Source organism: Nocardiopsis nanhaiensis, from assembly GCF_054778635.1.
In genome coordinates this window covers 1-56,493 of sequence record NZ_BAAGZJ010000047.1, presented here as the reverse complement: position 1 = coordinate 56,493, position 56,493 = coordinate 1, and the positions used below count along the sequence as shown (strand labels likewise).

The 56,493-nt window shown below is 69.3% G+C and carries 43 protein-coding genes and 1 pseudogene; 16 read left to right on the top strand and 28 right to left on the bottom strand.

The window, feature by feature from the left end; translation table 11 throughout:
• Window positions 1-262: 262 nt before the first annotated feature.
• The 9 genes from ACYVD1_RS21395 to ACYVD1_RS21355 all read right to left on the bottom strand — a co-directional run bounded on the left by ACYVD1_RS21395 (window position 263) and on the right by ACYVD1_RS21355 (window position 12,992).
• Window positions 263-5,143 carry an NAD-glutamate dehydrogenase gene (locus ACYVD1_RS21395; protein WP_460775699.1) on the bottom strand — a complete coding sequence of 1,627 codons (4,881 nt, stop codon included), beginning with the start codon at window positions 5,141-5,143 and terminating at the stop codon, window positions 263-265.
• A gap of 462 nt (window positions 5,144-5,605) precedes the next feature.
• Entirely contained in the window at window positions 5,606-6,352 is a 747-nt protein-coding gene (locus ACYVD1_RS21390) for an HAD family hydrolase (protein ID WP_460775696.1), read from the bottom strand.
• A 480-nt stretch (window positions 6,353-6,832) separates the two neighbouring features.
• Window positions 6,833-7,993, bottom strand: a complete 1,161-nt coding sequence (locus ACYVD1_RS21385; RefSeq protein ID WP_460775693.1) for a pectate lyase family protein — start codon at window positions 7,991-7,993, stop codon at window positions 6,833-6,835.
• 258 nt (window positions 7,994-8,251) lie between these two features.
• Window positions 8,252-8,719: a DUF6912 family protein gene (locus ACYVD1_RS21380; protein WP_460775690.1), complete on the bottom strand. Its 468-nt coding sequence runs from the start codon at window positions 8,717-8,719 to the stop codon at window positions 8,252-8,254.
• A gap of 78 nt (window positions 8,720-8,797) precedes the next feature.
• Window positions 8,798-9,454 carry an HAD family hydrolase gene (locus ACYVD1_RS21375; RefSeq protein WP_460775687.1) on the bottom strand — a complete coding sequence of 219 codons (657 nt, stop codon included), beginning with the start codon at window positions 9,452-9,454 and terminating at the stop codon, window positions 8,798-8,800.
• Between the two features lie 101 nt (window positions 9,455-9,555).
• Window positions 9,556-11,238, bottom strand: a complete 1,683-nt coding sequence (locus ACYVD1_RS21370; RefSeq protein WP_460775683.1) for a glycoside hydrolase family 3 protein — start codon at window positions 11,236-11,238, stop codon at window positions 9,556-9,558.
• Between the two features lie 78 nt (window positions 11,239-11,316).
• Entirely contained in the window at window positions 11,317-11,805 is a 489-nt protein-coding gene (locus tag ACYVD1_RS21365; protein WP_460775680.1) for a PTS sugar transporter subunit IIA, read from the bottom strand.
• 92 nt (window positions 11,806-11,897) lie between these two features.
• The gene (locus ACYVD1_RS21360) at window positions 11,898-12,134 is read right to left on the bottom strand and encodes a PTS transporter subunit EIIB (RefSeq protein WP_460752766.1); all 237 of its coding nucleotides are present in this window, start codon (window positions 12,132-12,134) and stop codon (window positions 11,898-11,900) included.
• Window positions 12,135-12,254: 120 nt separating this feature from the next.
• Entirely contained in the window at window positions 12,255-12,992 is a 738-nt protein-coding gene (locus tag ACYVD1_RS21355) for a GntR family transcriptional regulator (RefSeq protein WP_460752763.1), read from the bottom strand.
• 216 nt (window positions 12,993-13,208) lie between these two features.
• On the opposite strand from ACYVD1_RS21355, the gene ACYVD1_RS21350 reads away from it, so the two are divergent.
• Window positions 13,209-14,252 (top strand): SIS domain-containing protein, encoded by a 1,044-nt coding sequence (locus ACYVD1_RS21350; protein ID WP_460775677.1) that lies wholly within the window; start codon window positions 13,209-13,211, stop codon window positions 14,250-14,252.
• A 456-nt stretch (window positions 14,253-14,708) separates the two neighbouring features.
• Here ACYVD1_RS21350 and secA read toward each other — a convergent pair whose 3' ends face one another.
• Window positions 14,709-17,555: a preprotein translocase subunit SecA gene (gene secA / locus ACYVD1_RS21345; RefSeq protein ID WP_460775674.1), complete on the bottom strand. Its 2,847-nt coding sequence runs from the start codon at window positions 17,553-17,555 to the stop codon at window positions 14,709-14,711.
• Window positions 17,556-17,880: 325 nt separating this feature from the next.
• Between secA and ACYVD1_RS21340 the strand changes: the two genes are divergently transcribed.
• Window positions 17,881-18,327, top strand: coding sequence for a hypothetical protein (locus ACYVD1_RS21340; RefSeq protein WP_460775672.1), 447 nt, complete (start codon window positions 17,881-17,883; stop codon window positions 18,325-18,327).
• Window positions 18,328-18,413: 86 nt separating this feature from the next.
• Here the strand turns inward: ACYVD1_RS21340 and hpf are convergent, their stop codons facing one another.
• From hpf to ACYVD1_RS21325, 3 genes and pseudogenes are all read right to left on the bottom strand, one after another.
• Window positions 18,414-19,091 carry a ribosome hibernation-promoting factor, HPF/YfiA family gene (hpf, locus tag ACYVD1_RS21335; protein WP_460775669.1) on the bottom strand — a complete coding sequence of 226 codons (678 nt, stop codon included), beginning with the start codon at window positions 19,089-19,091 and terminating at the stop codon, window positions 18,414-18,416.
• 10 nt (window positions 19,092-19,101) lie between these two features.
• A pseudogene (locus ACYVD1_RS21330) lies at window positions 19,102-19,227 on the bottom strand (hypothetical protein); the annotation flags it as partial.
• A 597-nt stretch (window positions 19,228-19,824) separates the two neighbouring features.
• Complete coding sequence (locus ACYVD1_RS21325) at window positions 19,825-20,676, bottom strand: ComF family protein (RefSeq protein ID WP_460775667.1); 852 nt, start codon at window positions 20,674-20,676, stop codon at window positions 19,825-19,827.
• Between the two features lie 129 nt (window positions 20,677-20,805).
• Between ACYVD1_RS21325 and ACYVD1_RS21320 the strand changes: the two genes are divergently transcribed.
• Complete coding sequence (locus ACYVD1_RS21320) at window positions 20,806-21,141, top strand: VOC family protein (protein ID WP_460775663.1); 336 nt, start codon at window positions 20,806-20,808, stop codon at window positions 21,139-21,141.
• 81 nt (window positions 21,142-21,222) lie between these two features.
• On the opposite strand, the gene ACYVD1_RS21315 is transcribed toward ACYVD1_RS21320, so the two are convergent.
• Genes ACYVD1_RS21315 through mtrA form a run of 3 tightly spaced genes read right to left on the bottom strand, consistent with a single transcriptional unit; the run spans window position 21,223 to window position 25,614 of the window.
• Window positions 21,223-23,130: an LpqB family beta-propeller domain-containing protein gene (locus ACYVD1_RS21315; protein ID WP_460775659.1), complete on the bottom strand. Its 1,908-nt coding sequence runs from the start codon at window positions 23,128-23,130 to the stop codon at window positions 21,223-21,225.
• The gene (gene mtrB / locus ACYVD1_RS21310; protein WP_460775657.1) at window positions 23,127-24,920 is read right to left on the bottom strand and encodes an MtrAB system histidine kinase MtrB; all 1,794 of its coding nucleotides are present in this window, start codon (window positions 24,918-24,920) and stop codon (window positions 23,127-23,129) included. The genes ACYVD1_RS21315 and mtrB overlap by 4 nt, the downstream gene beginning before the upstream one ends.
• Window positions 24,921-24,936: 16 nt before the next feature.
• Window positions 24,937-25,614 carry an MtrAB system response regulator MtrA gene (mtrA, locus tag ACYVD1_RS21305; protein WP_014908694.1) on the bottom strand — a complete coding sequence of 226 codons (678 nt, stop codon included), beginning with the start codon at window positions 25,612-25,614 and terminating at the stop codon, window positions 24,937-24,939.
• A gap of 440 nt (window positions 25,615-26,054) precedes the next feature.
• Between mtrA and ACYVD1_RS21300 the strand changes: the two genes are divergently transcribed.
• The 6 genes from ACYVD1_RS21300 (at window position 26,055) to ACYVD1_RS21275 (ending at window position 33,733) form a co-directional block, all read left to right on the top strand.
• Window positions 26,055-27,404: a glycerophosphoryl diester phosphodiesterase membrane domain-containing protein gene (locus ACYVD1_RS21300; RefSeq protein ID WP_460775654.1), complete on the top strand. Its 1,350-nt coding sequence runs from the start codon at window positions 26,055-26,057 to the stop codon at window positions 27,402-27,404.
• On the top strand, window positions 27,401-28,087 hold the full coding sequence (locus tag ACYVD1_RS21295; protein ID WP_460775652.1) for a DUF4129 domain-containing protein: 687 nt from the start codon (window positions 27,401-27,403) through the stop codon (window positions 28,085-28,087). The genes ACYVD1_RS21300 and ACYVD1_RS21295 overlap by 4 nt, the downstream gene beginning before the upstream one ends.
• Window positions 28,084-29,277, top strand: a complete 1,194-nt coding sequence (locus ACYVD1_RS21290) for a DUF4350 domain-containing protein (RefSeq protein WP_460775650.1) — start codon at window positions 28,084-28,086, stop codon at window positions 29,275-29,277. The genes ACYVD1_RS21295 and ACYVD1_RS21290 overlap by 4 nt, the downstream gene beginning before the upstream one ends.
• Window positions 29,278-29,365: 88 nt before the next feature.
• A complete protein-coding gene (locus ACYVD1_RS21285) occupies window positions 29,366-30,349 on the top strand; it encodes an AAA family ATPase (protein WP_460752722.1) in 984 nt (327 codons plus the stop codon).
• On the top strand, window positions 30,349-31,647 hold the full coding sequence (locus tag ACYVD1_RS21280) for a DUF58 domain-containing protein (protein ID WP_460775647.1): 1,299 nt from the start codon (window positions 30,349-30,351) through the stop codon (window positions 31,645-31,647). The genes ACYVD1_RS21285 and ACYVD1_RS21280 overlap by 1 nt, the downstream gene beginning before the upstream one ends.
• A gap of 61 nt (window positions 31,648-31,708) precedes the next feature.
• Complete coding sequence (locus ACYVD1_RS21275) at window positions 31,709-33,733, top strand: tetratricopeptide repeat protein (RefSeq protein WP_460775645.1); 2,025 nt, start codon at window positions 31,709-31,711, stop codon at window positions 33,731-33,733.
• 6 nt (window positions 33,734-33,739) lie between these two features.
• On the opposite strand, the gene ACYVD1_RS21270 is transcribed toward ACYVD1_RS21275, so the two are convergent.
• Together ACYVD1_RS21270 and ACYVD1_RS21265 are read right to left on the bottom strand one after the other, a co-directional pair.
• A complete protein-coding gene (locus ACYVD1_RS21270) occupies window positions 33,740-33,991 on the bottom strand; it encodes a DUF397 domain-containing protein (RefSeq protein WP_460775643.1) in 252 nt (83 codons plus the stop codon).
• A 50-nt stretch (window positions 33,992-34,041) separates the two neighbouring features.
• Window positions 34,042-35,034: a stage II sporulation protein M gene (locus ACYVD1_RS21265; protein WP_460775641.1), complete on the bottom strand. Its 993-nt coding sequence runs from the start codon at window positions 35,032-35,034 to the stop codon at window positions 34,042-34,044.
• Between the two features lie 117 nt (window positions 35,035-35,151).
• Between ACYVD1_RS21265 and ACYVD1_RS21260 the strand changes: the two genes are divergently transcribed.
• Complete coding sequence (locus ACYVD1_RS21260) at window positions 35,152-36,096, top strand: RDD family protein (RefSeq protein ID WP_460775639.1); 945 nt, start codon at window positions 35,152-35,154, stop codon at window positions 36,094-36,096.
• A 10-nt stretch (window positions 36,097-36,106) separates the two neighbouring features.
• Here the strand turns inward: ACYVD1_RS21260 and ahcY (ACYVD1_RS21255) are convergent, their stop codons facing one another.
• A complete protein-coding gene (gene ahcY / locus ACYVD1_RS21255) occupies window positions 36,107-37,369 on the bottom strand; it encodes an adenosylhomocysteinase (RefSeq protein WP_460775637.1) in 1,263 nt (420 codons plus the stop codon).
• 34 nt (window positions 37,370-37,403) lie between these two features.
• The gene (gene ahcY / locus ACYVD1_RS21250) at window positions 37,404-38,840 is read right to left on the bottom strand and encodes an adenosylhomocysteinase (protein ID WP_460775634.1); all 1,437 of its coding nucleotides are present in this window, start codon (window positions 38,838-38,840) and stop codon (window positions 37,404-37,406) included.
• A 129-nt stretch (window positions 38,841-38,969) separates the two neighbouring features.
• On the opposite strand from ahcY (ACYVD1_RS21250), the gene ACYVD1_RS21245 reads away from it, so the two are divergent.
• Window positions 38,970-39,416 carry a MerR family transcriptional regulator gene (locus ACYVD1_RS21245; protein ID WP_460775632.1) on the top strand — a complete coding sequence of 149 codons (447 nt, stop codon included), beginning with the start codon at window positions 38,970-38,972 and terminating at the stop codon, window positions 39,414-39,416.
• 82 nt (window positions 39,417-39,498) lie between these two features.
• The gene (locus ACYVD1_RS21240) at window positions 39,499-40,650 is read left to right on the top strand and encodes a hypothetical protein (protein WP_460775629.1); all 1,152 of its coding nucleotides are present in this window, start codon (window positions 39,499-39,501) and stop codon (window positions 40,648-40,650) included.
• Window positions 40,651-40,680: 30 nt separating this feature from the next.
• Here ACYVD1_RS21240 and ACYVD1_RS21235 read toward each other — a convergent pair whose 3' ends face one another.
• The 4 genes from ACYVD1_RS21235 to ACYVD1_RS21220 all read right to left on the bottom strand — a co-directional run bounded on the left by ACYVD1_RS21235 (window position 40,681) and on the right by ACYVD1_RS21220 (window position 44,390).
• On the bottom strand, window positions 40,681-42,087 hold the full coding sequence (locus ACYVD1_RS21235) for a serine/threonine-protein kinase (RefSeq protein ID WP_460775627.1): 1,407 nt from the start codon (window positions 42,085-42,087) through the stop codon (window positions 40,681-40,683).
• Between the two features lie 181 nt (window positions 42,088-42,268).
• Window positions 42,269-42,445 (bottom strand): Trm112 family protein, encoded by a 177-nt coding sequence (locus ACYVD1_RS21230; protein ID WP_460752673.1) that lies wholly within the window; start codon window positions 42,443-42,445, stop codon window positions 42,269-42,271.
• Window positions 42,446-42,491: 46 nt separating this feature from the next.
• Window positions 42,492-43,844, bottom strand: coding sequence for a phosphomannomutase/phosphoglucomutase (locus ACYVD1_RS21225; RefSeq protein WP_460775625.1), 1,353 nt, complete (start codon window positions 43,842-43,844; stop codon window positions 42,492-42,494).
• A 144-nt stretch (window positions 43,845-43,988) separates the two neighbouring features.
• A complete protein-coding gene (locus tag ACYVD1_RS21220; RefSeq protein ID WP_460752666.1) occupies window positions 43,989-44,390 on the bottom strand; it encodes a DUF3499 domain-containing protein in 402 nt (133 codons plus the stop codon).
• 222 nt (window positions 44,391-44,612) lie between these two features.
• Here ACYVD1_RS21220 and ACYVD1_RS21215 point away from each other — a divergent pair, with 222 nt between their 5' ends.
• Window positions 44,613-45,008: a metallopeptidase family protein gene (locus tag ACYVD1_RS21215; protein WP_460752663.1), complete on the top strand. Its 396-nt coding sequence runs from the start codon at window positions 44,613-44,615 to the stop codon at window positions 45,006-45,008.
• Between the two features lie 42 nt (window positions 45,009-45,050).
• On the opposite strand, the gene ACYVD1_RS21210 is transcribed toward ACYVD1_RS21215, so the two are convergent.
• The 4 genes from ACYVD1_RS21210 to ACYVD1_RS21195 form a co-directional block, all read right to left on the bottom strand.
• Window positions 45,051-46,766, bottom strand: coding sequence for a DUF5719 family protein (locus ACYVD1_RS21210; protein WP_460775623.1), 1,716 nt, complete (start codon window positions 46,764-46,766; stop codon window positions 45,051-45,053).
• A 3-nt stretch (window positions 46,767-46,769) separates the two neighbouring features.
• Entirely contained in the window at window positions 46,770-50,150 is a 3,381-nt protein-coding gene (locus ACYVD1_RS21205; RefSeq protein WP_460775621.1) for a glycosyltransferase family 2 protein, read from the bottom strand.
• A 305-nt stretch (window positions 50,151-50,455) separates the two neighbouring features.
• Window positions 50,456-50,743, bottom strand: coding sequence for a WhiB family transcriptional regulator (locus tag ACYVD1_RS21200; RefSeq protein WP_014908913.1), 288 nt, complete (start codon window positions 50,741-50,743; stop codon window positions 50,456-50,458).
• A 240-nt stretch (window positions 50,744-50,983) separates the two neighbouring features.
• A complete protein-coding gene (locus tag ACYVD1_RS21195) occupies window positions 50,984-52,183 on the bottom strand; it encodes an energy-coupling factor transporter transmembrane component T family protein (protein WP_460775619.1) in 1,200 nt (399 codons plus the stop codon).
• 249 nt (window positions 52,184-52,432) lie between these two features.
• On the opposite strand from ACYVD1_RS21195, the gene cofD reads away from it, so the two are divergent.
• The 3 genes from cofD to ACYVD1_RS21180 all read left to right on the top strand — a co-directional run bounded on the left by cofD (window position 52,433) and on the right by ACYVD1_RS21180 (window position 56,417).
• A complete protein-coding gene (gene cofD / locus ACYVD1_RS21190; protein WP_460775617.1) occupies window positions 52,433-53,422 on the top strand; it encodes a 2-phospho-L-lactate transferase in 990 nt (329 codons plus the stop codon).
• On the top strand, window positions 53,419-54,714 hold the full coding sequence (locus tag ACYVD1_RS21185) for a coenzyme F420-0:L-glutamate ligase (protein ID WP_460775614.1): 1,296 nt from the start codon (window positions 53,419-53,421) through the stop codon (window positions 54,712-54,714). The genes cofD and ACYVD1_RS21185 overlap by 4 nt, the downstream gene beginning before the upstream one ends.
• Before the next feature lie 110 nt (window positions 54,715-54,824).
• Window positions 54,825-56,417 (top strand): Na+/H+ antiporter, encoded by a 1,593-nt coding sequence (locus ACYVD1_RS21180; protein WP_460775611.1) that lies wholly within the window; start codon window positions 54,825-54,827, stop codon window positions 56,415-56,417.
• Window positions 56,418-56,493 lie beyond the last annotated feature (76 nt).

Below are 56,493 nucleotides of genomic sequence, written 5' to 3'. Positions count from 1 at the left end.
CGTGTTCGGTGGATGCTGCCCGTCGCGAGCGGCGCATCCAGTGGTGCTGGCACAAGGCCGAAGAAGGAGTTCCCCTACTGTGCACTGCCTCGCAAGCTCGGCAGCATCGCACAGCGGGGGCCCGCCCAGGTTTGGCTGTCGACTGAGAGATGCGCAGTGACAGTGCCGCTGGGGCGACGCACAGCAGGGTAAGTGTCCGCCGAACATGCCCTAGGTCGGGGCGCACGGATGACTCCGTGCGCCCCGTCTCAAGTCCTGTCCCCTAGCCGGCCAGCGAACGGATCGACCGCAGGGCCACCGACAGGGTGGCGAGGTCGAAGCGCTCGTTCTCCTGGATCTCCGAGAGCGTGATCCCGGCGCGCTGCACGGCGACCTCGTTCTGCTCGGCCCACTGGGCGATGAGCTCGGTGTTGGACTCGGACGAGCCCGACTCCAGGACCCGGCTGGTCAGGTCCGCGTGCACCGCGTACAGGTCGTCACGCAGTGCGGAACGGGCCATCGTGACCCAGCGGTCGTCCCGCGGCAGATCGATGATCCGCTCGCGCCACCAGCTGATGTTGAACCGGTCCGCCAGATCGAAGTACAGGCTGGCCACGCGGCCGACGGGGTGGCCCGTGCGGTGGGCGATCTCCACCAGGTCGAACGTGGAGTAGGCGGGCACCATGGCGGCGACCCGCTCGGCCAGGTCGACGGGTACACCGAGCGAGGTATACCGGTCGCGGCGCTCCTCGAACGCCTCCCGGTCCCGGCCGCGCAGCAGGTCCACCAGCTGGGGCAGGACCTCGCCCACGTCCTCGGCGAAGAACCCGATCTCACTGCTCAGGTCGAACGGGAAGCTCCGGTTGCGCAGCAGCCACCGGGCGGAGCGCTCGGCGAGCTTGCGGGTCTCCAACAGCAGCAACAGCTGGCTGTCTACGGAGATCTTGTGGTCCAGCTCCTCGACCACACCCCAGAACTGGCGCAGCTGGAGGACGTCCTGGACCACCAGGAAGGCACGGGCGATGTCAGCTGCGCTGGACCCCAGCTCCTCGTTGAGACGGAACGCGTAGGTGATACCCGACCGGTTGACCAGCTGGTTGGTCACCTGGTTGACGATGATCTCCCGGCGCAGCGGGTGGGACGACACCCCCGTGTGGAAGCGGTCCGAGCGCAGCGGTGTCGGGAAGTAGTCCGTCAGGGTCGACGCCAGGTACGGGTCGTCCGCCAGGTCGGAGAGGCCGATCTGCTCCTTGAGGCTGATCTTCGTGTAGGAGACCAGCGTCGCGAACTCGGGGCTGGTCAGGCCCTTGCCCGCGGCACGGCGCTCAGCGATCGTCTTGTCGGAGGGCAGGTCCTCCTGCTTGCGCTTGAGGACCTTGGTGCGCTCCAGGTGGCGCATGTAGCGGCCGTGGACGTGCAGCATGCCGTGGCTCTGCTTGCGCGCCGCGGCCAGCACCGTGTTCTGCGCGTAGTTGTTGTCCAAGACCAGTGAGGCGACCTCGTCGGTCATGTCGATGAACAACTGGTCGCGGTCGCCCTTGGCCAGTTCGCCCTCCCGCACCTCGCGGTCGAGCATGATCTTGATGTTGACCTCGTGGTCGGAGGTGTCCACACCGGCGGAGTTGTCGATGAAGTCACTGTTGACGCGGCCGCCGTTACGGGCGAACTCGATCCGCGCCGGCTGGGTCAGGCCCAGGTTGCCGCCTTCGCCGACCACCTTCACCCGCAGGTCGGCGGCGTCGACGCGCACCTGGTCGCTTGCCTTGTCGCCGACGTCGGCGTGGGTCTCGCCGCTGGCCTTGACGTAGGTGCCGATACCGCCGTTCCAGAGCAGGTCCACCGGAGAGGTGAGGACGTGCCGGATGAGCTCGTCCGGGGTGAGCGCCGTGACTTCGGAGTCGATACCGAGGACCTCGCGGACCTGCGGGGTGACCGGGACGGACTTGGCGGTGCGCGGGTGCACCCCGCCGCCCTCGGAGATCAGCGCCGGGTCGTAGTCCTCCCACGTGCTGCGCGGGAGGCGGAACATGCGATGGCGCTCCTCCCAGGAGGTGTACGGGTCGGGGTCCGGGTCGAGGAAGACGTGGCGGTGGTCGAAGGCGGCCACCAGCTTGATCTGCTTGGACAGCAGCATCCCGTTGCCGAACACGTCCCCGGACATGTCGCCGACGCCGACGACGGTGAAGGGCTCTTCCTGGACGTTGACGCCCATCTCGCGGAAGCTGTACTTCACCGATTCCCAGGCGCCCCTGGCGGTGATGCCCATGCCCTTGTGGTCGTAGCCGACCGAGCCGCCGCTGGCGAAGGCGTCGCCCAGCCAGAAGCCGCGCTCGGCGGAGATCTCGTTGGCGATGTCGGAGAAGGTCGCGGTTCCCTTGTCCGCGGCGACCACCAGGTAGGAGTCGTCGCTGTCGTGCAGGACCGTGCGCTCGGGGTGCACGACCTCGCCGTCGACCAGGTTGTCGGTGACGTCCAGCAGGCCGCTGATGAACTGCTTGTAGCAGGAGACGACCTCGGTCATCACCTCCTCGCGGCCTCCGCCCGCGGGCAGGCGCTTGCAGACGAACCCGCCCTTGGCGCCGCTGGGCACGATGACGGAGTTCTTCACCATCTGGGCCTTGACCAGGCCGAGGATCTCGGTGCGGAAGTCCTCGAACCGGTCCGACCAGCGCAGACCGCCGCGCGCCACGGAACCGTAGCGCAGGTGGACGCCCTCCACCCTCGGCGAGTAGACGTACATCTCGAACCGGGGCCGCGGGTGCGGCAGGTCCGGGATCGCCTGCGGGTTGAGCTTGAGCACCAGGTAGGGGCGCCCCTCCGGGCCGCCCTGGTAGTGGTTGGTGCGCAGGGTTGCCTGGATGACCGACAGGAACGAGCGCAGGATGCGGTCGTGGTCCAGGCTGGCCACGCCCTCCAGCGCGCTCTCGATCTTGCCCTCGAGCGTCCTACCTCGCTCCTCTCGGCCTTCGTCCGATTGGTCCGGGTCGAAGCGGGCCTCGAAGAGCTCCACGAGCAGGCTGGCGATCCCGACGTTGGCGACGAGGACGTCGGCCAGGTAGTCGGGCGTGAAGGTGGATCCGGTCTGGCGCAGGTACTTGGCGTAGGCCCGCAGCACGGTGAGCTGGCGCCAGTCGAGACCGGCGCGCACCACCAGGGCGTTGAACCTGTCGGACTCGCCGAGGTCCCGCCAGGAGGCGTCGAACGCATCCTCGAAGAGCGACTTGAGGCGGTCCGACGACAGGTCGGGGGCCTCGACGGGGCCGAGGCCGAAGTCGTAGATCCAGATCGTGCCGACACCCTCGACGTTCAGCTCGTATGGCCGCTCGTCGACCACCTCGATGCCGAGGTGCTCCAGGACCGGCAGCACGCGGGACAGCGAGATGGGCTGTCCGATCCGGGAGAGGCGGAACCGCCAGGTCGTGTCGTCGGCCCCCTCGGGCTGGTACAGCGACGCCGTGAACTCCCCCGTGCGCGCGGCCGGGACGGTACGGGCGAGCAGCTCCTCGATGCCGGCGATGTCCTTGGCGGCCGCGGTCGGGGTGTTGTCGACCTTGTAGGCCTCGGTGAGCCCGGAGCTGTAGCGCTCCTTGAGCGTGGTGGCCCGGGTCGGGCCGAACTCGTCGACGAGCGCGTCGTCGAAGTCGACGTCCCAGGAGCGGGCGGCCTCGCGGACCTTCTCCTCCAGGGCGACCTGGTCGATGTCCGCGAGGGTGTGCCCGGGCCTGGCACGGGCCACCAGGTAGAGGCGGGCCAGCGGGGCCGCGCCGATCAGCACGTTGTGGTCCATGGTCGCGCCCTGGAAGGCGTCGGCGAGGACCCGTTGGATGTCGAGGCGCACCCGGGTGCTGTACTCGTCACGCGGCATGTACACGAAGCAGGACATGTACCGGCCGCCGTAGGGGTCGCGGCGCATGAAGAGCTTGGTACCGCGGCGGTCGCGTAGGCGCAGGACACCGCGGACGATGCTGTACAGCTCGCCCACGGGGATCTGGAGGAGCTCCTCGCGCGGGAAGGTCTCCAGGAGTTCGATCAGGTCCTTGCCGTCGTAGCTGTCGGCCTCGAAGCCAGCTTGGGCGAGGACCTCGGCCTGCTTGCGGCGGAGGATGGGGACCTGGCTGATGCTACTGGTGTTGGCCTGAGAGGTGAACAGGCCGAGGAAACGGCGCTCACCCACGATGTTGCCCTGGGAGTCGAACTTCTTGACGCCGATGTAGTCCAGGTACTTGGGCCGGTACACGGAAGCGCGGGAGTTGGCCTTGGTGAGCACCAGGACGTAGGGCTCGCGGGCCTTGGCGCGGATCTCGGGGGGCAGGGCCGCGAAACTGGTGGAGGCGGGCGAGTCCATGCGCAGGAGACCCAGACCCGTTCCGGGCTCGGGGCGCAGCGAGTCGTCGCCGTTCTCGTCGGTGACGAGGGCGTACTCCCGGTAGCCCATGAAGGTGAAGTGGCGCCCGGCGAGCCAGCGGAGGAAGTCGACGCTCTCGCCGACCTCGCGGGGGTCGACGCCGCCCGCGACCAGGCGGTCGGGGTAGGCGGAGAGTTCGTCGGCGATCCGGATGACCCGGTCGCTCATCTTGGCGGAGTCCTCGTCGACGTAGCGGACGTCGTTGAGGACGGTCTCCAGCTTGGTGGTGATCTCCTTGACGCGCTCGGGATCGCTCTGGCGGTCGATCTCGATGTGCATCCACGACTCGTCGGTGGGCAGGAGGCCGTCGCCACCGATCTCCGGGTCGACCTCGATGAGGTTGCCGGCCAGGTCTCGGCCGACCGTCATCTGGGGGTGGATGATGAGCCGGACCCCGGCTTGTAGCTCGCTCAGGGTCATGGTGACCGAGGAGACGAGGAAGGGGGCGTTGTCAGTGACGATCTCGACGATGCTGGTCTGCTGTTCCCAGCCGTCGCGGTCGAGGTCTGGGGTGTAGAGCCGGACCTTGGCCCGTCCTTGGTCCCGCTGGGCGCCGAAGGAGCGGTGGGCCGCGGCCGTGCCGCAGATCTGTTCAGGGCTGCGGCCGCTGATCTCTTCGGGGTCCGTGTGGCGGTAGTAGAAGGGGAGGAAGCGTCGGACCGTGTCGGCGGCCTCGGGGCTCATTCGAGTCCCGGGGTTCCACCGGGAGGCCGCGTCACTGAGCAGCTTCTGGAGGATGACGTCGGATTGCCCGGACATAGGGATCTCTCACTCCTTTGTGAGCAACGTCGCACGAGCGTTTGGAGAACACCCGGTCATGTGACGTGTCGTGTGGCTCATCGGTTGAGTCGCGTGGCTCGTCGGTTGACCTGTGAACTTCTGTGCTGAGTTGTGACTTCCCGTGAGGGCCTTGGGCCGCAAGGCACCCACGTGGGTGGCGGTTGGGTTGGCACCTGTGCGCACAGGTCGGGTGACACGAGGCGGTGGAACACCGTTGTTCCGGCCTCTTCGCCCCCGCCGGAGCGGGGACGGATCCAGGCTACTGGTTTTCGCGCACGAGAACAGGACCAACACCGTTACACGGTGGTTACGCACTGTTAGAAGTGGATTGCCGGAGTCGGCGTAACGGATCCGGGGGCGGCCAATGAAACGTTCAGCGGAGATGCGCACGAAGCCAGGGCTCCCTCGCGAAGGGTTCTCACTGTCGTTGTCGGGCTGGGGTCATCGGGCTGTTGCCTGCTGGACGGCGGTCATCACGGCTCGGGGGTCACTGAGGTCGGGCAGCACGATCTGTGCACCCGCGTCGCGCAGCTGCCCCTCGGTCGTCGACCCGTTGAGCACGGCGACGGGGGTCGCCCCACCGATCATGGCGGCCCGGATGTCCGGGGCGGATCCGGTGATGAACACCGTCTCCTCCTCGGTGTAGGCCCGGCCGCCGTCGCCGGTGGCGTGCAGTCGGATGGACTGGATCAGGCTGGACTTGGGGTAGTTGACCGAACCGAACCCGCCCACGGACAGGTTGAGGTTCGTGTCCAGGCCGAAGGCCACCAGTTTCGCGGTGGCGTTGGCGCGGGTGCTCCCACTGACCACGGTCTGCATGATGTCCGGCAGGGAGGCCACAGCGGCCAGCGAGGCGGCCGCGCCGGGCATCACCCGGCCCTTGGCCAGCAACTGGTCGTTCCGGGCGCTGAAGGCTGTCTCCAGGGCCGCGAGGAAATCCGCCAGGGTCTCGGCGTCCGGCTCCAGGTCCACGTAGTTGCGGGCACAGAACTCGAAGAACATCTCCGAGTCGGTCCTGCCCGCAGAAGAGGTCAAGTAGACCAGCGGCTCGCCGGTGACCTTCTCGAAAGCCTCGGCGTAGGCGGCCCTCATCACCTGTCCCACATCGAGGAGTGTCAGGTCGACGTTCCATAGCACCAGGCGGCTGATGGCTGACTCCTCGGCAATCGGGGTTCGGGACGCCTCCATTGTGCCGGATGGGCGATTCAAGGAGGAAACGGCGTCCGCTCTCGGCCACAATCGAAGGCCCAAGGCCTGCTCGGGGCACTGGCGAGGACCGCCCGTGGGGTCCCTGTTGTGGATGGGCCCCTTGCTTCAACCGGCCCCGGGTCAGTGGAGCGGCAGGATGCTGTCCGCGCTCGGACACCGGCCCCGGGAGCAGGTGGTCTCGCGCTCATCCCCGGCCAACCGGCCGGGACCTTGCCGCGCCCACCCACCGGCCATTCACCCGGCCCCGTATTTTCCCTGCGCGAAAAGAAAGGCCTGCCGATTCAACCGAAAAACTGTGAAACCCGCCCACCTGGCACCTTTCTCCAGGATTCGCTGGACGCGTGCTCCAATGCCGACGCAGCAGGGTGCCGAGGGATTCCCCCCGGCACCCTGAACTGGTGATAACAAGATCAACCGAAACCGTATGAGCTGAATCCGGGTCAGCTAAAACCGGTCTGGCTACGGTTGGACGTCGATGACCCCCGTGCCGGCGTCCGCTTCGACGGCGTCCTTGGCGTCCTCGGGGCTCTGCGCGGTGTAGTCGTAGGGGACCGTGAAGTCGGTGGTGGACTCCAGGTGCTCGTGGGGGGTGTCCTCGAAGGTGTTGTCGACCAGGTTCCAGTAGCCGGTCTCCGAGCTGCCGTACCACCAGCCGACCGCGCCTTCGATCTGGTCCGCGTGGCTGTCCTCATCGCCGGAGCCCACGTTGTCGAAGTGGTTGCCCTCGACCAGGATCTCGGCTCCCATGCGGGCGTTGATCGCGGAGCCGTCGACGTCCTCGAAGACGTTGTTGAGCATGTGCACGTCAGCGAAGCGGACCAGGGGCACGCGGGTGTTCAGGTTGCTGAACAGGTTGTGGTGGTAGGTGATGAGGTCCGGGGCGGCGTCGGCGTCGTCGTTGTGGCCGACCAGCGAGGTCTTCCAGTGGTCCTCGAAGCGGTTCCAGGAGACGGTGATGTACTCGGAACCGTGCTTGATGTCGACCAGGCCGTCGTAGTAGTCCTTGTCGACACCTTCCTTCTCACTGCTGAACTCGTTGTGGTCGATCCACACGTTGGAGCTCTGCTCGGTCACCTCGAGGGCGTCGCCCTCGCCCTGGGAGACCTCGCGGATCGCCAGGTTGCGGAAGACGACGTTCTCGGCGCGGGTGACCTTGAATCCGATCTCGTCGAACTCGCCGCCGTCGCCGACCCCGAGGATGGACACGTTCGTGAGGTCCTTGACGTCGATCTTGTCTTCGCTGACCTGATCCGCGGTCACGGTGACGTCGACGTAGACGACCAGGCCGTCGTCGTCCTCGTCGCTGTGGTCGTTGAGGACCGCGTAGAGGGCCTCGCCCGGGGTGCTCTCCTCGCTCCAGGACTCGTACTCGCTGAGCAGGTACTCGTCGACCGTGTCACCGCCGAAGCCGCCAGTGGTACCGCCGTTCATCGAGGCGTAGCCGACGGGCTCGTCACTGAGGGGATCGGCGGCGGTGGCCGCGTCGAGCGCGTCGCTGCTTCCGCTGAGCTCACCGGACGTACTGCCTTCGGGGACCAGGAACCAGGCACCCGCGAACAGGCTGAGGCCCGCTGCGGCCGCGCCGACGACGAGCGGGGTTTTCTTCTTGGGAGTAGGCATGAATTTCCTTTCGGCCGGTGGTAGCGGGAAAGTGGGGGTAACGGAAAGAAACACCACCGGCGGGAGCGCGCAAAATCAGTCAGATCCGGCTTGCGCGCTGATGAAGCATCTTTACCACCATCCCAATGATTGTCAAATATCGCTGATCAGGGGGATACGGAAAACCACACCCACCCGAACCAGCCATTATGGAAAATTTTCCAGTTCAACTCAGCCCTGAAAACGTCGGTCGAGGTCAGGACGGGAAAGAGCGGGAAATCATTTCTCCTGGTCGCGGGATTCCGCCACGAGATAGCGGAGTTCCTGGACGGCGAACCACATGAGTTCGTGGTCTTCGGCGTCCCCGGAGTCAGGGTCGGCGGCGGCCTTGGCGATGTCGGCGGCCGCGTCCGTGTCGTCCACGTGGGCGGACTTGAGCTTCTTGAAGGGGACCGGCATGGTCACGCTGACCCTGGCGACGCCGTCTGCGTGACGGGCCTCGTGCTCGACGATGTGGTCGGGCATCTCGGCGGCGAGCACAACGCGGCGTCGGGGCGCCCCGGAGTCCGCGGCCAGGAGCCCCAGTGACTCCTCAGCGGCCGCGTACATCGCGTCGTACTCGGCCTCCTCGGAGTCGCCGCTCGGGCCGGGATCGGCCGTGAACGCGGTCAGGGGCGCACCCTCCAGCCGCCCTTCCTCGAGTAGGGCAGCCAGGGCTGGGACGGTGCTGGGCAGGAAGACGTACATGGGAACTCCAGGGCGCGGTCAGGTCACTACGAGTTTCCCAAAGAACCCGAGGTGACCGAACCGGCGCCCCGCCGGGGGTCAGACCGGCTGACGGTCCTGGTCGTCCTCGCCTGCGAGGAAGCGGGAGAGCTCCCTGCTGGTGTCGGTCACATCGGAGTGCAGGATGCCGGTCATACCGAGCGCTTCGGCGGTGCGGACGTTGTGGTCGAGGTCGTCGATGAACACGCAGTCCTCGGGTTCCAGGCCCATCCGCTCACAGGTGTGCAGGTAGATGCGTTCCTCAGGTTTGCGCATGCCGACTTCACCGGAGATGACCACGGTGTCGAAGGTCGAAGCGAAGTGCTCGCGCGGGTAGCCGTTGCCCCAGGAGTTGGACAGCAGCGCCGTGCTGGCTCCGTCCTCCCGCGCCGATCGCAGGGTGTCGTACATGGCGTGGACCGGGTTGAACCGCGAGAACATGCGGCGGATGAGGCCGTCCGCCACGACCGGTCCCCCGTGTGTGGAACGCAGCAGGGAGGCGAGGTCGCGTTCGAACTCGCCGGAGTCGATCTCGCCCCGTTCCAATGCGTGTACGGGGTTGTCGGGCAGGCTGCCGTCGAAGTACGGCCGCATGACCTCGTAGTAGTGGTCGGCGTCGATCCGGTCGGCGTGCAGCCAGGCCCGGATCCCGTCGGTCAGCGGCGGCGTGAGGACACCGCCCCAGTCTGAGATGACCCCTCGTCGGGTGGATCGCATCCCATCCCCTCCATTCCTGGTCGTCCGCCGCCCGGAGGGGGTCCGGACGGGGAACCGTTCTTCCCGTTCCCCGTCCGGTTCAATCTTCGCGAAACGCCTAGTCAGTAGCTGAGTCCGGTTCCGGCGGACACGTCGGCACCGGGGATGTCGACCGGAAGCGTTCCGGACGGGTCGATCTCTCCCGCGATCGCCTTCGCCGCGGCCACCCTGGACACCTCCACGGCCGAGTAGAGGGCGATGAAGCCGTCCACGTCGGGGAAAGCCTCCAGGTCGTAGGGGCCGCCCTGGGCGACCACTACGACGGGTGTGCCCTGGTCCTGGCCGGAGGAGACCATGGCGCGCTGCTCCTCCGATCCGCGCGCCCCGTTGGTGCCCACGACGAGGACGTCCGCGTCGCCGTCCACCACATCGAGGCCCGCGTCGGTCAGGGCCGGCGCGATCCGGTCCGCGCCCACACCGTCGACGCGCACACTGGTGCCCGCGGAGAGCGGCAGGAGGCCGTCCTCGTTCCGAACGAGGGTGACCGAAGCGTCGGCCACCCGCTGGGCGGCCTCGGCGTGTTCAGGGTCCTCCAAGGCATCCGCGGCGGCGGCCGGGTCGGCTGGTGACTCGGCCTCGAGGATGCCTCGCTTCTCCTTGAGCGTGAGGATCCGCAGCACGGACTCGTCGATGCGCTCCTCCGTGATGCGCCCGCTCTCGACCGCCTCACGCAGCGCGGACACCGCCTCGGTCGGGTCCGGCGGCATGAGGAGCTGGTCGACCCCGGCCTCGACCACCCGGATGGCGACCTCTCCGTCGTCGTGGGTCTGGCGCACGCCCTCCATGTTGAGTGCGTCGGTGGTGACCACCCCGTCGTAGCCGAGTTCGTCGCGCAGGATCCCGTCGATGATGGCCGGGGACAGCGTGGCCGGATCCGGGTCCTCGCTGGTGTCCAGCTGCGGCATGAGTACGTGGGCGGTCATGATCGCGTCCACGCCCGCGTCGACCGCGGCCTGGAACGGCGGGAGGTGCTCGGCTTCCCACTGGTCGCGGGGCAGGTCGATGACGGGCAGTCCCGTGTGGCTGTCGACGTCGGTGTCCCCGTGCCCGGGGAAGTGCTTGGCCACCGGGGCCACCCCGTGCTCGGCGTAGGCTTCGGCCTCGGCGAGCGCCATCTCCGACACCGAATCCGGGTCTGAGCCGAAGGAGCGGATACCGATGACCGGGTTGTCGGGGTCGGTGTTGACGTCGGCGTCGGGTGCGTAGTTCATATTGATGCCGACCGCGGTCAGTTCGTCCGCGGTGGTGGCGGCACGCAGGGCGGCGAGCTCGGTGTCTCCGGTCGCGCCGACCGCCATGGCGTCGGGGAACAGGGTGCCCACGGGCATGCGCACCACGAGTCCCTGTTCCTGGTCGATGCTGATGAACAGGGGGACGCCCTGCCCCTGTTCGGCGGCCAGGTCCTGTACTCCCGCCGACATCTCGGCGATCTGTTCGGCCTCGTTCAGGTTGGCGTCGAAGTAGATGATGCCGCCGGGACGGTGTGCCTCGATCATCGCTGCGTTGTCGGCGGCCGACGTGCCCTGTGCGGTGAGCACCAGGAGTTGGCCGATCTTGTCGTCCAGATCCATGTCGGCGAGCAGCTGCGGGGCCAGGACCGGCTCGAAAGGTTCAGCGGTCGCATCGGGCTGCTGGTCGTTGTCCTCAGGCGAGGGATCCACCTCCTCGGTTGTGGTGCAAGCTGTGGCGAAAAGGGCAAGACCCACGCAGGCCGGGGCCAGGGCGCGTGGAACGGACGGTCTCATGTCGGTTTCATCTCCGAGGTCGCTGGTTGCCGCCGGAGAATACCGGGCTGCCGGACCCGGAAGGGCGCACCCCGCCGGTCAGGCCCAGACGAAGAGGATCTCCTCCTGCTCGACGGCCCCTCTCGCCTGCTCCGAGAGGGCCTCCGGCGCAGCGTCCAGGGCCACGACCGGAACGACCGAGGGCTTGCCCAGGGAGGCCACCATGCCCGGGGACCACCGGATCACCGGAGTCCCCGCCTCGACCTCGGCGCCCTCCTGGGTGAGGAGGGCGAAGCCCTCCCCGGCGAGCTCGACGGTGTCGATGCCCAAGTGGACGAGGACACCGCGTTCGTTGTCGGCCGCCATCACCACGAACGCGTGCGGGTGGAGCTTGACCAGGGTCCCGGCGATGGGCGCCACCACCTCGTGCCGGGACTCCAGGCCGCCCTCCTGCCCGGGTTCGGGGTGGACCGCGACCCCTGGGCCGACCATGCTCTGGGAGAACACCGGATCCGGCACCGAGTCCAGGGACATGGCCGTTCCGGCGACGGGGGAGCGTACGCACAGCGCACCGTTCACGTCTGACATGCAGGAGGTCTTCCCCTGACAAGGCACTTAATCCGGAAAGCGGCCGTCCAAAAGGGACCAATGGCCTGACTTCTCGGTAGGGCCCTCCCCCGCTACTCCAGGAGGTCCCGGATGTCGTCGGTGAGGGAGTCGGCTTCGGGGCCGACCACGACCTGGACGACGTTGCCCGAGACCAGGACCCCGTGCACGCCCGCCGCCTTGAGGTCACCGTCCCGGACCAGACCGGGGTCGGCCAGTTCGGTGCGCAACCGGGTGATGCAGGCCTCGATGTCCTCGATGTTGGCCGCTCCGCCCAACCCGGCGACGATCGCCGCTGCCTTGTCCGCCATGTGTCCTCCGTGCTCTACCCGGGACGCAACTGTTCCCAGGGGGTCTGTGGCGAGCTTAGAGGTGACGTGATCCACACGCCAGAGTCGGCGAGTGGCTGGACCGGCACTGGGCTCGGCGCGTCAGTCGCCGTGCTGCCGCGGGTCCAGGCGGGAGTGCAGCTGGTAGCGGTCAGCACGGTAGGTGGACAGTGCCAGTTCCACACACTGTCCCTTGAGGAAGCTCCGGCGCTGCATGATCAGCACCGGGCTCCCTGCGGGCAGACCGAGCAGGCGGGAGTCGGCTGAATCGCAGATCCCGGCCTCGATGGTCTGTTCCCCGGAATCCAGCAGGATGTCGAACTCGTTCTCCAGGACCTCGTAGAGGGAGCGCTCGGCAAGGTCGTAGTCCTCGAGCCCCGGAACCAACTCCGCGGGGATGTTGGAACGCTCCACCGCCATGGGTTCGTCGTCGGCGGTACGCATGCGTTCAATGTGGTGCACCAGCGTGGCGGGGGCGATGTCGAGCATCCGCGCGGTGTGGCCGCTGGCGGGGATGACCTGGCGGATCAGTTCCCGCGCGCCCGGCTCGTAGCCGCGGGCGCGCATGTCCTCGCTGAAGGAGGCCAGGACCAGGGACATCTCTATCTTGGGGCGGGCCACGAAGGTGCCCTTTCCCGGTACACGGTAGATCCGCCCTTCGGCCACCAGCAGGTCGATGGTCTGGCGGACGGTCATGCGGGAGAGGCCGTAGGTGGAGCTGAGCTCGCGCTCGGAGGGAACCATGTCGTCCACGCCCAGTCCGGCCGAGGTGATCCAGTCCAGGAGCAGATCGCGCAGTTGGACGTACTTGGGCATGGGGTTGCTGGCGTCGATCGACATGGAACGGCTGGCCTTCTCGGTCGTCGGGAGAGGTTGGCGTAAGACCCTAGGGCATATTCGGCGGACACATACCCCGCTGCCCGTCGTGAGAGGTGGGCTCCGGAACTCGACATCTACCGGGTCATACCGGATCCTAACTGGTATAGTCCGGACTAGACCATAGTCCTCGGCCAGGCGCACGTCCAGGACCGCCGCCGCTACCTCGGAAGGTTCCGCATGACCACCACCACGAGCGTGATGCGATCCGAGATCGCCGAACAGCCCGAAGCGCTGCGCCGCACCTTCGCCGACCTGCTCCCCCTGCGCAAGGAGATCGAGGCGCTCGGCCGCACCACCAAGCACGTCCTCTTCATCGCCCGCGGCTCCTCGGACAACGCCGCCGTCTACGGCAGCTACCTGCTCCAGGCGCACACGGGCCGCCTGGCCACCCTGGGGTCACCCTCCATCGCGACCGCCTACGGCGCCAAGATCGACCTCTCCGACGTCCTCGCCGTGGCCATCTCCCAGTCCGGCAAGACCGAGGAGATCGTCGAGACCATGCGCTGGGCCGCCGACTGCGGCGCCCGTACCGCCGCCGTGACCAACGGCGCCGACTCGCCGCTTGCCGCAGAGGCCGACGTCGCCTTGGTCACCCGGGCCGGGAACGAGCTCGCGGTACCGGCCACGAAGACCTACAACACCCAGCTGGCCGCGCTCGCAGTCCTCGCTCTCGGGCTGGGCGCCAACTTGGACGCCGGTGAGCTGGACCTGGTACCCGAAGGCATCGTAGAGACCCTCGCGGCGCCCTCAGACGGCCTGGAGGAGATCGTGGAGCGGATGGTCGCCGTGCAGGGCACGGTGATCTCCGGGCGCGGTATGGCCTTCTCGACGGCCCTAGAGGCTGCCCTGAAGCTCAAGGAGGCGTGCTACCTGCACGCCATGGGGCTGTCCTACGCCGACCTGCTGCACGGCCCGATCGCCGTGGTGGACCCGCGTACACCTGCCCTGCTGGTCGCCGCGCCCAGCGGGCCCACCCTCCAGGGGACGGTCGCCCTCGCGGAGAGGGCCCGCTCCGCCGGGGCCCCGGTCTTCGGCTTCGGCGGCGGGGAGGCCCTGGCCACCGCGAGCGACCTGTCCGTACCCGTCCCGAACGTGCCGGAGTGGGTGTCGCCGATGAACCTCATCGTCCCCGCCCAGCTGCTCACGGAGCACCTAGCGCGCCGCCTGGGCTACAACCCCGACGTCCCCCGCGGCCTCAACAAGGTCACCCAGACTTCCTGAGCCCCTGAGCCCACCAGGGCATGTCGGGCGGACTACCGAGGTGGCTCCGGCGGGCCCCGGGTGGTTCAGAAGAGGCGGCCGGCCAACAGGCCCGCGCCGACGAGGACCATCGCCGCCCCGGAGGTCCTGGTGACCGCGCGGGCTGTGGCGGGACGGGCCCCTAGACCGTGCGGGCGAGCACGCCGACACCCAGGTAGACCACAGCGCAGCTGACCGTGTGCACCAAGCCGAGGCGACCGATCTGCACTACCGCCACTCTGCAGGGCCCCAGCAGCTGAGTCCCCTCTGATGATGACGCACGTGGTCCAGGAGCGTCCGCTGCCCGCCTGAAGGGATGCGCCACGCGCCCGCAGGCAGCAGCTCTCAAGGCCGCAAGCCGACAGGCACACGAAAACATGTGGGCGCGGCCCCGAAGGAGCCGCGCCCACACGCGTGTCTACCGGTGATGCCCGGCGGCTACTTGGCCGCGGGGTCTCCGTGGCACTTCTTGTACTTCTTCCCGGAGCCGCAGGGGCAGGGCGAGTTGCGGGCGGTCCCCGCGTACTCGTCGTCCACCGTCTCGCTGCGCTGCTCGACGGAACCGTCCTCACTCGGCGCGGAGTACTGGAGGCGGTTCGGCTGGTCCTCGCCGAAGCCCGGCACCACCACGTCCTCGTTGGACTCGGCCTCGGTGCTGGGCGCGGCGGCGCTTACGGCCTCCTCGTCCTCCTCCACCGCGGTGGCGACGGCGGTCGCACCGGTGGAGCCACCGACGGTGGCGGCGGTCTTCGCGGCGGCGGAGGCGGTGAGGGTCGACTCCTCCTTCTTGCGGACCTGGACCTCGACGTTGAAGATGAAGCCGACCGACTCCTCCTTGATGGCCTCCAGCATCTGCTGGAACATGTCGAAGCCCTCGCGCTGGAACTCGATCAGCGGGTTGCGCTGAGCCATCGCGCGCAGGCCGATGCCCTCCTGGAGGTAGTCCATCTCGTAGAGGTGCTCACGCCACTTGCGGTCCATCACCTGGAGGATGACGCGCCGCTCGACCTCGCGCATAGCCTCATCGCCCAGTTCGGCCTCGCGGGCCTCGTAGGCGGCCTTGGCGTCCTCGATCACCTGAGTGGCGATGAGGTCCGTGGTGAGGGTCTGGACGCCGCCGTTGTCCTCGACGAACTCGTCGACGGTGAAACTGATCGGGTAGACCTGCTTGAACGCCCGCCAGAGCTTGTCGAGGTCCCACTCTTCCGCGTCGCCCTGGGCCGTCTCCTCGACGACGTAGCCCCGGAGCACTTCCTCGAGCATCTCCACGACCTGGTCGCGAAGGTCCTGGCCCTTGAGCACCTTGAGGCGCTCGGCGTAGATGACCTTGCGCTGCCGGTTGAGGACCTCGTCGTACTTGAGGACGTTCTTACGGATCTCGAAGTTCTGTGTCTCGACCTGGCCTTGGGCGGAGGCGATCGCCTTGCTCACCATGCCGGACTCGATCGGCTGGTCGTCCGGGATGCTCAGCTGGTTCATGAACACCTCCAGACGGCTGGAGTTGAACAGGCGCAGCAGGTCGTCCTGGAGGGAGAGGTAGAAGCGGGACAATCCCGGGTCACCCTGACGGCCGGAACGGCCACGGAGCTGGTTGTCGATACGCCGCGACTCGTGGCGCTCGGTACCGAGCACGTACAGACCGCCGGCCTCGACCACCTGCTCGTGCTCGGCCTCGAAGGCCGCCGTGGCCTTCTCCAGCGCCTCCGGCCACGCCGCCTCGTACTCCTCCGGGGTCTCCAGCGGGCTCAGGCCCCGGGCCTGGAGCTCCTCGTCCGCGAGGAAGTCGGGGTTCCCCCCCAGCATGATGTCGGTACCGCGTCCGGCCATGTTGGTGGCCACGGTGACGCCGCCGAGCTTGCCCGCGCGGGCGATGATCGAGGCCTCACGAGCGTGGTTCTTCGCGTTGAGGACCTCGTGCGGAACGCCCTCGCGCTTGAGCATCCGGGCGAGGAGTTCGGACTTCTCGACGCTGGTCGTACCGACCAGGACGGGCTGCCCCTCCTTGTGGCGCTCGGCGATGTCCTCGGCGAGGGCCTGGAACTTGGCGTCCTCGTGCTTGTAGACGACGTCCTTGACGTCCTCGCGGATCATCGGCTTGTTGGTCGGGATGGGGACCACACCGACGCTGTAGGTCTGGGTGAACTCGGCCGCCTCGGTCTGGGCCGTACCGGTCATGCCGGCGAGCTTCTCGTAGAGGCGGAAGTAGTTCTGGAGCGTGACCTTGGCGAGAGTCTGGTTCTCGTCCTTGATCTTGACGCGCTCCTTGGCCTCGATGGCCTGGTGCATGCCCTCGTTGTAGCGGCGGCCGGCCAGGACGCGTCCGGTGAACTCGTCGACGATGAGTACCTCACCGTCCTTGACGATGTACTCCTTGTCCTTCCGGTACAGCTCCTTGGCCTTGAGGGAGTTGTTGAGGAAGCTGATCAGCGGGGTGTTGACCGCCTCGTAGAGGTTGTCGATTCCCAGCCAGTCCTCAACCTTGGCCACGCCCTCCTCGGTGATCCCGACGGTGCGCTTCTTCTCGTCGACCTCGTAGTCGTCGTCCCGCTTGAGGCGGGGGGCGATCTTCGCGAACTCGGAGTACCAGCGCGAGTTCTGCTCGGAGGGTCCGCTGATGATCAGCGGGGTGCGCGCCTCGTCGATGAGGATGGAGTCGACCTCGTCGACCAGGGCGAAGAAGTGGCCTCGCTGGACCGTGTCCTTGAGCGAGAGCGCCATGTTGTCGCGCAGGTAGTCGAAACCGAACTCGTTGTTCGTTCCGTAGGTGATGTCGGCCTGGTAGGCCTTGCGCCGCGCGGTCGGCGTCATCTGTGGCCCCACCACGCCGACCTCGAGCCCGAGGAAGTGGTAGATGCGGCCCAGGTTCTGGGCGTCGCGTCGGGCGAGGTAGTCGTTGGTGGTGATGACGTGGGTGCCCTGCCCCGCGAGGGCGTTGAGGTACACCGCGAGGCTTCCGGTCAGGGTCTTGCCCTCACCGGTCTTCATCTCGGCGATGTTCCCCAGGTGCAGGGCTGCCGCACCCATGATCTGGACGTCGAAGGGGCGCTGGCCCAGAGTACGCTGGGCCGCCTCGCGGACGGTCGCGAAGGCTTCGGGGAGCAGGTCGTCCAGCGACTCACCGTCCTCGTAGCGCTCCTTGTACTCCTTGGTCAGGTCGCGCAGCTCCTCGTCGCTGAGGTCGGTGTAGTTCTCCTCTAGCGCGTTGACCTGGTCCTTAAACTTCTTGAGCCGGCGCAGGATCTTTCCTTCACCCGCGCGCAGGAGCCTGTCGAGTATGCCTGGCACTTCCTATGCGCTCCTCGCAGATCGCGGTTGGTCCGCCCGGGGCGGAGAGTCAGATCTAGGCCCGCTGACCGCTGCCCGTGGCCGCGGACGTCAGGGGGAACCCGGTCCTCGGGCCTACATCTTAGAGGACCCGGAACCGCTTCCCGTCCTCTCGACAAACGAGTGGAGCAGGGGTGAATGTTCCCGCCCTTTTCATGATGTTTGCGCAGACTCGCGCATTTCTTCGGGTAGTGCAATGGGAAGAGGGGCGGTTCCGGGCGGCTATGCGCCGATTCGCGCCACCGCGGTTCCGTCGAACGCGAACGTGTTCCCAGGGGGGATCACCATGCGAAGCAACAGGGAGCGGGAGCAGGCCGTGAGTTCGGAGGGCACGCGGCCACCCTCGCCGCGGACTTCGGCCGAGGCGGACGACCCGGCGCTGGCCTGGGAGAGGCACCGACCGACGGTTGAGGAGGAGGACCGCAACGGCCGCATCCGGGGGTTCCAGCGCCAAGGGGGGTCCTGGGCACCGAGCAACAGCCACCGGGGCAGCGCCGCTTCGTGGGCCTGTGTCGCGCTGGCGACCGCGGGATTCACCCTGGGCGGTCTGGCCGTCGCCATGGGGGGTTCTCTGCTGCTTCTCATCGTGGGCGGGGCCCTGATGCTGGCGGCTTTCGTGGTGGCGGTGGCCTGCGACATTCTCAGTGACGTGGTGCTCGACCCGCCCCGCACTGAGTCCGAAGAACCGCACCAGACTCCTCTGCACCGCATCAAGAGGACCCAGCGCGCCTGACGGGGGTGCCGGAAACGGGCCGCGGCGGACCATTCGGGCCGCCGCGGCCCGTTTCCGGCTCGGCTCACCGGCCTCTCGGCGGGGACCTAGTCGACGAGCCTGAGTACGCCGTAGTTGAAGCCTTTGCGGCGGTAGACGACGCTCGGGGTGTCCTTCACCTCGTCGTGGAAGAGGTAGAAGTCGTGCCCGATGAGTTCCATCTCCATCAGCGCCTGGTCGATGCTCATCGGCTTTGCCCGGTGGAACTTCTCCCGCACGATCACGGGAACGTCCCCTTGGGTGTCGAGTTCGACGAACTCGTCGGAGAAGCGGTTGTTCAGTTCGACACCGTCGATCTCCTCGTCGTCCCCACTGCGCTGGGCAGGGGCTGCCGTGGCTTTCGTCGCGTCGGGTGAGGGCAGGAGGTCTCCGGGGAGGTCAGCGGTCGCGGCCGCGACGGAGACGGGAGTGTGGTTGCCGCGGTGGACCTTGCGGCGGTCCGCGGCCTTTCGGAGACGGGCCTCGACCTTGTCGAGGGCGAGGTCGAGGGCGCCGTGACGGTCCACGGACGCGGCCTCGCTCCTGATGACAGGGCCGTCGGAGTGGATGGTCAGTTCAACCCGCTCGCGGACGTCAGCGAGCTTGGGGTTGCGCTCCTGGGACACCTCCACATCGACGCTCATGCCCTTCTTCTCCCACTTGGAGAGCCTGTCGAGCTTGTTCTCGACGTGCTGTCGGAACTTCTCACTCACACCGGTGCGTCGACCTTTGACGATGATGTCCATAGGACCCCCTTCATCGCGTGGCCGTCGTGAAGGCGACGGCCAGGCTGGCTCTGCTCCACCTCCCGCGGCGGGGAGGGGTGTGACGCGTTAGCCCCCTTCCGTCTGCACTCCGGGCGAATCCGGAGTGCCGCTCGGTTGGATGTGCGTATACCCATCAGAGGCAGGGTCATCACGCGCCCCATGGACACGATTGCCTGAGGCCTCTGAACTGGAAAAAGGGACGTTTGTCTCGTTTTGGACAAAGCACCCGGCAGGTGGAGGCGCCGGGGAGTGAATGTCACGGAGGGACCGATTGGGGGTCCGCACCCCCGGAGCTCGCACTCCAGGAACGACGAACCCCCGCGCGTCGGCATGCCACCCGTCCGGCCGACCTGGTCTTCGTCCCCACATCCGCCTGCTGAGAGTGTCGCCGCTCTTATCCGCGACTACTGCTCTTCTCCCTGTCATGAGGGACATCGGGACCCTCCGCGGGGCAGGACTTACCTCTAAGGCGCACCGTGATCGGTCGACGAAAAGTCGCCTTACGTGGGCCGTTTCGCCTGCGCCTGGCATCGGCTTGCCGGCGTCGCTCCCCGGTGTTCCCGGGGACCTCGAAAATCCGGCGCAACCACGGACCCGGACGGGTGCCATACCTGGACCGTAACCTGTCCCTGCGCGCTTGTCAGGTAGCGATCAGGTGCTCAACCAGCCAACAAACGACGCAAACCCCTGCGAACATGCGTCTTTCGCCTGTTCAGAGGGGTTTGTAAATCCTTCTTTCCGGCCGCTCCCCCGCTACCGGAGCCGCCAGCGCCGCTGGGCGGGACCGTTCGGCCAGTACCACCGCGCCCACCACCCGGGCCCCCTCTTCCCGCAGCGCACGCGCGGCATCAGCGATAGTGGCGCCGGTGGTGACGACGTCGTCAACGATCACCACCCGTCGCCCGCGCACCTCCGTTGCGCGGTTCGCTCCCTCACCGCCGCCGGGACCGCCCCGGACCGCCCACCGAGCGCACCGGCCGCTCCGCGGCTCCGGCCGAACCGTGAAGGCGCCCCGGCGGTTCACCAGGCGCTCGGCCCGACCCAGCCCGACCTGTGGACGCACTTTGCGCCGGTAGCGCAGCACCGGTGCCAGGGTGGCCGACGCCGCACCGCCCGACCGGAGTACGCAGAGACGCGCCAGACGGGTGACCGGACCGTTCCGGGTACCCGGCCCTCCGCGTGCGGGAACAGGCACCAGCAGCGTGTCCGGCGCCGCCCACCCCGAGGCCAGGTAGGTGGCGGCCAGGCGCTCCCCCATCACTTCGGCGAGTTGCCCGTCCGCCCGTTCCTTGTGGGCGAGCAGGACCCGGCGACCGTATCCGGCGTAGGGCCCCGCCGCCCAGACCGGCGGGCAGTGCGCGCGCGGCGCGCACGGACGCGGTCGGCCCTCCAGCACCGTCCGGCAGTGACCGCACAGGGGCCCGCCCGGCCCGCCGCACCCCGCGCAGGGCACCGGCAGGAGCAGTTCGAGGAGAGCGTGGACGAGAGCGGTGAGAGCACGGACCACCCGAGAGCTCAGGCCGCGCGACCACCGACCGTGAGGGGTACCGGTCCGCTGGTTCATGAATCCAGTGTCGTCCGTCCCCGCAGCTCACACCAGTGCCGGGTCGCCGCCTGTGGACAATCCGTCGAACACAGGAACGAAGGAGTGGCTAGGGTGTCACCCTGAACCCTCATCCCCTGGAGCACACCCATGTCCCTGCACCACCTGGCGGTCACCAGCCACGTGCCGGCGGAGGCCGCACGCTTTTACGACGCGGTCCTCCTCGGCTACACCCGTGCCGCGGGCGAGGCGGAACCCCGCGTCTGGCACGGCCCCTCTCCGGAGATCCTGCTGTACGGGTTCGAGGGCCCGGACCGCTCTTTCCACACGTACGGGCGCCCTGGGTGGCACCACTCGGCCTTCCGTACCGCCGGCCGTCACCGGGTCGAAGCCGTCCACGAGGCGGTGTGCTCCGGCGGCTGGACCGTGCTGCACCGCCCCGTGCCTATCCCGAGTACACCGAGGGCTACTACGCTGTGTTCGTAGAGGCCCCGGGCGGCCAGCGCCCGGAGTTCGCGCACATCCCCTAAAACCCTGGAACGGCTCCCGCCGCCAGTCAGCTTCGGGTCATCCCGGGAAGGTCGGAGAGCCGCCCTCCACCACGTTCTGCCAGTTCAGAGGGTCGGTGGACACCCAGATATTGCCGTCGTCGGAACCGGCGACCAAAGGCTGCCCCGGGGCTCCGGAGATGGTCACCATTCCGGCGGCCGGGGTCCCGGCGCTGGCCGCCGGCGTTCCCCCGTCCAGCGAGACCAGGAAGGCCTGGCTGGCGCCGCCCTCACGGCTCCCCAGCGCGACCAGCTGGTCGCTCGAACGCCACGCGACGCCGGTGACCTCCTCCAGTTCCTGGGCCAGGGTGATGAAGGAGGTCACCGTGACCTGGCCGTCGGAGTCCTCCTCCACACGCCCGACCTGCAGCGCCCGCTCCCCGTCCAGCTCGGTGATCACCGCGGCTCGGGTGCCGTCCCTGGAGATCTGGAAGTTCACCAGGGAGTGGTCTCGCAGCCCCGCCACCTCGGCGCCGACCACCTCGTCGCCGTCGCGCAGCAACCAGAGGTCGGAGGAACCGGGCGGGGGCGGGTCCTCAGCACCCGTTCCGCTGAGGTTGGGGTCGTCACCCGCGTCAGGGGAGTCGTTGTCCTCGTCGTCCTCTGCTTCTTCGTCGTCCTCGTCGTCCTCCCTGGTCTCCTCGACGACCCAGAGGTCGCCGTTCACGTCCCAGGACAACTCTGTGAAGGTGCCGTCGCTGAGGACCTCCTCGGTCTCCGCGTCGGGACTGGCGAGGCCGGTGACGACCTCCCCGCTCGGGGTGACCCCCGCGACGGTGCTCTCGTCGAGCGATACCGCGAACCGGTCCAGCTGGATGTCCCCCGCACCCAAGGGGCCGGGGACCCGTTCGGCGTCGTCGAAGGTCTCGGAGTCCCAGTCGCTGGCGGACCACAGCTGGCCCTCGTACGTGTAGTAGGCGCGGATGTTGGCGGACGTGGCGCCGGGACTCACCGACGCCCAGAAGTCGCTGCCCGGACGCGGCCGGTCGGAGCTGTCCCCGTCGGCCTGCGGGTAGGCGACCTCCTCGCCGTTGACCCGAAGGGTGAACTCCTGGATCTCGGGCAGCTGCCGCAGTGTCCAGGCGATCTGGGCGCCCATGCTGAACTCGTCGGCTTCGCCGACGCCGCTGACGTCGATCACGGCCCGCTCTTCGTCGACCTCCACGGTGGGTGTCGTCCCGTCCGGGAACGAGGACAGCACCGACGGGCCCAACCAGTCCGTGGGCCCCACGATGAGCTTGCGCAGCAGGCGCTGGGCCAACTGGTCGGTGATCACCGGAAGGTAGACGGGGTCGGGGACGAGGGCCGTGCCCTCGGGGTTGAAGTAGTAGAGGTTGAACGGGTGGTGCGTGCGCTCGACGTCGAGCTGGCTGAGGATGAGGTCGTCGGGCAGGTTCTGGATCCGCCACTCGCCCTCGGGGTCGTCGTCCTCGCGGGCCAGGCTGAAGGTCTCGTCGAGGAGGGTGCCGGGCTCCGCGGGGACGTACTTGCCGCTCTCGTCGATGACGGCCACTTGGGAGCTGAGCATCCGCACGGTCGCGCCGAGCCCGTCGCTGCTGACCTCCGCGTCGAGGTCGACTGCGTCCAGGTCGCCGAAGACCCGCACGGCGCCGTCCGGCGACCACTCCTCCCCCATCTGGGGAAGCATGTAGCTGCGCGCGGCCTTGTGGTCCTCCTCGAAACTCCCCAAGTCCTTGAGGAAGCCGTCCACCAGGCCCTCGGGGCCGACCCCCGGCTGGGGCCCGGCGGGCAGGAGGCGCACGTAGCTGCCGTACGGGTCGGAGGAGGTGTCCTCGGCCTCGCCGGGGACGACGGGGCCGGTCATGGGAACGGTCGTACAGGCCCCCAGTGTCACGCAGGCGAGCGCGCCCGCGGCCGCGGTACGCGCGATCCGGACCAGGCGCCCTGGTCTCTCCACGTCGCTCACAGGGCCTCCTCTTCGTCGGCTCCGAGCCGACCCGTCTCCGGGCTCCTGGACTCCTCGTTACCGTTTCCGCCGTCCTTGTCGGTGAAGGCGGTGAAGTTGCGTCCCAGGGCGATCTCCGGCGGCACCAGTGGCAGCGGTGACCCGCGCAGTTCGGAACCGGACCGGCGGGGCAGTGACAAGCGGAACTGCGACCCTTGACCGGGCATGCCCCAGGCCTGGAGCCAACCGCCGTGCAGGGCCGCGTCCTCCTTGGCGATGGACAGGCCGAGGCCGGTACCGCCCGTGGTGCGCACCCGCGAATAGTCGGCCCGCCAGAAGCGGTCGAAGCACAGGTGCTCCTCCCCCTCCTTCAGCCCCACCCCGTAGTCGCGTACGGCCACGGCGATGGAGTCCCGGTCCCCGGCGGCGTTGACCACCACGTCACGGCCCTCGCTGTGCTCGATCGCGTTGACGACGAGGTTGCGCAGGATGCGGTTGATGCGCCGGGTGTCGAACTCGGCGACGCAGGGCTCCGCCGGCAGGCGCAGGACGACCTTGATGCCGCGCCGCTCAGCGATCTGCTCGGCGTCACCGACCGCCTTCATCACAGAGTCACGGATGTCGGCGGCCTCGATGCCCAGGGTTGCGGCGCCCGCGTCGTGGCGGCTGATCTCCAGCAGGTCCCCGAGCAGTTCCTCGAAGCGTTCCACCTGGCCTTGGAGCAGTTCCACGGAGCGCCGGTGTGAGGTGTCGAGCTCCTCACGGTCGTCGAAGAGCAGGTCACCCGCCATGCGGATGGTGGTGAGCGGGGTCCGCAGCTCGTGCGAGACGTCGGAGACGAACTGGCGCTGGAGCTTCGACAGCTCCTCGAGCTCCTGGATCTTCTCCTGGAGGTTGCCCGCCATGTCGTTGAAGGACATGGCGAGCCGGGCGAGGTCGTCCTCTCCCTGCACGGTCATGCGTTCGGTGAGGTCGCCCGAGGCCAGGCGTTCGGCCGACTGCGCGGCGGAGCGCACCGGTGTGACCACCATGCGGGTGATCATGAACGCGATCACGCCGAGGAGTATCACCAACAGGACGGCGATCAGGGCCACCGTGCCCTGGACCAGGTCCAGGATCTCCTGTTCGTGCTGGAGCGGGAAGATGTAGTAGAGCTCGTAGGCGTGCGTGAGCTCAGCACCCACCACCAGTGCGGGATCGGCGGATCCGTCCAGGTCGATCCGGGTGTAGGTGTGGTACTGCTGATCGGCGACCTCGGACTGGCGGACCTGCTCGATCAGGCGGTCCGGGACGCTGTCGTTGACGCTCCCCTCGTCAACGGTGGCCCAGCCCCTCTCGTCACTCACCGACGGGAGGATCACCACGCCGTACAGGCCCGTTTCCCCGCTGCGGCTGGTCAGCTCACTCGCGATGTTGTTCAGGAGCCGGTCCCGGTCGCCGCCCTCGTTCTCCTGGAGCTCGGCCAGCGCGTAGCTGAGCCCCGCCCGGTGGTCGTTGACCGCGGCGTTGGTCTTGGCCTCCAAAAGACCGCCGCGCACTTCGGAGATCAGAACGTAGCCAAGCCCCGCCATGACCAGCAGGGACAGGACGAGCGTCGTGCTGATGACCCGGAGGTGCAGCGAACGGCGCCAGTTGGTGTGCACCCCGCGGACCAGCGCGCGGGCAGCCCGCTGCGCCAAGAGGTAGGCACGGGTCAAGCCGGAGTTGTTGTCGCGCCAGCGGCCGCCGTTCTCAGACAGGCCGGTGGAAGGGACGGACGGCTCCGTGCTGGAGTCGGCCACCCGCCCCTCCTCGGGTTCGGACGCGGTCATGTGGGTCCCGGCCGGGTCAGGCGGTACCGGCCTTGTAGCCGACACCGCGAACGGTCACGACGACCTCGGGGTGCTCCGGGTCCTTCTCGATCTTGGCGCGCAGACGCTGCACGTGGACGTTGACCAGGCGCGTGTCGGCGGCGTGTCGGTAGCCCCAGACCTGCTCGAGCAGGACCTCGCGGGTGAAGACCTGGCGCGGCTTCCGGGCCAGGGCCACGAGGAGGTCGAACTCCAGCGGGGTGAGGCTGATCTGCTCGCCGTCGCGGCGCACGGCGTGCCCAGCGACGTCGATGGTGATGTCGCCGATCTGGAGGACCTCAGGCGCGGGCTCTTCGGTACGGCGCAGCCGCACACGCACACGCGCCACGAGCTCCTTGGGTTTGAAGGGCTTGACGATGTAGTCGTCGGCCCCCGACTCCAGACCAAGGACGACGTCGACGGTGTCGCTCTTGGCGGTGAGCATGACGATGGGAACCCCGGACTCGGCGCGGATCTGACGGCAGACGTCGATCCCGTCGGCCCCGGGCAGCATTAGGTCGAGGAGGACCAGGTCGGGCTTGGTCTCGCGAAAGGCCTCCAGGGCCTTGTCCCCGTCGTGAACGAACGAGGGCTCGAACCCTTCACCCCGCAACACGATGCCCAGCATCTCGGCGAGGGCGAGGTCGTCATCGACAACCAGTACACGTCCCTTCATCGGTGTATCCGGCGCCAGACGACCGCAACAGCCTCGATGACGGTGCGGGTCTCGGCGCCTACTCCTCTCTCCTGGAACACTCAAGCGGCGTCAGTGGTCGGTGCCCGTGTTCCCCACGTTGCGGGGAACTGCGTTTCGACTCTCCCAACCTTGCCAGCTTCGGGCGGCGTTGGGAGAGCGGTCAGCAGTGTTGGGCCCTTTTGGACCGTTTTCGGTCACCGGCGGCGTCGCCCCTGGCTAAGCAGCCCCGGAAAGCTTCGCGACTTGGCCGGTTGGTAACAGAAAGCATACAAAAGGAATGAAGTGCGTCGGTTGTCCTGGGACACACTCCGACACCGCTGAGGAGCGGTGGAACCGGCCGGTAGGTTGGTTCCCGACAGGTCATAATTGGCGCGAAAACGTTCGCGCAGAGTCACCGAGCCTCACGGAGGGCGGGCTAGATGAGCCAGGAGGACGGCCGCCGGGACGAGCTGGAAGGCACCCCGGACCACGAAGGGTCGCCCGAATCCGCAAACCCCCCTGGGTCCGGCGGTTGGGCCGCACCCGGACAGGGTTCCCCGGCCGCTCCGCCGCAGGACGTTCACTCCCCCAGTGATCAGGGTGCCGACGCGTACGGCGCGCGCACTCCGAGCTTCGCCCCGCCGGAGGAGAGCCAACAGCAGGACCCCCAGCAGTCCCCCGGCTACGGACCGCCGCCCGGGCAGGGCTACGGGCCACCGGGATACGGGCCACCGGGGCCCGGCCAAACGGGATACGGGCAGCCGCAACCGCCCAAGCCCGGGGTGGTCGCGCTCCGCCCCATGACACTCGGCGACATCTTCAACGGTGCCTTCAGCTACATCCGCAACAACCCGAAGACCACCTTCGGCTTGGCCATGATCGTCATGGCGGCCGCGACCATCATGAGTTCGGTCGCGTCGGTCTTCTTCCTCAACGACTACACGACCTTCCTCGACGAGGTCATGGCCGACCCCATGGCGGCCGACCCCACCGCACCGATCTTCCCGGTCTCCCCCGTCGTTCTGGGCTTCACCTACCTCGGTGAACTCCTCATCTACGTGGGCGGGGCCGTCCTGCTCGGACTGCTCGCCGCGGTCGTGGGCATGGCCGTACTCGGTTACAAGCTCACCCCCGGTCAGGCGTGGGCGGCCGTGCGCGGCAGGGTCGGTGCCATCCTCGGCCTGGCCTTCATCAAGCTGGGCATCCAGCTGGTCATGGTCGTCGCCCTCGTCGTGGTCCTGTTCGTCGGGCTCTTCGCCGGGTTCATGGTCGGTTTCGAGGTCGGTGGCGGCGCTGGCCTGGCGGTCGGCTTCTTGGCGCTGCTGGTCGGTGTCCTCGCCATCGGTGCCCCGTCCCTGTGGATCTGGATCCGCCTCTACTACGCCATGCCGCTGATCGTGCTCGAACGCCTCGGCCCGGGCCAGGCCATGGCCCGGTCCTGGCGGATCTCGCAGCAGAGCTGGTGGCGCACGCTGGGCTACTGGCTGCTGGCCGGCATCCTCGTCGCCGTCGTGAGCATGGTCCTGACCGCACCGCTGGCCCTCGTCAGCGGACTCCTCACGTTCGTCGCGCCGGACGCCCTGTGGGCACCGATCACGGCGGGTGTGATCACCTACGTGGGGAACGTGGTCGTCTACGCCATCGCCCAGCCGTTCGCGGCCGGTGTCAACACGCTGCTCTACATCGACCTGAGGATGCGCCGTGAGGGCCTGGACCTGAAGCTCCACCAGGCCTCACAGCGGGGTGAGACGGTCGGCCCGGAGATCTACCTGCCGGAGAACCGCGCGTGAGGCCCTTCCTTGCCGCGCCGGCGGAGGTGACCCGGGAGGAGGGCCGTCGGCGCGCCATCGAGGAACTGTCCGATCCCCTCTACGGTGAGCACGAGCCGTCCCTGATCGACCGCTTCCTCGCCTGGTTGGACGAGCTCCTGGGGCGACTGGTCTCGGCCGGTGAGGGGGTCATCCCCGGAGGCTGGCTCCTGGGCGTCGTACTCCTGGTGATCCTGGTCCTGGTGATCGGGTTGATCGTGTACCTGCGCCCCTCCTGGAACCGCCGGGCCGGGGTGCCGCTCCACGAGGGGCAGGTCCTGTCCGCCACCGACCACCGGGCCGCCGCCGACCGGCACGAGGCCGAGGGCGACTTCGCCGCCGCCGTGACCGAACGCCTGCGCGCGATCAGCGTGGACCTGGAGGAACGGACCATCGTGAGTCCCAGGGCGGGGCGTACCGCCACCGAGCTCGCCGACGAGGCCGCTTCGACGCTCCCGGATGAGGCCGCTGGCCTGCACGACGGCGCCCGTATCTTCAACGACGTGGCCTACGGAGACCGGATCGCGACCGCCGAAGCCGTTCGGACGCTGCGCGAACTGGACGTCCGGCTGAGCTCGGCGCGTCCCGAGTTCCCTGAGGCGGGGCTGTCACGGCCCACGGCTCCGGGGCAGACCACGTCTCCGGAGCAGGAGGGGCGACGATGACGACCACCGCGCCGCCCGAACCGCGGGCAGGTACCTCCGCCGCGCCCCCTCCCCAGTCGACGTCCGCCGTCCGGCGCGTGTGGCGGGCCAGCCGCGCCCCGGCCGCCCTGATCGGCGCTTTGGTGCTGGTAGCCGTCCTGCTGTCCCTGGGCAGCGAGCAGTTCCCGAGCGGCTACTTGGAGCCCGGCAACCCCGAACCCACCGGGTCGCGGGCCCTCCTCCAGCTCGTCGAGCAGGACTCGAACGTCACCGTCACCCGCTCCTCCGAGGACGCGACCAGTGCCGTGGAGCGTGCGGGCGACGACACGGTTCTCGTGGTCTTCCTCGACCACCGTCTGCTCCCCGAGGAACTGGACGGCCTGGCGGAGTTGGAGGCCGACACCGTGCTGGTGCAGCCGTCCCTGCGCTCCCTCTCGGCCTTCGCGCCCGGCGCCGACATGACCGGGCGGACCGACGAGGACAACCTGGACCCCGAATGCTCCCTGCCCGCCGCGGAGGCGGCCGGGACGGCAGGGGTCGGCGGTGAGCTGTACTCGGCCGAGGGCGACGGTGCCTCCGGCTGTTACCCGGCCTCCGGCGGTTCGGCGCTGATCGAGGTGGACGCCCCCGACGGGACCACCACGACCGTGCTGGGCACCGGCGGCCCGCTGACCAACCACGACCTGGACTCCCAGGGCAACGCGGCACTCGCGTTGAACCTGCTCTCCGCCGAGGACGTGGTGTGGCTGCGCCCGAGCGTCCCCGAATCGGTCGGCAGCGCCGACCTGTGGGATCTCCTCCCCTTGGGTCTGCGCTGGGCTCTGGCCCCGCTGGCGCTGACCCTGCTGTTGTTCGCGGTCTGGCGCGGGCGGCGGATGGGTGCGCTCGTGCCGGAGTCCCTCCCCGTCGTGGTGCGTGCCTCGGAGACCACCGAGGGCCGTGCCGGGATGTACCAGTCCCGTAAGGCACGGGACCGGGCCGCGGCGGCGCTGCGGGCAGGCTTCGTGGAGCGTTCGCTACCGAAGCTGGGCCTGCGGTCCGACGCGGGGGCGGACGCGGTGGTGACCGCCGTGGCCGGACGCACCGGGGACGAGCCCCAGACGCTGCGGCAGGTGTTGTACCCCTCGGTTCCGGACCCTTACGCGACGGACGACGACGCGATGCTGCGGCTCTCCGGCAAACTCGACGAGCTCGCCGGGAAACTGCGGTGAGCCCGGCCGCCGCGCCGACCGGGCGCCCCGGCAGCGCCCGCCACAGACAAGATCAGACCACTGAGGTATCGAGAGAGGTAGACGGCACGTGAACGCCTTCACACCCGAGGCACTGCCATCCGCCGAAGAGGCACGGGCGTCCCTGACCGCCCTGCGCCGCGAGGTGGCCAAGGCGGTCGTGGGCCAGGACGAGACGGTGACCGGCCTGGTCGTGGCATTGCTATGCCGCGGCCACGTGCTGTTGGAGGGCGTGCCTGGTGTCGCCAAGACACTGCTCGTTCGCACGGTTTCGCAGGCCCTGTCCCTGGACCACAAGCGGGTGCAGTTCACCCCGGACCTGATGCCGGGCGACGTGACGGGTTCGCTCGTCTACGACCAGCACACCGCTAAGTTCGAGTTCATGCAGGGTCCGGTCTTCACCAACCTGCTGTTGGCCGACGAGATCAACCGCACCCCGCCCAAGACCCAGGCCTCGCTGTTGGAGGCCATGGAGGAGCGACAGGTCACCGTCGAGGGCCGACCGGCCGCCCTTCCGGATCCGTTCATGGTGGCCGCCACCCAGAACCCGGTGGAGTACGAGGGCACCTATCCGCTGCCCGAGGCCCAGCTGGACCGGTTCCTGCTGAAGGTGACCATCCCGCTTCCCGAGCGCGCCGCCGAGGTGGACATGCTGGGCCGTCACGCAGCCGGATTCGACCCGGGCAACCTCGCCGCCGCCGGTGTGACCGCGGTGGCCGGCGCCGCCGATTTGCAGGCCGCGCGGCACTCGGTGGCCCAGGTGCGGATCGCCCCCGAGGTCCTCGGCTACATCGTGGACCTGTGCCGGGCCACCCGCTTCTCGCCGTCCCTCCAGCTGGGCGCCTCGCCCCGCGGTGCGACGGCGCTGCTACGGACCAGCCGTGCGTGGGCGTGGCTTTCCGGTCGCGACTACGTGACCCCGGACGACGTGAAGGCCTTGGCCAAGGGCACCCTGCGGCACCGCATCGGGCTGCGTCCGGAGGCCGAACTGGAGGGTGCCACCACCGACGGCATCCTGGACGGTGTGCTGGCCTCCGTCCCGGTGCCGCGCTGATGGTGGTCACCGGCCGGGCCGCGCTGCTTGCGCTCCTCGCGACGGGCGCTGTGGCCATCTCCGGCGCGATCGGCGAAACCGTCGCTTACGCCGCCGTGGGCCTGGTGGTGCTGCTCGTCGTGCTGGACGTGCTGTTGGCAACCGGCCCGAGGCGGTTGCGACTCTCTCGGGAGGGCGACACCTCCCTGCGGCTCGGCGACTCCGCCGAGGTGTACGTGACGGTGGTCAATCCGACCAGGCGGCGGCTACGCGGTTCGGTCCGCGACGCCTGGCCGCCGAGTTCGCGCTCCGAGCCCCGCCGCCAACGGCTTCGGGTATCCGCCGGTGAGCGGCGCCGTGTCCGAACCACGCTCACACCGACCCGGCGCGGTGACGCCCGGTCCGCGGGGGTGACGGTGCGCAGTATCGGCCCCTTGGGGCTGGCCGGACGGCAGCGCACGCTCCCCGCCCCGTGGTCGGTCCGGACGCTGCCCCCCTTCCACAGCCGCAGGCACCTGCCGGGCAAACTGTCCCGGCTGCGCGAGCTGGAGGGACAGCACACGGCGATGGTGCGCGGCCAGGGCAGTGAGTTCGACTCGCTGCGCGACTACGTACCCGGCGACGACGTGCGGTCCATCGACTGGCGTGCCACCGCCCGCAACGACGGCGTGGTGGTGCGGACCTGGCGGCCCGAGCGGGACCGGCGCATCCTGGTCGTGTTGGACACCGGGCGCACCTCGGCGGGGCGCGTGGGCGACACCCCCCGGCTGGACCACGCCATGGACGCCGCACTGCTGTTGACGGCGCTCGCCGGGAAGGCGGGTGACCGGGTGGACTTCATGGCCTACGACCGCGCGGTCCGCGCCCAGGTGAAGGCTTCGGGCAAGGGCAGCCAGGTGCACCGGGTCGTGGAGGCCATGGCGCCGCTGGAGGCGGAGCTGGTGGAGTCGGACCCGGCCGGGATGGTGAGCGCCGTCATGGTGCAGGGGCGGGCCCGCAAGCTCGTGGTGCTGCTGACCGACCTCAACGCCGCTTCGTTGGAGGAGGGCCTGCTGCCGAAGCTTCCGGTGCTCTCCTCGCACCACCTGCTGATGGTCGCGGCGATCAAGGACCCGAAGGTAGAGGCGATGGCGGCTGAGCGGGGCAGCGCGGACGCGCTGTACCGGGCTGCCTCGGCGGAGCGCACGCTGAGCGAGCGACACCGGGTCACCACCGAGCTGCGCCGGATGGGTGTGGAGGTGGTCGACGCCGACCCCGACCACATCGCCCCGGCCCTGGCCGACGCCTACATCAACCTCAAGGCCCAGGGCCGGCTGTAGCCGCGGGCACGACGAGGGGGCGCCCTACGTAGAGAGCGGAGGGGCGCCTTTCTCGTGCACTATGGGGGCCATGACGCCACCCCCCGAAGCCCCACCTCCCAAGGGAACCAGTGCGCGCGGCGATGTCTACGGGCAACTGATCCAGGCGCGCGACATCCACGGCGGCGTGACCGTGAACGCTCCTCAGGCGCCCGCTCCGGTCGCCGACGTGTCCCTGGACCCTCCGCGGCCCGCGACCGCCGTGCGCGGCCGTACGGAGCTGCTGGCGGGCTTGCGGGCGGCGATGGAGCGCGGGGCTCCGGTCCCGCACGTCCTGACCGGCCCGGGAGGGTTCGGCAAGACCACGGTGGCGGCTGCGCTGGCCGAGCACGCCCGTTCCGAAGGATGGACGGTCTTCTGGGTGAGCCCGGACGCGATCCTGCCGAGCATGCTCGAGGTGGCCGTGGAGCTGGGCGGCTCCCGGCAGGAGGCCGAGCAGTTCAAGACGGCTCCCCGCCAAGCCGCCCGCTGGGTCTGGCGCCAACTGGACCAGTCCCCGAGACCGTGGCTACTGGTAATCGACAACGCCGACCGCCCGGAGGAGTTGGACCCCGAGAACCGGCCCGGAGAGCAGCGCGGCTGGATGCGCGCCAGCCCTGGAGGGTTCGTGCTGGTCACCAGCCGGGTGGACGATCCGGCGCTGTGGGCTCCGGCGAAGGTCCACCAGGTAAAGGTTCTGGAAGGTGAGGACGCTGCAAGGGCGTTGGCCGACCACGCGGGGGATTCTGAGCTCTCCGGAGCCGAGGCGCTGGTCGAACGCCTCGGCGGGGTTCCCCTGGCGCTCTCCCTGGCCGGACGCATCCTCGCCACCCACCGGGTCCTCTTTCCCGACGCGAACTCCCTCCTCAACCGCCTTCGCGAGGGCGTTGCCGAACTCGACGAACTGGCCGGGCCCTTGGTCAACGGCGCGGACAGCGAACGCCGCCTGCTCTCCGGCGTCTGGGAGCTGTCGCTGCGGATGGCGGCTGAGCGGGAACCGAACGCCGCCCCGCTTCTTCGGATCCTGGCCGTACTGGGGCCCAACGCTGCCACCGTCCCCCTGCGCAGGCTTCCGCTGTCCGAGTTGGCGGGCGGAGCGCTGGACCCCTTTGGTGAGGCGGACCTGGCACGGGCGGTCAACGCGCTGGTCGTCCACGGTCTGGTCACCGTCGGGCAGCGATCGGGCGAGACTTCGCTGCGTCTGCACCCGCTGGTGTCCGAGACCGTGCGCGCAAGCTTGGGCCCGGAATCCCTCCCTCTGCTGGAAACGGTGGAGCGGCTGCTGCTGTGGAACGCCGACTATGATCCCTCATTGGAGCTGGTCGGCCACACTGCGCTGCGCGGCGTCCTGCTGCGGCTCCACGGCCCCGGGCATCCGGACCCCACCCGGGCGGACACGCTTGCCGGGCGCGTCATGATTTTGCTCGGCCACGCGGAAACGGCGGAGCGCAAGCTGCGGGACATCGTCGAGCGGAGCCGTGTCGATCTGGGCGGCAACCACCCCGAGTGCCTACGGGCACAACACGCACTGGCGGACGCGCTGCGTGCCATGGACAGGATCGAAGAGGCAGAGGAGCTCTACCGCGCGGCAGCCGACGAACGCGAATCGGTGCTGGGTCCCCGCCACCCGGAGACGCTGAGCAGCCGACACCAGGTCGCCCTGATGGCCGGGCTGCGAGGTGACCTGGACGCCTCCGAGGAGGGGTTCCGAGCCGTCTGGCAGGTATACGCGGACCTGTCCTTGGAGGATAACCGGACTGCCTTGTACACCCTGGAAAACCTCTCCTTCATCCAGCTACTCCGAGGCGATCCCGACTCCGCGGAGCACGGGTTCCACCAGGTCAGGAAGGCACGGGTCCGTACCCTCGGACAGCTGCACCCGCACACGGTGGAGTCCGACTTCAACCTGGCCAGGGCAGCGTTCGCCCGCGAGGACTACCGGACGGCGGTCGAGCGGTTCGGGCAGGTCGTGGAACTCCGCGAGGAGATCCTGGGTGAGGACCACCCGCTCACCGCGATGGCTCGCGAGTGGCTGGAGAAGGCGAACCGACCGCTCACCGAAAGCTGATCACGCCTACCGACCCGAGATCAGGGACATGAGACCGGACCACTCATCCGCCTCTAAAGCCAGCACCGGGGACGCCCGGTTCTGTGTATCCCGAACCAGGACAGTGAGGGAGCCCGTGACGGCCACCTCGACGCAGCCGGAAGCGAAACCGCTGTGGCTGCTCTTGCGCCACACCGGTTCGGTGAACGCGGCCTCCAAGCAGTCATTGGCGAATCCGCTGTGACTGCTCTTGAACCAACGGGGGGTGCTCTCGTTCATGTCGCCGATCCTGACACGGGAAAACCCACCCTGTAAGGCTTGCAGGTGGATCAGGCCACCGGGACGGCGGCGGGGGCGTCCTCGATGTCGCCGGTCTCGCCCTCCTCGTGGGCCTTCTTGCCCACGATGAACACGTAGGCGAGAAACAGCACCTGGGCAACCACGCCGATACCGATGGCGACCCAGGTGTTGGTGACCCAGCCGGTGACCAGGCCCTCGATGAGGCCCGAGATGAACAGCACCACCACGAGGCCCAGGACTACGGCGATGGCCGCCCGGGCCTCCTCGCCGAGGGCGCGCAGTCGGGTCCGGTCGCCCGGGGAGATCAGCGACCAACCGATCTTCAGCCCCACGCCCCCTGCCACGAACACGGCGGTGAGCTCCAGCAGGCCGTGCGGGAGGATCAGCGCGAAGAACACGTCGCCCCGGTCGAGCGCGAACATCATGCCCGCGGCGGAACCGAGGTTGAGCGCGTTGACCAGCAGCACGAAGAGTGTCGGCACACCGAAGGCCACACCGAAGATGATGGCCTGGGCCGACACCCAGGCGTTGTTGGTCCACACCTGCGCCGCGAAGGAGCCCGCCGGGTTCTCCACGTAGTAGTTGGCGAAGTCGTGCTCCACGTAACGCGCGATGGACTCGGGGGTACCCAGGGCCGCCAGGACGTCGGGGTTGGTGGCGATCCACACACCCGTCACGGTGGACACCGCGAGAGTGCCCGCGCTGACACCGATCCACCACCAGCGCAGGCGGTACAGCACGGCGGGAAACACCTTGGTGAAGAAAGCGATCACATCGCCCCACCCGGAGGAGTGCGTGCCGGTGACCGCGGACCGCGCCCGGGCCACCTGGGTGGACAGCCGTGCGGCCAGCGCCGGGTCCTGTGCCGAGGAACGCACCACCGACAGATGGGTGGAGACCCGCTGGTACAGGTCGACGAGCTCGTCGACCTCCTCACCTGTGAGCGAACGGCGCCTGCGCACCAGTTCGTCCAGCCGTTCCCACTCCCGGGCGTGCGCCGCGGCGAACACGTCGATATCCACGTATCGGACACTACTGGATCGGGCGCTGGGAACCGCGTCCGGTGCGAACACGCCCACCTGACTGGCGGGTAGTGTCAAGGAGACGGTTTCAGACACCCGGCAAGGGAGCGTGTACTGGTGTCCAGTCCCGGCAGCGGCGAGATCCGCGGCGACGTGTACGGCGCAACGCCGCTGGTCACGGGCGACGCGGTGATCCTCGAACTGCGGCCTGCCGGGTTCGCCACACGTGCCGCGTCACTCGCCATCGACGTCCTCGTGCAGGTCATCACGCTGCTCGCGATGGCGGTCATCGTCTCCTGGATCGGGGTGACGGTCGACCCCGCCGCGACCGCGGCCATTTCGCTGGCCCTCTCCATCCTCATCATCGTCGGCTATCCCACCGCGTTCGAGACCATCTCGCGCGGACGCTCCCTGGGCAAGATGGCCCTGGGGCTGCGCGTGGTCGGCACCGACGGCTCACCGGAGCGCTTCCGCCAGGCACTGGCCCGCGCACTCTCTTCGGTGGTGGAGATCTGGATGACAACGGGGGTCGTCGCGCTCATCACGTCGATGATCAACCGCGACGGCCGCAGGGTCGGCGACTTCGTGGCCGGGACCATGGTGGTCGAGGAGCGCACGGGCAGACGCCGCGACGCGGTCATCCCGATGCCGCCGCACCTGGCCGCCTGGGCCGCCGGAAGCGAGCTGTCCCGGCTGAGCCCGGAGACCGCGAACGCGGCCCGTCAGTACGTGCTGCGCTACGGCGAGCTCGCCGAGCACACCCGGCACGAGATGGGCATCCAGCTGGCCGACTCGGTCGCCGCCCAGGTCAGCCCGCCCCCGCCGCCGGGGACCACACCGCCGTTCTTCCTGGCCGCCGTGCTCGCCGAGCGACGGCGCCGCAGCCTGGAAGCGATGGGACAGGGCCAGGGCCAAAGTCAGGGTCAGGGGCAGAGCCCGGGTCAACAGGCGCCGTACCCGCCCCAGAACCCCTACCCCGCCCCCGGTGGGCACCAGGCCCCGTACCCCGGCCAGTACCCGAGACAGGGCGCTCCCGGCCAGTACCCGGGAGCGCCGCACTGAGCGGACCCGCTCAGGCGTGCCAGGAGTTCAGGTAGACCTTCTGGTCCGCGGTGAGTACGTCGATCCCCACACCCATGGAGGCGAGTTCGAGCCGGGCCACCTCGTTGTCGGTCTCCTCGGGCACGTCGACCACCCCCGGTTCGAGTTCCGTGTGCGCCTTGGCCAGCCATTCCGCGGTGAGCGCCTGCACGGCGAACGACATGTCCATGACGGCCGCGGGATGGCCCTCGGCGGCGCCCAGGTTGACCAGGCGCCCCTCGGACAGCAGGAGGAGGCGGCGCCCGTCGGCGAACACGTACTCGTCCGCGTGCTCGCGCACGCCGTGTTTGACCTCCACCGCCAGTGTGTCCAGTGCGTTCAGGTCGATTTCGAGGTCGAAGTGGCCCGAGTTGGCGAGGATCGCGCCGTCCCGCATCTCGGCCAGGTGTTCTCGTCGGATCACGTCGCGGTTGCCGGTGGCGGTGACGAAGACGTCCCCGACCGGCGCGGCGGTGTCCATGGTCGCGACCGTGTACCCCTGCATCACGGCGTCCAGCGCCTTGACCGGGTCCACCTCGGTGACAACCACGTTCGAGCCCATGCCACGGAACCGTTCCGCCAGGCCGCGCCCGCAGTAGCCGAACCCGGCCACCACGACCGTCCGCCCGGCGAGGAGGGTGTTCGTGGCGCGCAGGACACCGTCCACGGTGGACTGCCCGGTGCCGTAGCGGTTGTCGAACATCCGCTTGGTACGGGTGTCGTTGACCGCGACCATCGGCAGCCGCAGCTCCCCCTCCGCGCTCATCCTGCGCAGCCGGATGACCCCGGTGGTGGTCTGCTCGCAGCCGCCTAGGAGGTCGCGCAGGAGTTCGGGGCGGTCGCCGTGCACCGTGTTGACCAGGTCGCACCCGTCATCGAGCAGCAGCTGCGGACGGGCTTCCAGGACCGTGATCAGGTTGCGGTCGTAGGAGGCAGTGTCCATACCGGCCCAGGCGTGTACCGCCACCCCGTACTCGGTGACCAGCGCGGCGGCGGTGTCGTCCTGTGTGGACAGCGGGTTGGACGCGGCGAGCCACACCTCGGCCCCGCCCGCGCGCAGGGCGCGGATCAGGTTCGCGGTCTCGGCGGTCACGTGCAGGCATGCGGCCACCCGCAGCCCGTCCAGCGGCCGTTCGGTGGCGAAGCGCTCGCGGACGCTGCGCAGGACGGGCATGGCGCGCTCGGCCCATGCGAGGCGGCGGACCCCGGCCTGCGCCAGGCCGAGGTCCGCCACCTCGTGTGAGGGGAGTGTCATCTGTGGAAGGACTCGCCCTTGATAGCGGTGGTGGTTAGTAGCGGTAGTGGTCGGGCTTGTACGGGCCCGCCACGTCGACACCGATGTAGGCGGCCTGCTCCTTGGTGAGCTCGGTCAGCTTGACGCCGAGCGCGTCCAGGTGCAGACGCGCGACCTTCTCGTCCAGGAGCTTCGGCAGCGTGTACACCTCGGTGGGGTACTCCTCCTGCTTGGTGAACAGCTCGATCTGCGCGATGACCTGGTTGGTGAAGCTGTTGGACATCACGAAGCTCGGGTGGCCGGTGGCGTTGCCCAGGTTGAGCAGGCGGCCCTCGGAGAGCACCAGAACGGACTTGCCGTTCTCGAAGGTCCACTCGTGGACCTGCGGCTTGATCTCCTTCTTCTTGATGCCGGGGATCTTCGCCAGGCCGGCCATGTCGATCTCGTTGTCGAAGTGGCCGACGTTGCCGACGATCGCCTGGTGCTTCATGCGCGCGATCTGGTCGGCCATGATCACGTTGAAGTTGCCGGTGGTGGTGATGAAGATGTCGGCCGTGTCCAGCGTGTCCTCGAGGGTGGCGACCTCGTAGCCGTCCATGGCCGCCTGGAGGGCGTTGATCGGGTCGATCTCGGTGACGATCACACGGGCGCCCTGGCCGCGCAGCGAGTCCGCCGAACCCTTGCCGACGTCGCCGTAGCCGCAGATCACGGCGACCTTGCCGCCGATGAGGACGTCGGTGGCGCGCATGATGCCGTCCGGCAGCGAGTGGCGGATGCCGTACTTGTTGTCGAACTTGCTCTTGGTGACCGAGTCGTTGACGTTGATCGCCGGGAAGGACAGGCTGCCGTCACGCTGCATCTCGTACAGGCGGAGCACACCGGTGGTGGTCTCCTCTGTGACGCCCTTGATGCCCTGGGCGATCTTGGTCCACTTGCCGGAGTCCTTCTTCAGGCTCTCCTGGAGCAGGGTCAGGACGACCTCGAACTCCTCGCTGTCAGCGGTGGAGGGGTTCGGGACCGCACCGGCCTTCTCGAAGTCGGCGCCCTTGTGGACGAGCATGGTGGCGTCGCCGCCGTCGTCGAGGATCATGTTGGGACCCTCGGCGCCGGGCCAGGTCAGCGCCTGCTCCGTGCACCACCAGTACTCCTCCAGCGTCTCGCCCTTCCAGGCGAAGACCGGGACGCCCTTGGGGTCGTCCACGGTGCCGTCGGGGCCGACCACGGCGGCGGCCGCGGCGTGGTCCTGGGTGGAGAAGATGTTGCAGCTCACCCAGCGCACCTCGGCGCCCAGGGCGACGAGGGTCTCGATGAGGACGGCTGTCTGTACGGTCATGTGCAGCGAGCCCATGATGCGGGCGCCCGCGAGGGGCTTGCTCTCCCCGTACTCGGCCCGAGTGGCCATGAGGCCGGGCATCTCGTGCTCGGCGAGACGGATCTCGTCACGGCCGAACTCAGCGAGGGAGAGATCGGCGACCTTGAAGTCGAAAGCCATGCGTTCCTCAATCGTCTGGTCGTGGTTGCGAGACCACTCTAGGCCCGCGGCCGCCGATCGAGCACAAAGCTCACACTGGGGTGTCAGATTTACGCGAATCGGCCTCGAAGATGCCTTAGAGTCGCCTGCATGGCCGCCCGCGACGACGACCCAACGCCGACCGCACCCGACCCGTTCCCGGTCCCCATCTCCGCGGCCGCTGAGCGCGTCGGCAGCACCGCGCGCATGCTGCGCTACCGCGAGGGCCTCGGTCTGCTCCCCCGCACACAGGAACTGCCCACGGGCCGCGGCCACCGGCACCGCCGCTTCACCGAGGAGGACGTGCGCACCATAGAGGGCGGACTCGAGCTGGAGCGCGAGTTCGACATCCCTCCCGCAGCCCTGGCCTTCGCCCTCAGGGTGCTGGCCGAACCGGACGTGCTGGCGCGCGTCCGTGCGCACGGTGAGCGCCTGGGCCGACTGGCCGCGGCACCCACCCGGGCCTTGGACTTCGAGAAGGAGAAGGCGATGCGCCTACTCCACGCGCGCCGCCCGGGCAACACGACCACCGGGACGCCCACGAAGCACTCTGGTTGACCCAGGGCAGCGGCCGTCACCGGACACCCAGACCAACCGTTCGGCATGTTTTGGCAAACAGCCCACGGGCTACGGAGACACCGTGGACAGCCAACTCGGCGGCGCGGTCTGGGAGTCTTTTCCCGGGCGCGTGCGCGAAGACCTCAGGGACGTCGACCGCCTGCGGGCGGTCTGGGCCAAGCAGCGCCAAGGCCAGCCCTTGGACGTGCACGGAGCCGCGCGGCGCGCGCTGACGCACGAACGCGTCCGGGAATGGGGCGGTGGCGCCGAGCTCACCGAACTGCTGCTCGCCGACCCTTCCGTGTCCGAACCGCTGACCGCTCAGCACATCGCCGAACTCGCGGGGGCGTCCGCTGAGCTGCCTGAGGACTACCCCCTGCGCCCGGCTGTCGCACCCCTGTCCTTGGAACACGCCGGTGTCCTCGCCCGAGCCGCCGCGATCCCCGCCCATCCGGTGGTGCGCGCCGCGCACACCTACGCCGAGTGCGCGCGCCTGATGGCGGAGCCTGACGAGGACGAGCCGAACGAGTCGGATCCACCCCGGGCGCTGCCGTGGGTACTGGCCTCGCGGGTCCTGCAGCGCGCCGACTTCCCACCGCTGCTGCTCGACCGGCGCATGCCGCCCCCCGAGCCGTGTAGCAAGCAGGATCCCGCTGACCAGCTAGCCACACTGGTCTCACACCTCGCGCGCCTGGTCACGGGTGCCCTGCGCGGCGAACTCGGCTGGAGCGCGGAATCGGGGCCCGGACCGAGTGTGCCGGTCCCGCCGCTGGCGGCGGTGACGCGCCGCCGGGTCCTGGAGTACGTGCGCTCCCGGCGCGACCCGGTCGCTCTCATCCTGCGTGCTCTGGACCCCGAGGCGAGTGCCACCGTCTCCTCGGGTGACGACAGCGGCCCGGTCGCGGGTCCGCCGAGACCGCGGCCTGCGGAACCTGCACTGTTGACGCCGGGTGCCGCCCACTGGTGGACCTGCCTGGAGCTGGTCGTGGGCGAGGCCTCGCTGTGCTTGTACGTGGTGGTGCAGGACGTGGGAAGCCCGCCCTCGGGGGTGCTGGCGGTGACCGCGGACGCGTGCCTGGCCACCCCGGATGGGGTTCGGGACGCGTTGGAGATGCCCAGGACCGACAGCGTCACGGTGATGCCTACGGACTGCGTGGACGACCGCTGGCCGCAGGTACGCGACCTGGTCGACGAGGCGGTGTCGCGTTCCATGAACGAGCTCACCCGGGTCTGACGCCCCGCGCCCGCACCCGTTACGGGCCGCTCAGCCGCCGATCCACAGGATCAGCAGGAGCAGCAGCAGGATGATAATGGTGATCAGTACCGCGGGGATCACCCAGCCCTGTTGGAGGACGGAGTCCTGGTTGTCCGGCTGCGGGTACCGCGAGCCGGGGGCGAAGGTCTGGTTGGGCTTCATCCCGCCGGTCATCATCGGGTTGCCGCCCTGGTGCATGCCGTGCTGCGGGTATCCCGGCATTCCCGGCCGCGGGTTCGACGTGCCCGGCTGCGCCCCGAAACCGCCGTGCCGCGGGTCGGAGCTCATCGGGTGCCCCATCTGGCCCGGCCGCGGGTTGGAGACACCGGGGTTGACCATGGGGTTGGCGGCGCCGGGGTAGCCCATCGGGTTCGGGTGAGAGGTCCCCGGGGCGCCGTAGGGGTTCGGGTTCGAGATCCCGGGGCCCTGGCCCAGGCGCGGATCCGAGACCCCCGGCGGGTAGCCCATCCCGGGTTGGGCGCCGGTGGGCGGGTGCTGTGGGGCCTGCGGCTGTACCGGCGGGAGCTGGTTGCCGTTGAGCAGACCGGTCTGGGCGACCTGCTCGCCCTGCTTCAGCGCGTCCGCGGTGTCGGAGGAGTCGTCCGGTCCGTCGTGGCCCAGCAGCCGCATAAGCAGTGTCTGGGCGTTGGGCCGCTTGGCAGCGTCTTTGTCCAGGCACGACTGGATGATCGGGTGCAGCGTGTCGTCGATGCCCTCCAAGTCCGGCGGTGCGCTGACCACGCGGTGCACCACGGCCGGAACAGTGTCGGAACCGAAGGGCGCGCGGCCGGTGGAGGCGAAGGCCATCACACAGCCCCACGCGAAGATGTCGCACTTGTCGGTGATCCCGCGCCCCTCGATCTGCTCGGGCGCCATGTAGGAGGGCGTGCCGACGATCGAGTTCGTCATGGTGGCGGTGCCGTCGTCGACGCGGGCGATACCGAAGTCGATCACGCGCGGCCCGTCCGGGCCGAGCAACACGTTGCCGGGCTTGAAGTCGCGGTGGACGATCCCCGCCTTGTGGATGGCCACGAGCGCCGTCGCGGTGGAGACGGCCAGCCGCTGGAGCGAGGACCCCCGCACCACGCTGCCCTTGGCGACGGTCTCCTGGAGGTCCTTGCCCGGCACGAACTCGCTGACCACGTAGGGCGGGTCCCCGTCGAGCTGTGCGTCGATGATCGCGGCGGTGCAGAAAGAGGCGACCTTCTGGGCGGCGCGGACCTCCTTCTCGAACCGCTTGCGCAGGTCGGCGTCCTCGGACCACTGGTCGTTGAGGACCTTGACCGCGTACTCCTCGCCGTCCTGGTCCTCAGCGAGGTACACGATCCCCTGGCCACCCTTCCCGAGGCGTCCAGTCACGCTGTAGTCGCCGAACGCGGAGGGGTCGCTCGGCAGTAGCGATTCGGGACCGGGCATCGAAGTCCTCCAGGGAGGTCGTCATGAGCGGGGGCGCGCACAACCAGGGTACGGGTACGGGTCGCCGGGTATGCCGCGTGCGGCCCACGGCACCCGAAAGGGCGCCCCTTACCCCGGCGTATCCCTTATGACTACCGGAACCGGCAGAACGTTCCGTCCCGCCTCGAACCTTTTTGGTTCCTCAACCGATCTTGCGTGCCTCGTCGACCAGCAGGACCGGGATACCGTCCCGGATCGGGTAGGCCAGTCCGCTCTCGTCGCAGACCAGCTCGTCGGTCTCGGAGTCGTGGCGCAGCGGCGCTTGGCTCTGCGGGCAGGCCAGGATCTCCAGCAGCCAGCCATCGATCTTCGTGCTCATGGTTCTCGTTCCTCGTGTGATGGCCCGGTCGGGAGCGGGACCGCGTCTAGCTTCGGACGATGTCCAGGACTTCGTCGCACAGGCGTGCGACGGCGGCGTCGTCGGCGGCCTCCACGTTGAGCCGCAGCAGCGGTTCGGTGTTGGAGGCCCGCAGGTTGAACCACGCCCCGTCGGGCAGGGAGACGCTCAGTCCGTCGAGTTCGTCGACGGTGGCCCCGTCCCTGGCCTCAAACGCCCCGCGCACCGCAGCCATGCGCCCGGAGGCGTCGGCGACCTTGGAGTTGACCTCGCCCGAGGCCGCGTACCGGGAGTACTCCTCCGTGATCTCCGACAGCGGACGGTCGTCCTTGCCCAGGACCCGGAGGACGTGCATGGCCGCGAGCATACCCGTGTCGGCCTTCCAGAAGTCCCGGAAGTAGTAGTGGGCGGAGTGCTCTCCACCGAAGATCGCGCCGGTCTCAGCCATCGTCGCCTTGATGTAGGAGTGGCCGACCCGCGTGCGGACGGGGTTCCCGCCCCGTTCCGCGACGATCTCCGGAACCGCGGCGGACGTGATGAGGTTGTGGATGACCGCGGCGCCGGGTTCGCGCTTGAGCTCCTCCGAGGCGACCAGGGCGGTGACGGCGGAGGGCGAGACGGGGTCGCCCTTTTCGTCGATGACGAAGCAGCGGTCGGCGTCGCCGTCGAAGGCGAGGCCGATGTCGGCGCCGGTCTCGCGCACCCTGGCCTGGAGGTCGACCAGGTTGTCCGGGTCCAAGGGGTTGGCCGGGTGGTTGGGGAAGGTGCCGTCGAGTTCGAAGTAGAGGGGGACGACGTCCAGCGGCAGGCCCTGTTCCAGGACGGCGGGGACGGTGTGGCCGCCCATGCCGTTGCCCGCGTCCACCGCGACCTTCAGGGGGCGCACCTCGGAGAGGTCGACGAGGCCGCGCAGGTAGTCCGCGTAACCGGGCAGCAGGTCCTTCTCCGAGACCGCGCCCTTGGGCCCGTCGAAGTCCGGAACACCCTGCTCGGCCAGGGCGCGGATCTCGTCCAGGCCGGTCTCGGCGCTGATCGGCGCGGCCCCGGCCCGGCACATCTTGATGCCGTTGTACTCGGCGGGGTTGTGGCTGGCGGTGAACATCGCGCCGGGCAGGTCGAGGGAGCCCGAGCCGTAGTAGAGGAGGTCGGTCGAGCCGAGCCCGGAGAAGACCACGTCCACGCCCTGGCCGGTGACGCCGTCGCCGAAGGCCCGGGCGAGTTCGGGTGAGGAAGGACGCATGTCGTGCGCGACCACGACGGCGGGGCCGCCGACGACGCGGGCGAAGGCCGCGCCGATCGCCCGTGCGATGTCGGCGTTGAAGGTATCCGGAATCACGCCTCGCACGTCGTATGCCTTGAAGATGCTTCCGAGGTCAGCCACGTCTGCTCCGGCCAGGTCGGTTCTGCCGTGAATTCGGTCCAGCGCCCGGTCTCCCGCGCGCCGTACAAAACTAGCAAGCGGTGTGCGGGGTTCCCGACGGGCACTGCCCGGGGCGGCCGCAGGGACCGGCTGGAGCCGATCGGATCAGCCGTTGGGGTAACGGGGCGGACGCTGGTTGTCCCGGTCGGACTTGACCACCCGGAGGTGGCCGCGGCGCATGGTCTCCTGCCCCTCGCCCACGGGTTCCCCAGGGGACGGCTCTTGGCGCGCTGGCGGCCTTGCCGCCTCACGTACGGCGTCGGCGAGCGCTTCCAGGTCATCACTGCCGGGCCCACCGCCCGACGTCTCAACCGGAAGCCTGACGACCTCCCAACCACGCGGCGCGGTCAGTCTCTCCGCATGCATGGCGCACAGGTCGTAGCAGTGCGGTTCCACGTAAGCGGCGAGCGGACCGAGAACGGCCGTGGAGTCGGCGTAGACGTACGTGAGCGTGAATACGGCGGGCTGCCTGCACGCGGTGCGGGAACAGCGTCGAACATGGCTCACAGCGTTTGACTGTATGCCTTTACCGAGGGACACGCCAGCATCGTCCCATGACCTGCACGGTTTTGGGCACGCGTTCTTGACCCGGGCAGGCCCTCCCGGCTCCGGACCGGTTGGACCGGGCGTCCCGCGTTTCCAGGGCCGCCAGGACTACGCGCGGGCCCCGTCATGGCTTAGTCTCAAAGTGTGCGACGAGTGCGCCTTTCCAGTGGCCAACCAGACCGAGTGCGGCGCCGGGACCGCCGCGGCCGAGGCATCCGCGGTCCTCTCGTGCCCTCTGACCTGCCCGTTTACCGAAGCCGAGCGCAGGCCTTCGACGACCTTGTCCTGGACGCCGTCGAACGCCTCGAACGGCTGTGGGCGCGTGAGCTGGCGAACGTCGACTTCCTCGTGGAGGACGTTCCCCCGGTCCCGCCTCACGGAGACCTGTCCGAGACGATCCCCTTCTCCCGTTTGGAGACCGATCCCGCGGGCCGGGCGCGGATCATCCTCTACCGGCGGCCGGTGGAGATCCGGACGAAGGACCCCGAGGAGATGGCCCTCCTCGTCCACGAGACCGTGGTCGAAGAGGTCGCCAACCTCCTCGGAGTGGAACCGGAGTCGGTCGACCCGGAGGGGTGACCCCCGGGCCGCACACGCTCCGGTGCCGGGACGCCCGAGGCCTCAGGGCACCACACCGGTCATGCTGTCACGCACGACCGGCAGTTCGACCTGCACCGGCGCGGGGCGGACCGGCATGACGCTCATCCCGTCGTCCGAGCGCAGCACGCGGGCGACGTACACCGGCCCGGAACCGTCCAGCAGTTCCAGGCGTACCGCGTAGCCGTCCTCGGGATCCACCCCGGAGGGCGCCCCCCACCCGTCGGTGTCGGTTCCGAACACGTGGGTGGTCCCCGAAGCCACCTCCGTGCGCACGGCGTCGCCCATGCTGCCGTCGGCCGCGATGGGGGTGGCCACGACATTGGCGTCACCGTCCAGAGCGCCCAGGACCACCTCCACGTCGACGTCCTCCGGCATGTCCGGGATGACGGCGGTGGTGTCCAGCGGCCCTTCCATCGGGTCCACGGCGGCCGTGTAGGCCGCTTCGTCGCCGTCCTCCGCGATCACCCCGGCGACCACGGGCGCGTCCGCCTCGACGACGACGGTCCCGGGCAGCCCGCCCAGAACGCTCTCCAGGGTCAGCCAGGCGGAAGCGGCGGGCGGGACCTGCAGAACCATCGGGTCCTCAGCGGTGCCCGCCCCGTCGCCGCGGTCGTCGCCGTTGCCGTCATCCTCGTCCTCGGACACCTCCCCCTCGGTGGTGACCACGTGGACGCGCACCTCGACGGGGTCGTCACCCGGGGCGGCCACGATCAGACGACGGGTGCCATCACCCTCGGGCACACCCGGGATGACGTGTTCCTCGTCCGGTCCGCTGGTGGGCGTGACCCAGTCGCCGGATCCCCCGGGGTGCTCGGCGAGCAGTGCGGCGGACACCCGGCCCGTGCTGGTGCGCACGTGGACACCGATCGAGCTGGTGTTCTGGATGAGTTCGGTGACGTCGAGCTCGGTCGATTCCCCGGCGGCCAGGTGGACTCCCCTGCTCTCCGGCGAGTAGGAGGGCCCCTCCGCGGTGTAGATGTCGACACTGGCCGTCGCCCGGAAGTCCTCCGGGTTGGTCAGGTGCACGGTGAGGGTGTCGATGTCGACACCGTCAGGGTCGTTGGCCCCGGGCAGGGCGAACCACGTTCCGATCGACGGCTCAGCGCAGCGGACCTCAGTGATGCCGTCGGAGGAGACTGTGGTCTGTGCGGCGTCCAGGCCGGTCGCCAGGACGCCCTCGGCGTGCAGTGCAGTGGGCAGCTCGGCGTCGCCCGTGTCGGTCCGCCAGACCCGGCCCGGCTCGGTCAGCTCCTCGCCGAGGAGTTCTCCGCGCTCACCCGGTTCTCCCGCGGTTCCGGGGCTCGGGGCCGGGCTCGCCGCCTCTGAGCCGTTCCCGCCGTCCTCCTCGCCGTCGTTGTCGTCGTCGCCGCCGTCGTCGTCCTCGCCGTTGTCGTCGCCGCCGTCGTCGTCCTCGCCGTTGTCGTCGTCCTCCTCGCCGTTGTCGTCGTTGTCGTCGTCCTCCGGCGCCTCAGCCGCCGGGACCGCCCACAGCGCGCCCTCGTCGTCGCGGCTGACGCGGGGCGCGAAAGCGGCCACGGAACTCTCGGCACCGTCGTCGGACGACTCGTGCGGGGCCGGGCAGACCCTTGAGGTGAGCTCCGGACGGACGGTGCCGGGCTCGGACACCCCGAGCTCGGGGCTGATCGGCCGGATCGCGAACGCGACCCCGAACAGGGCGAGCAGGGCCAGTGCGACCAGCCCGAACAGTGCGAAACGGTTCTCCACGATGAGTCGCACGACCTACTCCTCCCGCTCGTTGTCGTCGGTGCCGTTGCCCTCGTCCCGGGGTTCCCTGGCCGAGCCCGCACGGCGCCGGCCACCGGCCCTCCGGGCCCCGGACCGCCTGGTGCCGCGGCCCGACCGGCGGCGCACGACGGGGATGGATCCCGTCGTGGTCGGTTCCGGTTCGCCCTCCGGGCCCTCCTCGCCGTCATCGAGCGCCACGCCGTCCGATGCGTCCTCGTCCCCGGATGCGGCCAGCGGTCCGCTGCGCGGGCGCTGGGGCCTCGGCACCGGGGTGTCGGCGATGAGCCTGCGCTCCTCCTCCGTACGTACGCCCGGGGCTGCGAGCACCGCGACCACCAACAGCATGAGGCCCTGAGTGGCCACCCAAGCGGTGTGCACGATGTCCGTGTGCCAGACCCTCAGCTCACCGCCTTCCACCGACAGGTCCCAGGCCTGGGTCCCGTTCTCCGTGCCCACCGGGGGCAGCTCGGCGCCGTCGAGGGTGGCTCGCCAGCCGCCGTCGGCGGGCTCGGCCAGCGCGAGTCGGCGCCCGGTATGGCCCTCCTCGACCTCGGCCTGGAGGGCGTCGGCGGATCCCTCCACCTGGAGCGCCTCGCCCTCCAGGCCGTTCTCGGGGACCACGCGCAGGGCTCCGGTGGATTCGACGACGCGCCAGAGCCCGTAGTGGGCCGACAGCGACTGCCGTCCCAGGCCGGGGGTGCCGTCGAGGGTGTCGACCATGGTGGCGTCGGAGGGGGCACCCAAGTCCGGGCGCGGGTAGAGCACGTACTGGATGCCGTAGTCGAGCAGCGCGACGAGCTGGTCGCCTCCCTGTCCCCCTACGAGTTCGGCGACGGCCCGGTCCACGGCATCGCGGCTCTCGCGCTCGGGGACGATGCGCTCTTCGCCCAGGCGGGGTTCGCGGCCGCGCACCACTACGTAGTCGACGCTGCCGTCCTCGGCGGGGGTGACGATGAGTGTCCGAGGCTCGGTGCCGTCCGCGCTGACGCTCTCCAGGGCCCCAGGGACGGCGGGTGTGGCGTTCGCGGTGACCGGGCCGTCGACGCCCTCCCACATCCACAGGGAGGCCGCCGAGACCGGGGTGAGCAGAGCGAGGGTGGCCACCCCTAGGGCGAAGTACCGCTTCAGCCCCCCGATACGGATCATGTTGCCGAAGGCTCGGGCCGCTGTGGACGCCGTCAGCAGCACTGCCGTGGCGGCGAAGGCCAGCGCCACCCCTGGCCAGACCTGGGCGGGCGGGCCGCCGAAGTACGGCTCGACGACGAGCCTGCTCGTGAGGATGGCGACGAGCATCCCGAACAGGGCCAGGGACCACCCCGCCGCGACCAGCATCCGGTTGCGGAGCAGGAGCAGGGAGCACAGGGCCGCGGCGATGAACCCGGCGGTCACCCAGGCCGGCGGGGTACCCGGCCCCCCGGGGGAGAGCATGAGCAGCTCAGCGGGGGTCGCTCCGGGGTCGGACAGCTCGGGGCTGTGCAGTCCGGCCTCCAGCAGCCACAGGCTCGGGTGCAGGAGCAGCTCGAGTGACCACGGCATGAGCAGGACGATCGGGACGGCCAGGCTGATCGCGATGCTGACGTAGATGCGACGGCCCAGGTGACCGAAGGCGAACGCGACCAGGAGTCCGGTGACCAGGCACAGCAGCCAGACGAGGGGAACGAAGGCGGTGGCCACGGTCAGGGCCAGGCCAAGCCCCCACGCGGCACGACGCGAGGGCCTGGGCGGCATGGCGACCAACCTGACCAGCAGCAGGCCGAGGATCGGGAGCAGGGCGTGGACCAGGGCGGTCCCCAGCCGTCCCTGCGCGACGGCACCGGTGGCCATGGGCAGCAGGGCGTAGGCCCCGGCCATCCACAGGCGTGCCGGACGGTAGCGCAGCACATCGCGGGCGAGCAGGTAGGAGGTGAGGCCGGCCAGCGGGACACAGCCCAGCAGGATGACCATCACCGCGATCCACGGCTTGCCCAACGTGAGTGTGGACAGTAGCGCGAGCAGTCCCACGTAGGGCGGGGCCGGGCCCTCCGAACCGAGACCGCTGTCGGGGTGCCCGGACAGGTAGAGGTTCCACAGGTCCATCGCGTTGCCCGCGACCGGGGGCAGGGCGCCGCCGGCGAGCAGGCCCCCGAAGAACAGGGAGCGTTCGGCGATGATCGTGACCACGGTCAGGCCGAGCACCAACAGGACGCCCGGCTGGAGGACGACCCGGCGGAGGAACGAGGAGGAGTCGTCGTCGGGACCGTCGTCCTCCTCACCCGGAGGAACGGTGACGGCTTGGTGGCGTCCGGCGTTGTCGCCCACCCGTTCGCCGGTGAGGATTCCGGTGACCGCGTCGGCGAACTGCCGCATGGCCACGCCCCTGGCCAGGAACGGACGGATGGCGCTGTACTTGCGGCGGCGGTCTCGGCGGCGCCGGAACCTGGCCCGGGCCAAGCGGAACGGCCGACCGTAGACCAGGGTGATCGCCGCGCCCTCGTCCAACGCGTTGGCCGGCTGTTTGATCAGCAGATACATGATCACGCGCAGCAGCGAGCCCACCGAGTTGCGGAGCAGCGCGAACACCATTCCACCGAAGGGCAGGTTGGCCAGCAGCACGAACACCGCGTGCCTGCGGTCCACCCTGCGGGGGTGGTTGCGCGTGGCGGTGATCTTCCGGCGGCGGCGGGCCGAAGCCTCCGCGTGGTAGGCGATCGCCTCGGTGACCAGGCGCACCCGCAGCCCGGCCCCGCCCACGCGCCAGCAGAAGTCGATGTCGTCCCGGAAGAGCGGAAGCGCCGGGTCGAAGCCTCCGAGGCGCTCCCACACGTCGCGGCGGACCAGCATGCCCGCGCTGGATACGGCGAGGACCTGACGGGTGCCGTCGTGCTGTCCGTGGTCGAACTCCCGCTGTTCCAGGCCGGTCTCGCGCCGGCCGGCACCGTCGATGGTGACGCCGGCCTCGACGAGCAGTCGGCGGTCGAACCAGTCGCGGAGCTTGGGGCCGAGGACGGCGGTTCGCGGGTCCTTGTCGGCGGCGGCCAGCAGCTGTTCGAGGGTGTCCTTCTCCGGGGTGAGGTCGTCGTGGATGAGCCAGATCCACTCCGTGGCGTCCTCGTCGAAGCCCCGCACCTCGGTGGTGGAGCGGGGCAGGTCGAGGGCGGCCTTCACCGCGTCGCCGTAGCCGGTCCGTGCGGGAAGACCGATGACGGCATCGCTCGGAAGGTGTTCGTCGAGGACGTCGGGGCTGCCGTCGGAGCTGCCGGTGTCCGCGGCCACGACCCTTTGGACGGGCCGGGACTGGCCGCGGAGCGCGGACAGGGTTTCCGGCAGCCATCGTGCGCCGTCGTGGGACACGATGACCGCGGTGACGACGTGGCGGGCGGAATCCAGGTCAAGCACGGCTGTGGTGGGTTCTCTCCAAGAGAAGGGGCGGGCCCGTGTGCGGGTCCGGCGTCTGGGCCGACCGGTGCGGCCGGTGGGCGCGTGCGTGCGCCGGGCGGTCGCGGGCGCGAACGCGGGACATCACGATACGCCACCCAGAGTCATTCCGGACCTATTCGGGGCGGGGTGACCCCGGCCGACCATATCGGAGTATTCGGCGGAGGGGACAGGAGCGGCCCAATCCAGCCCAAGGGCCCTAAGGGTGCCGAACATGAAAAAAGCGCGCCCGGGCTCGCAGCCCAGGCGCGCGGCAACGCTTACTCCTAGAGCATGTCCGCCAGGAAATCGAAATCTCCCCCGGCGGCCTTCTTCAGCCTTCGGCGCTCGCGCTCGGAGAGTCCCCCCCAGATACCGAAGCGCTCATCGTGCTCCAGCGCGTACTCCAGGCACTCCGCACGCACCTCGCACGACTGGCAGACCTTCTTGGCCTCCCGTGTCGAGCCGCCCTTCTCGGGGAAGAACGCCTCCGGGTCCGTCTGCGCGCACAGGGCACGCTCCTGCCAGCCCAGATCTTCGTCCGAGCCGTGCGCCAGCGGGATGACCTCGCTCATGCGCACCTCCTGTAGCCCCCCAATAGATGTCCCCGACCCTTTTCGTCCCCCAGGTCGGGCGGAAATCCCACATTGGAATTACACGCGTGCGCGTCACTGTGAGTCAAGCGCCCTGCGTGGTAATCCACTGAATATCATGTAACGAACCTCCAACGGCAGGCCCGCGATGTCCGTTCTGTGGATTACCACGCAATTCACGTACCTTCCGGAGGTGCGGAGAGCGTGGAGCCCCGAGCGCGGTCAGCGCTGGCCGTCGCTGCCGTACCAGTTCTGCTGATTATCGGCTCCACCCTGTCCTTGCTGGTCAGAGCCGTATCCGTACTGGTTTCCGTACGCCCCACCGCTCTGGTCGGACGCCTCAGTACCAGTGTTCTCACCGGAGTTAAAGAATGGTTCAACTCCGGGCTCTGCCGGTGTGTCCTGCGTCTGCTGGGCCTGGTCCTGGTACCAACCGTGCTGAATGGCGTCCTGCGCCTGCTGGTCGGCGGCCGGCTGCTGGGCGTCGTAGGTCTGCGGCGCGTACTGGGCCGGGTCATAGGCTTGGCCGTACTGCTGGCCGTAACCCTGCTGGGCACCGGTGCCGTACTGCTGGCCGTAGGCCTGCTGGCCCTCGTAGCCGTACGCCTGCTGGGCACCAGTGCCGTAGGCCTGCGCCTGCTGCCCCGCGGCGTCCTGGCCGTACTGCTGGCCGTAGGCCTGCTGGCCCTCGTAACCGTACGCCTGCTGGGCACCAGTGCCGTAGGCCTGCTGCGAAGCATCCTGACCGTACGCGGCCTGCTGGCCGTAGGCGTCCTGACCGTAGGCCTGCTGGCCCTCGTAACCGTAGGCCTGCTGGGCACCAGTGCCGTAGGCCTGCTGGGCCGGGTCCGCCGCCGGGTAGCCCGGCTGGGCAAACGACTGTTGGGCACCGGTCGCGGGCGGGAACTGCTGCGGGTTGTACATCTGCTGCGGCTGCGCGCGCTGGACGACCGCGGGGTCGTTGAAGATCTTGATCAGGTAGAAGCCGAAGATGCCGAGCACCGCGCCCTGGGCGGCCCTGCCGAGGAAGCTCGCGAAGGCGAGACCCCCGTCATTGACATCGATGAAGCCGCTGATCACGGCGATCAGCAGGAAGAGCAGGCCGACGCCCACCATGATCATCGCGGTCAGGATCACCGGGAACGCGCTGCGCCGCGCGCGCTCACTGGTGAGCACGAGGGCTACCGCGGCGATCAGCAGCAGAGTGATGTTGAAGCCGAAGAAGGACGACCCGGCCCCGGTCATGGCGCTGGCGAAGCTCCCCCCGGTGTCCGGAGCGAACCGTTCGAACTCCGAGTCGACAGATGGCCCGCTAGAGCCCACGATGACCTGGATGAGGCCGGAGAGCATGGTGACGCCCGCGGCCCCCAACAGGACCCAGGCCCCAGGCAGGCGCAGGCGTTCTAGTGTTTCGTTGTTCAAGAGAGGTTCCCCTCTGCTGCTTCGCCGTCGCGTCGGAGGAAGCTTGGCATATCGTCGGGCTGTCGGGTGAATCGGCTCAGCCGCGCCCAGGGAGGAAAAGGGGGCACCTGGCGCGGGCGCCGATGGGGTGGGATGGCGACCGCCGCCCGATGGTTCGCACACCGTTCGCATCGGCAGCGGTCACGTTGGATCGTACCCACGGCGGGGCAGACGACCCATACACGCCCCCAGCCTGCCAGACTTGGGCGCATGCGGATAGTCGTACCGGCCGGCGGTATCGGCGGCGCACGTTTCCTCCGCGGCCTCAAGGCCGCCCTCGGAACCGACGCGACCCCGGGCCCGGACCAGGCCACAGACCACCAGATCACCGTCATCGGCAACACCGGTGACGACATCACCCTCTTCGGCCTCCGGATCTGCCCCGACCTGGACACCGTGATGTACACCCTCGGCGGTGGGATCAACGAGGAACAGGGCTGGGGCAGGACCGACGAGAGCTTCACGGTCAAGGAGGAGCTCGCGGCCTACGGGATGCAGCCCACCTGGTTCGGACTGGGTGACCGCGACACCGCCACGCACATCGTGCGGGCACAGATGATCGCCGCGGGCTACCCCCTCTCCGAGATCACCAAGGCACTGTGCGACCGCTGGCAGCCGGGTGTGCGGCTCAAGCCCATGACCGACGACCAGGTCGAGACGCACGTGATCGTCAACGACGAGGACGGCCGACGGGCCATCCACTTCCAGGAGTGGTGGATCAAACACCGCGCCGCGCTGCCCGCCGAGCAGATCCTCAGCATCGGCGCCGACAAGGCCAAGCCCGCCCCCGGGGTGATCCGCGCCATCCAGAACGCCGACGCAGTCATCATCCCGCCGTCCAACCCGGTGGTGAGCGTGGGCTCCATCCTCAACATCGAGGGCATCCGGGAGGCCATGGTCGGCAAAACCGTGGTGGGTGTCTCACCGATCATCGGCGGTGCCCCCGTGCGCGGGATGGCCGACGCCTGCCTCAGGGCGATCGGGGTGGAGACCAGCGCCGGAGCGGTCGCCGAACACCTCGGCTCGGACCTGCTGGACGGCTGGCTGGTCGACGAGGCCGACGCCGACACCAAGGCGGACGGGATCGAGGTGCGTTCCCGGCCCCTGTACATGAGCGACGACGACACCACCGAGGCGCTCGCCCAGGCGACCCTGGACCTGGCGGTGGAGCTGTCCGAGCGCAAGGCCGAGGACCGGTGAGCGCCGGGGTGCGGGTGCGCGGGCTCGCCGGGATACCGGAAGTGGGTTCGGGCGACGACCTCGCGGCCCTGATCGCCGACGCCGTGACCGCGTCGGGCGAACCGCTGGGGGACGGGGACGTCCTGGTCGTCACCTCCAAGATCGTCAGCAAGGCCGAGGGCCGCTCCCTGCGTTCGGACCGCGAGGAAGCCATCGACGCGGAGACCGAGCGCGTGGTCGCGCGTATGGGCAGGACCCGGATCGTTCAGACCAGGCAGGGCCTGGTGATGGCGGCGGCCGGGGTCGACGCCTCCAACGTCGAACCCGGCACCGTGCTCCTGCTGCCCGAGGACTCCGACACCTCCGCGCGCGCACTGCGCGCGGGCGTGCGCGAGCGGTTGGGCGTACGCGTGGGAGTGATCGTCTCCGACACGTTCGGCCGCCCCTGGCGGGTGGGCCAGACCGATGTGGCCATCGGAGCGGCCGGACTGCGTGCGGTGGAGGACCTGCGCGGCACCGTCGACACCCACGGCAACCTCATGGAGGCCACGGTCAACGCGGTCGCCGACGAGATCGCGGGCGCGGGTGAGCTGGTCAAGGGCAAGACCGGCGGTGTCCCGGTCGCCGTGGTCTCGGGCCTGGGCGACCTGGTCACCGAGGAGGACGGGCCCGGGGCAGTGGAGCTGGTGCGCCCCGCCGACGCCGACCTGTTCCGCTACGGGTCACGCGACGTGGTCCCGGCCCGCAGGACGGTGCGCTCCTTCACCGACCGTCCGGTCGACCCGGGGCTGGTGCGGCGGGCTGTGGCCACCGCGGTGACGGCGCCCGCCCCGCACCACACGACACCGTGGCGCTTCGTCCTGGTGGAGTCGGCGGACACCCGCAAGCGGTTGCTCGACGCCATGCTCCAGGCCTGGGTGGCCGACCTGCGCGGCGACGGGTTCACCGAGGAGCAGATCGCCAAGCGGACCCGGCGCGGCGACGTGCTGCGCGGTGCCCCGTACCTGGTGGTACCGTTCCTGGCCGCCGACGGAGCCCACCCGTACCCGGACGAGCGCCGCGCCGACGCCGAGCGCTCCATGTTCCTGGTGGCGATGGGCGCCGGAGTGCAGAGCCTGTTGGTGGGCCTGGCCATGGAGGGCCTGGGCTCGGCCTGGATCTCCTCGACCATGTTCTGCGCGGGCGTGGTCCGCGAGGTGCTGGACGTGCCGGAGGATTGGCGCCCGATGGGTGCCGTGGCCGTGGGTTACGCCGCCGAGGCACCCAAGGACCGGGCGCCCCGGGACCCGGACGACTTCGTGGTGGTTCGGTAACCCGTACCGGGGCCGCCGAGGCGGCTGCCCCGGCGGCGCGTCCTCTCCCACCGCCCGTCCCCGCCCCGGCATGCTGGGGCGGGGACGGTTTCGGGAGCGCGGGGGTTCGGGTGTCCGTCGAGGAGTACGTGATCGCCACGCTGGTCGTGGTGATCGCGGTCATCGTGGGGCAGTCGGTCGCCGGGCGGGTCCGGATACCCGGCGCGGTGGTCCTGATGATGCTGGGCATGCTCCTGGGCGTCGTGCCCTGGATGAACTCGCTGTCGGTCACCCCCGAGGTCATCCTCCTGGTGTTCTTGCCACCGCTGATCTACAACGCGGCGTTCTTCTCCTCGCCCAAGGACATGCGCGATCTGATGCGGCCCATCATCATGATGTCGGTGGGGATGACCCTGGCGACCGCGTTCGGGCTGGCCGGCATCGTGTACCTCCTCATGCCGGACGTGGGCTGGCCCGCGGCGATCGCCCTGGGCGCAGCGATCGCGCCGACCGACGCTGTGGCCGCCTCTGCCATCCTCAAGCGCGCGGGGACGCCGCGCCGGGTGCTGACCATCCTGGAGGGTGAGTCCCTCATCAACGACGGGGTGGCCCTGACCCTGTTCAGCTTGGCGGTCACTGCCATGCTGCACCCGCTCACCCCCGGGGACGCCTTCCTGGAGCTGGGCAAGGTGGTCGTGGGCGGACTGCTCTACGGTGCCGTGGTCGCCGTCGCGATCGCCTGGGTGCGCGCCCGGATGCGGGACGCCTCACTCCAGCTGATGACAGCACTGATCACCCCGTTCGTGGCCTACATCCCCGCGGAGATGGCGGGGTTCTCGGGGGTACTGGCCGCCGTGGTGGCCGGTTTCTATTTGGGCACCCGCGGGGAGGGTTTGCTGCCGCCACGGGTTCGGGCGAGCGGGCAGACCATCTGGTCCACACTGGTGAGCCTGCTGGAGGCGATGCTTTTCGTTCTTCTGGGCCTGCAGTTGGACGCGGTGGTGGAGTCCGTGCGGGAGCACTTCGCCTTTCTGAACCTGTTGCTGGTGGCGCTGGCGGTGACCGCGGCCGCCATAGCGCTCCGTATACTGCTGATGCTGCTGGTGTTCCCGGTGCAGCGCTTCCTTCCCGGGATGCGGTTGGACGTGTCCGCGTTCCGGGAACGCGTGGCGATCGGCTGGAGCGGCATGCGCGGTGCGGTGTCCTTGGCGATCGCGCTGTCGCTACCGGCGACCTTGGACGGGGATCCGTTCACCGAGAGGGGCGCTCTCGTCTTCGTCGCCGGTGTGGTGGTGATGGGAACCCTGGTCGGGCAGGGGACGACCCTGCCGTGGCTGCTGCGCAGGCTGGGGCTGACCGACGAGGGGACGCGTCATCAGGAGTACTTGAGGGCCGAGTACGAGATGGACTGCGCGGCGGTGCGCAAGGTCGACGAGATGCTCACCGAGGGCGAGATGGACGGTAAGGCCGCGGACGCCATGCGGGAGCGGTACGCGCGGCGGATCGACGAGCTGAAGGGGCTCCTGAACGCCGGGGACGCGAAGCTGGACCGGGCGCGCGAGGACGTTTCGAGCCGCCGGGCCAGGCTCCAACAGGTCAACCAGGCGCGCAGGGACGCGCTGATGGCGCTGTACCGGTCGGGGGAGATCGACCACGACGTGTTCAAGGCCCTCACTCGGGACATGGACATCAGGGACAGCGGGAGCGGAAAGTACGGCCTCTGAGCGGGGTTCGGAGGATGTGGGGCGGCCGCAACACCATTGTCTTAGGGCGGTCGGGGGGCGGTCGGGGGTGGTCAGG

What these genes read in the sequence shown, in the direction of transcription:
- ACYVD1_RS21395 (WP_460775699.1), bottom strand. Translation starts at nt 5,143, where the DNA reads ATGTCCGGGCAATCCGACGTCATCCTCCAGAAGCTGCTCAGTGACGCG.
- ACYVD1_RS21390 (WP_460775696.1), bottom strand. Translation starts at nt 6,352, where the DNA reads ATGGAGGCGTCCCGAACCCCGATTGCCGAGGAGTCAGCCATCAGCCGC.
- ACYVD1_RS21385 (WP_460775693.1), bottom strand. Translation starts at nt 7,993, where the DNA reads ATGCCTACTCCCAAGAAGAAAACCCCGCTCGTCGTCGGCGCGGCCGCA.
- ACYVD1_RS21380 (WP_460775690.1), bottom strand. Translation starts at nt 8,719, where the DNA reads ATGTACGTCTTCCTGCCCAGCACCGTCCCAGCCCTGGCTGCCCTACTC.
- ACYVD1_RS21375 (WP_460775687.1), bottom strand. Translation starts at nt 9,454, where the DNA reads ATGCGATCCACCCGACGAGGGGTCATCTCAGACTGGGGCGGTGTCCTC.
- ACYVD1_RS21370 (WP_460775683.1), bottom strand. Translation starts at nt 11,238, where the DNA reads ATGAGACCGTCCGTTCCACGCGCCCTGGCCCCGGCCTGCGTGGGTCTT.
- ACYVD1_RS21365 (WP_460775680.1), bottom strand. Translation starts at nt 11,805, where the DNA reads ATGTCAGACGTGAACGGTGCGCTGTGCGTACGCTCCCCCGTCGCCGGA.
- ACYVD1_RS21360 (WP_460752766.1), bottom strand. Translation starts at nt 12,134, where the DNA reads ATGGCGGACAAGGCAGCGGCGATCGTCGCCGGGTTGGGCGGAGCGGCC.
- ACYVD1_RS21355 (WP_460752763.1), bottom strand. Translation starts at nt 12,992, where the DNA reads ATGTCGATCGACGCCAGCAACCCCATGCCCAAGTACGTCCAACTGCGC.
- ACYVD1_RS21350 (WP_460775677.1), top strand. Translation starts at nt 13,209, where the DNA reads ATGACCACCACCACGAGCGTGATGCGATCCGAGATCGCCGAACAGCCC.
- ACYVD1_RS21340 (WP_460775672.1), top strand. Translation starts at nt 17,881, where the DNA reads ATGCGAAGCAACAGGGAGCGGGAGCAGGCCGTGAGTTCGGAGGGCACG.
- hpf (WP_460775669.1), bottom strand. Translation starts at nt 19,091, where the DNA reads ATGGACATCATCGTCAAAGGTCGACGCACCGGTGTGAGTGAGAAGTTC.
- ACYVD1_RS21325 (WP_460775667.1), bottom strand. Translation starts at nt 20,676, where the DNA reads ATGAACCAGCGGACCGGTACCCCTCACGGTCGGTGGTCGCGCGGCCTG.
- ACYVD1_RS21320 (WP_460775663.1), top strand. Translation starts at nt 20,806, where the DNA reads ATGTCCCTGCACCACCTGGCGGTCACCAGCCACGTGCCGGCGGAGGCC.
- mtrB (WP_460775657.1), bottom strand. Translation starts at nt 24,920, where the DNA reads ATGACCGCGTCCGAACCCGAGGAGGGGCGGGTGGCCGACTCCAGCACG.
- mtrA (WP_014908694.1), bottom strand. Translation starts at nt 25,614, where the DNA reads ATGAAGGGACGTGTACTGGTTGTCGATGACGACCTCGCCCTCGCCGAG.
- ACYVD1_RS21300 (WP_460775654.1), top strand. Translation starts at nt 26,055, where the DNA reads ATGAGCCAGGAGGACGGCCGCCGGGACGAGCTGGAAGGCACCCCGGAC.
- ACYVD1_RS21290 (WP_460775650.1), top strand. Translation starts at nt 28,084, where the DNA reads ATGACGACCACCGCGCCGCCCGAACCGCGGGCAGGTACCTCCGCCGCG.
- ACYVD1_RS21280 (WP_460775647.1), top strand. Translation starts at nt 30,349, where the DNA reads ATGGTGGTCACCGGCCGGGCCGCGCTGCTTGCGCTCCTCGCGACGGGC.
- ACYVD1_RS21275 (WP_460775645.1), top strand. Translation starts at nt 31,709, where the DNA reads ATGGGGGCCATGACGCCACCCCCCGAAGCCCCACCTCCCAAGGGAACC.
- ACYVD1_RS21270 (WP_460775643.1), bottom strand. Translation starts at nt 33,991, where the DNA reads ATGAACGAGAGCACCCCCCGTTGGTTCAAGAGCAGTCACAGCGGATTC.
- ahcY (WP_460775637.1), bottom strand. Translation starts at nt 37,369, where the DNA reads ATGACACTCCCCTCACACGAGGTGGCGGACCTCGGCCTGGCGCAGGCC.
- ahcY (WP_460775634.1), bottom strand. Translation starts at nt 38,840, where the DNA reads ATGGCTTTCGACTTCAAGGTCGCCGATCTCTCCCTCGCTGAGTTCGGC.
- ACYVD1_RS21245 (WP_460775632.1), top strand. Translation starts at nt 38,970, where the DNA reads ATGGCCGCCCGCGACGACGACCCAACGCCGACCGCACCCGACCCGTTC.
- ACYVD1_RS21235 (WP_460775627.1), bottom strand. Translation starts at nt 42,087, where the DNA reads ATGCCCGGTCCCGAATCGCTACTGCCGAGCGACCCCTCCGCGTTCGGC.
- ACYVD1_RS21230 (WP_460752673.1), bottom strand. Translation starts at nt 42,445, where the DNA reads ATGAGCACGAAGATCGATGGCTGGCTGCTGGAGATCCTGGCCTGCCCG.
- ACYVD1_RS21200 (WP_014908913.1), bottom strand. Translation starts at nt 50,743, where the DNA reads ATGAGCGAGGTCATCCCGCTGGCGCACGGCTCGGACGAAGATCTGGGC.
- cofD (WP_460775617.1), top strand. Translation starts at nt 52,433, where the DNA reads ATGCGGATAGTCGTACCGGCCGGCGGTATCGGCGGCGCACGTTTCCTC.